Source organism: Rhodococcus sp. IEGM1339 (assembly GCF_050321925.1).
GTDB lineage: Bacteria > Actinomycetota > Actinomycetes > Mycobacteriales > Mycobacteriaceae > Rhodococcus > Rhodococcus pyridinivorans.
In genome coordinates this window covers 1-47031 of sequence record NZ_JBNQFT010000031.1, presented here as the reverse complement: position 1 = coordinate 47031, position 47031 = coordinate 1, and the positions used below count along the sequence as shown (strand labels likewise).

General features: G+C 65.1%; 37 protein-coding genes and 3 pseudogenes. 21 read left to right on the top strand and 19 right to left on the bottom strand.

Annotation, left to right across the window (positions count from 1 at the left end):
• Positions 1-273: 273 nt before the first annotated feature.
• Positions 274-1485 carry a NaeI family type II restriction endonuclease gene (locus ACQR3U_RS21505; RefSeq protein WP_230811608.1) on the bottom strand — a complete coding sequence of 404 codons (1212 nt, stop codon included), beginning with the start codon at positions 1483-1485 and terminating at the stop codon, positions 274-276.
• A gap of 399 nt (positions 1486-1884) precedes the next feature.
• Between ACQR3U_RS21505 and ACQR3U_RS21500 the strand changes: the two are divergent.
• Positions 1885-3253: pseudogene (locus tag ACQR3U_RS21500) on the top strand (ISL3 family transposase).
• A 10-nt stretch (positions 3254-3263) separates the two neighbouring features.
• On the opposite strand, the pseudogene ACQR3U_RS21495 reads toward ACQR3U_RS21500, so the two are convergent.
• Positions 3264-3386 (bottom strand): annotated as a pseudogene (locus ACQR3U_RS21495) (IS110 family transposase); the annotation flags it as partial.
• Between the two features lie 296 nt (positions 3387-3682).
• Between ACQR3U_RS21495 and ACQR3U_RS21490 the strand changes: the two are divergent.
• Positions 3683-4966, top strand: a complete 1284-nt coding sequence (locus tag ACQR3U_RS21490; protein WP_230811391.1) for an IS256 family transposase — start codon at positions 3683-3685, stop codon at positions 4964-4966.
• Between the two features lie 53 nt (positions 4967-5019).
• On the opposite strand, the gene ACQR3U_RS21485 is transcribed toward ACQR3U_RS21490, so the two are convergent.
• Positions 5020-6312: a sigma-70 family RNA polymerase sigma factor gene (locus ACQR3U_RS21485; RefSeq protein WP_230811392.1), complete on the bottom strand. Its 1293-nt coding sequence runs from the start codon at positions 6310-6312 to the stop codon at positions 5020-5022.
• Between the two features lie 124 nt (positions 6313-6436).
• Here ACQR3U_RS21485 and ACQR3U_RS21480 point away from each other — a divergent pair, with 124 nt between their 5' ends.
• The 4 genes from ACQR3U_RS21480 (at position 6437) to ACQR3U_RS21465 (ending at position 13565) form a co-directional block, all read left to right on the top strand.
• Positions 6437-9739: a helicase-related protein gene (locus ACQR3U_RS21480; protein WP_230811393.1), complete on the top strand. Its 3303-nt coding sequence runs from the start codon at positions 6437-6439 to the stop codon at positions 9737-9739.
• Entirely contained in the window at positions 9736-11610 is a 1875-nt protein-coding gene (gene drmB / locus ACQR3U_RS21475; protein WP_230811394.1) for a DrmB family protein, read from the top strand. The genes ACQR3U_RS21480 and drmB overlap by 4 nt, the downstream gene beginning before the upstream one ends.
• On the top strand, positions 11607-12695 hold the full coding sequence (locus ACQR3U_RS21470) for a hypothetical protein (RefSeq protein WP_230811395.1): 1089 nt from the start codon (positions 11607-11609) through the stop codon (positions 12693-12695). The genes drmB and ACQR3U_RS21470 overlap by 4 nt, the downstream gene beginning before the upstream one ends.
• Positions 12696-12983: 288 nt before the next feature.
• The gene (locus tag ACQR3U_RS21465) at positions 12984-13565 is read left to right on the top strand and encodes a hypothetical protein (protein ID WP_230811396.1); all 582 of its coding nucleotides are present in this window, start codon (positions 12984-12986) and stop codon (positions 13563-13565) included.
• Positions 13566-13666: 101 nt separating this feature from the next.
• Here the strand turns inward: ACQR3U_RS21465 and ACQR3U_RS21460 are convergent, their stop codons facing one another.
• From ACQR3U_RS21460 to ACQR3U_RS21410, 11 genes and pseudogenes are all read right to left on the bottom strand, one after another.
• Complete coding sequence (locus ACQR3U_RS21460) at positions 13667-14437, bottom strand: helix-turn-helix domain-containing protein (protein WP_230811397.1); 771 nt, start codon at positions 14435-14437, stop codon at positions 13667-13669.
• Positions 14438-14663: 226 nt separating this feature from the next.
• Complete coding sequence (locus ACQR3U_RS21455) at positions 14664-15557, bottom strand: HNH endonuclease (protein ID WP_230811398.1); 894 nt, start codon at positions 15555-15557, stop codon at positions 14664-14666.
• A 97-nt stretch (positions 15558-15654) separates the two neighbouring features.
• Complete coding sequence (locus ACQR3U_RS21450) at positions 15655-17526, bottom strand: DNA/RNA helicase domain-containing protein (RefSeq protein ID WP_230811399.1); 1872 nt, start codon at positions 17524-17526, stop codon at positions 15655-15657.
• 125 nt (positions 17527-17651) lie between these two features.
• Positions 17652-18689, bottom strand: coding sequence for an HNH endonuclease domain-containing protein (locus ACQR3U_RS21445; RefSeq protein ID WP_230811400.1), 1038 nt, complete (start codon positions 18687-18689; stop codon positions 17652-17654).
• Positions 18690-19319: 630 nt separating this feature from the next.
• Positions 19320-19643: pseudogene (locus tag ACQR3U_RS21440) on the bottom strand (IS1380 family transposase); the annotation flags it as partial.
• Positions 19637-20014: a hypothetical protein gene (locus ACQR3U_RS21435; RefSeq protein WP_230811401.1), complete on the bottom strand. Its 378-nt coding sequence runs from the start codon at positions 20012-20014 to the stop codon at positions 19637-19639. The gene ACQR3U_RS21435 and the pseudogene ACQR3U_RS21440, both read right to left, overlap by 7 nt.
• Positions 20011-21225: a hypothetical protein gene (locus tag ACQR3U_RS21430; RefSeq protein ID WP_230811402.1), complete on the bottom strand. Its 1215-nt coding sequence runs from the start codon at positions 21223-21225 to the stop codon at positions 20011-20013. Before ACQR3U_RS21430 ends, ACQR3U_RS21435 begins: the two co-directional genes overlap by 4 nt.
• Complete coding sequence (locus ACQR3U_RS21425; protein WP_230811403.1) at positions 21189-21824, bottom strand: hypothetical protein; 636 nt, start codon at positions 21822-21824, stop codon at positions 21189-21191. Before ACQR3U_RS21425 ends, ACQR3U_RS21430 begins: the two co-directional genes overlap by 37 nt.
• 344 nt (positions 21825-22168) lie before the next feature.
• Positions 22169-22924: a hypothetical protein gene (locus ACQR3U_RS21420; protein ID WP_230811404.1), complete on the bottom strand. Its 756-nt coding sequence runs from the start codon at positions 22922-22924 to the stop codon at positions 22169-22171.
• Between the two features lie 155 nt (positions 22925-23079).
• Positions 23080-23628 carry a hypothetical protein gene (locus ACQR3U_RS21415; RefSeq protein WP_269601416.1) on the bottom strand — a complete coding sequence of 183 codons (549 nt, stop codon included), beginning with the start codon at positions 23626-23628 and terminating at the stop codon, positions 23080-23082.
• 383 nt (positions 23629-24011) lie between these two features.
• On the bottom strand, positions 24012-24224 hold the full coding sequence (locus ACQR3U_RS21410; RefSeq protein WP_230811406.1) for a hypothetical protein: 213 nt from the start codon (positions 24222-24224) through the stop codon (positions 24012-24014).
• A gap of 553 nt (positions 24225-24777) precedes the next feature.
• Between ACQR3U_RS21410 and ACQR3U_RS21405 the strand changes: the two genes are divergently transcribed.
• Positions 24778-25143 (top strand): VOC family protein, encoded by a 366-nt coding sequence (locus tag ACQR3U_RS21405; RefSeq protein ID WP_064061388.1) that lies wholly within the window; start codon positions 24778-24780, stop codon positions 25141-25143.
• Positions 25144-25350: 207 nt separating this feature from the next.
• Here the strand turns inward: ACQR3U_RS21405 and ACQR3U_RS21400 are convergent, their stop codons facing one another.
• Positions 25351-26895, bottom strand: coding sequence for an HD domain-containing phosphohydrolase (locus tag ACQR3U_RS21400; RefSeq protein WP_230811407.1), 1545 nt, complete (start codon positions 26893-26895; stop codon positions 25351-25353).
• 109 nt (positions 26896-27004) lie between these two features.
• On the opposite strand from ACQR3U_RS21400, the gene ACQR3U_RS21395 reads away from it, so the two are divergent.
• The 3 genes from ACQR3U_RS21395 (at position 27005) to ACQR3U_RS21385 (ending at position 31995) form a co-directional block, all read left to right on the top strand.
• Positions 27005-27742, top strand: coding sequence for a hypothetical protein (locus ACQR3U_RS21395; RefSeq protein ID WP_230811408.1), 738 nt, complete (start codon positions 27005-27007; stop codon positions 27740-27742).
• Positions 27743-28079: 337 nt separating this feature from the next.
• The gene (locus tag ACQR3U_RS21390) at positions 28080-29180 is read left to right on the top strand and encodes a hypothetical protein (protein WP_230811409.1); all 1101 of its coding nucleotides are present in this window, start codon (positions 28080-28082) and stop codon (positions 29178-29180) included.
• On the top strand, positions 29167-31995 hold the full coding sequence (locus ACQR3U_RS21385; RefSeq protein WP_269572368.1) for an FtsW/RodA/SpoVE family cell cycle protein: 2829 nt from the start codon (positions 29167-29169) through the stop codon (positions 31993-31995). Before ACQR3U_RS21390 ends, ACQR3U_RS21385 begins: the two co-directional genes overlap by 14 nt.
• A 4-nt stretch (positions 31996-31999) precedes the next feature.
• Here the strand turns inward: ACQR3U_RS21385 and ACQR3U_RS21380 are convergent, their stop codons facing one another.
• The 3 genes from ACQR3U_RS21380 to ACQR3U_RS21370 all read right to left on the bottom strand — a co-directional run bounded on the left by ACQR3U_RS21380 (position 32000) and on the right by ACQR3U_RS21370 (position 34206).
• Positions 32000-32989, bottom strand: coding sequence for a rod shape-determining protein (locus tag ACQR3U_RS21380; RefSeq protein WP_230811411.1), 990 nt, complete (start codon positions 32987-32989; stop codon positions 32000-32002).
• Between the two features lie 171 nt (positions 32990-33160).
• Positions 33161-33514 carry a hypothetical protein gene (locus ACQR3U_RS21375; protein ID WP_230811412.1) on the bottom strand — a complete coding sequence of 118 codons (354 nt, stop codon included), beginning with the start codon at positions 33512-33514 and terminating at the stop codon, positions 33161-33163.
• 140 nt (positions 33515-33654) lie between these two features.
• Entirely contained in the window at positions 33655-34206 is a 552-nt protein-coding gene (locus tag ACQR3U_RS21370) for a helix-turn-helix domain-containing protein (protein WP_019288188.1), read from the bottom strand.
• Between the two features lie 82 nt (positions 34207-34288).
• On the opposite strand from ACQR3U_RS21370, the gene ACQR3U_RS21365 reads away from it, so the two are divergent.
• A complete protein-coding gene (locus ACQR3U_RS21365) occupies positions 34289-34648 on the top strand; it encodes a hypothetical protein (protein WP_019288189.1) in 360 nt (119 codons plus the stop codon).
• Between the two features lie 9 nt (positions 34649-34657).
• Here ACQR3U_RS21365 and ACQR3U_RS21360 read toward each other — a convergent pair whose 3' ends face one another.
• Positions 34658-35323 (bottom strand): FadR/GntR family transcriptional regulator, encoded by a 666-nt coding sequence (locus ACQR3U_RS21360; protein WP_230811413.1) that lies wholly within the window; start codon positions 35321-35323, stop codon positions 34658-34660.
• 11 nt (positions 35324-35334) lie between these two features.
• Between ACQR3U_RS21360 and ACQR3U_RS21355 the strand changes: the two genes are divergently transcribed.
• The 10 genes from ACQR3U_RS21355 (at position 35335) to ACQR3U_RS21310 (ending at position 46897) form a co-directional block, all read left to right on the top strand.
• Positions 35335-36555, top strand: a complete 1221-nt coding sequence (locus ACQR3U_RS21355) for an MFS transporter (protein ID WP_230811414.1) — start codon at positions 35335-35337, stop codon at positions 36553-36555.
• 82 nt (positions 36556-36637) lie between these two features.
• On the top strand, positions 36638-37516 hold the full coding sequence (locus ACQR3U_RS21350; RefSeq protein ID WP_230811415.1) for a sulfurtransferase: 879 nt from the start codon (positions 36638-36640) through the stop codon (positions 37514-37516).
• Between the two features lie 120 nt (positions 37517-37636).
• A complete protein-coding gene (gene pnuC, locus ACQR3U_RS21345; RefSeq protein WP_230811416.1) occupies positions 37637-38266 on the top strand; it encodes a nicotinamide riboside transporter PnuC in 630 nt (209 codons plus the stop codon).
• Positions 38266-39321 carry an AAA family ATPase gene (locus tag ACQR3U_RS21340; protein ID WP_230811417.1) on the top strand — a complete coding sequence of 352 codons (1056 nt, stop codon included), beginning with the start codon at positions 38266-38268 and terminating at the stop codon, positions 39319-39321. Before pnuC ends, ACQR3U_RS21340 begins: the two co-directional genes overlap by 1 nt.
• 115 nt (positions 39322-39436) lie before the next feature.
• Positions 39437-41986, top strand: coding sequence for a phosphoenolpyruvate synthase (locus ACQR3U_RS21335; protein WP_230811418.1), 2550 nt, complete (start codon positions 39437-39439; stop codon positions 41984-41986).
• A 60-nt stretch (positions 41987-42046) separates the two neighbouring features.
• Positions 42047-42832 (top strand): helix-turn-helix transcriptional regulator, encoded by a 786-nt coding sequence (locus ACQR3U_RS21330; RefSeq protein WP_230811419.1) that lies wholly within the window; start codon positions 42047-42049, stop codon positions 42830-42832.
• Positions 42833-42973: 141 nt separating this feature from the next.
• Positions 42974-44011 carry an iron-siderophore ABC transporter substrate-binding protein gene (locus tag ACQR3U_RS21325; protein WP_230811420.1) on the top strand — a complete coding sequence of 346 codons (1038 nt, stop codon included), beginning with the start codon at positions 42974-42976 and terminating at the stop codon, positions 44009-44011.
• Positions 44012-44031: 20 nt separating this feature from the next.
• On the top strand, positions 44032-45051 hold the full coding sequence (locus tag ACQR3U_RS21320) for a FecCD family ABC transporter permease (protein WP_269066030.1): 1020 nt from the start codon (positions 44032-44034) through the stop codon (positions 45049-45051).
• A gap of 17 nt (positions 45052-45068) precedes the next feature.
• Entirely contained in the window at positions 45069-46100 is a 1032-nt protein-coding gene (locus tag ACQR3U_RS21315; RefSeq protein ID WP_372477736.1) for a FecCD family ABC transporter permease, read from the top strand.
• The gene (locus tag ACQR3U_RS21310) at positions 46097-46897 is read left to right on the top strand and encodes an ABC transporter ATP-binding protein (RefSeq protein ID WP_230811422.1); all 801 of its coding nucleotides are present in this window, start codon (positions 46097-46099) and stop codon (positions 46895-46897) included. The genes ACQR3U_RS21315 and ACQR3U_RS21310 overlap by 4 nt, the downstream gene beginning before the upstream one ends.
• Positions 46898-47031: the final 134 nt, after the last annotated feature.

The following is a 47031-nucleotide window of genomic DNA, read 5'->3' as shown; positions in this document are numbered from 1 at the left end:
GACCCGCCCACCAGACCCATCCTGCGCCCACCGAGCCGAGACCGTCACGCCCATCAAGGAGTCAGACCAACCGGTCCACGAGATCCATAGTGAAGAGCCGGCAAAGACGGCAGCGTCTTGTTGGAACATGCTTGATGAAATTCTGCATCAAGCGAGCGTAACGACGGCGCAGCGCTGCGCGTCGCGATGCGAGTTACGAGCCCATGTCGGATCAGCAACTGATACCAATAGCGATCGAAGGTTGACGCGCAGCGGAGCGAGGATCGGTTCGGATCATTTAGGGCCCCATGTAATGTCCAGGCGACACGCTTGCTTTTCACGTCTATCAGCGAACCGAATCTGGTCCCAGCCCTTGAACTCCGGCGCAGCGACTACGTCATCCTCTTTTGTGGCCTGGGCCCACCACTGTCCGTCGAGGAAGAATCGAGCACGGTCTTCATCGTTTGACACGGGAGTTACGCGGGTCGAGATCCATGATCCCTTATGCGGAATGTCGAGCCCGAGGGAGATCGCGACGGATTGATGGTGTTGTTCGTGCCCGAGGATGATAATTCCTTCGCGTCTCAAGCGAGCACGAGCGTCACGCACTCGTTTTGGCGCATCGTCCTGTTGCCCTACAGTGAGCACGACACTTCGGTTGATCAGCCTGTTTTGCACGTTACGAAACAGTGAATCTACCCGGCCTTGACCGCTTGAACCGGGTGCAAGGACGTCGTCGCGGACTGAATGCGGCAGGTGGAGGAGTAGGTTGGGCGGCAAATCAGACTGGATTCCACCCCACAACCAGTACACGCGTTCTAGGGCATCCTCAGTAATACGCCGCTTGTTATCGCGATTGTAGGCACGCACGCGCGCACCATCTTGGCTGCGACGCCACCTAAGACCATCATCGGTGATGCGAAGAATCCCGGCCGCCCATTCGTTTGTGTCATCATTCATCCAGACAAGAAGCGCGGGATGATCCTCTGTTGCTGACTGTGTCCCATGATCGGAACAAATATACATCTCCATCGGAATTTCCCAACCACCGATATCGCGGGAGAATTTGCAGTCAACTTCGGTGCCGAGAATGCTCCAATCGAGTTCTTTACCGTCAGGAATTTCCCATTCGCGAGTCAAATTGATTTCGATAGCAGTGCCTAGATAAGTCTTTTCTGTTTTCCGAAGGTGCTGATAGCACCACCGGCCAGTGCGCTGGCCGTCGAGCGCCTCATCGAGCGAGTCTCGCAGCGTCCATCGAAAACGCTCACGTCCATCGGGGGAAGCCTCGAAGAAGGCAACTATATGCCCAAGATCAGGAGGCGGGGCGAGGAGATTATGTGTCGGGCGGAAGCGGGCCCTAGACATCGGCACCGTCGGCGCAGGATGTTTTCTGAACATGTTCCGTGTGCGTCGCATACTTGTGGCGCGCGCTTCGAGCGGTTGCACACGGTCCCCCGAGTCCCGGGTGGTCTCTACGTCGAAAAGACAGCCATCGTTGGTCACGGTGCGAGCATGGCAGGTCGCGAGCACACTCGTTCATTCGGTATGGGCAACGCCGTTAGTCCCATGAGGCTACATTGCGGACCCGACAGGTAGCGCTGATCGCGAGTGGGCGCATCGACATATACGGCTGGCGAAAGCTCGTCCGCCGTTAACCTCGGCAAACAACTGTCATGACCACACCAGTCGCGCAGCGACCTCGCATCGGATTCCCGCTCCGGACAGATATCGATACAAGCCGAAGCTGTCGGCCCGGCCTCGTAGACCACTGCAATCGGGCCCGGGACTGCCCCGGTAGCTCCACGATCCAGGACCGAATATGCGGCTCTTCGCACTTGGTAGGGGCGTGATGCTGTCCGACCCCGTTGCCGTGTCGGTGATTGAAAAAGGGCCCGCGCCCTTGTGAGCTGGGTGTTCTCAGGCATCCAGGACAGCAAGGAACGCGGGCATGCACCACGGTAGTTCATTGCTGCTCGATCTCGACGGCGTCATCGTCGAGTCGGTGCAGCGCACGGTCGAGGGCAGCCGGATCGTGCAGATCGCGACGGCACCCGAATGGGTCGGGGTGTGCCCGCAGTGCGGGCAGAAGTCATCGCGCTCGAAGGGTTGGGTCACCACCAGACCGCGGGATGTGCAGGTCGGACCCGACCGTCCGCTGTTGGTGTGGCGGAAACGGAAATGGTTGTGCACCAATATCTCCTGTGTCCGTGAGGTGTTCATCGAGTCGACGCCGGGGGTGCCGTCCCGGGCGCGGGTCACGCCCCGAGCGAAGGTGCTGCTGGTTGACGCCGTCCTCGATGGGGACCGGTCGGTCGCCGCGGTCGCGGGCGACTACGGGTGCGCCTGGCACACCGTCCACGAGCACCTCGTCGTGGTCGCCGACGCTGCCCTGACCGGCGAGCCCGAGGCGGTGATGGTGCTCGGGATCGATGAAACCCGGCGCGGGAAGGCGAGATGGGAAACCGATCCGGACACCGGTGTGCGGTCGTGGGTGGATCGGTGGGACACCGGACTGGTCGATCTGACCGGCGATCAAGGGTTGCTGGCGCAGGTCAACGGACGCACCTCGGCGGTGGTGATCGACTGGTTCGACGCCCGCGACGAGGCATGGAAGGCGCAGATCACCCATGTCGCGATCGATATGTCGAGGGTGTACGCGAAGGCGGCGCGCGAGGCACTGCCGCACGCACAACTGGTGGTGGACCGGTTCCACGTGGTCAAGAAGGCCAACGAGATGGTCGATACCGTCCGACGCAGAGTGACCCAGGCCGAGCGGGGTCGGCGCGGCCGCAAGAGTGATGTCGAGTGGATCAATCGACGACGGTTGTTGCGGGCCTCCGAACGCCTGACCACCGAACAACGATCGGCCCTGTTCGAGAAGCTGACCGCCGCGGATCCGCACGGGGACATCGCTGCGGCATGGATCGCCAAAGAACTACTGCGCGATGTGTTGCGCTGCACCGATCGTGGTGGCCTTCGCCATGAGATCCGGGACAGACTGTACCGGTTCTATACGTTCTGCGCGGCGTGCCGTGTCCCGGAGATCGGCAAGCTGGCGGCGACCGTCTCGGCGTGGCAGGAACCGATGATCCTGGCGATCACCACCGGGTTGTCGAATGCGCGCAGTGAGGGCTACAACCGGATCGTCAAGCACGTCGGCCGCATCGCGTTCGGGTTCCGTACCCCGGAGAACCAACGCCGCCGGGTACGGTGGGCGTGCACTCGCCGCTCCCGGCGGAGCACATCCAGCCGGCACCAATGCCACTGCTAACCGCGAAGAGCCGAATAGGCTCGAAGGACGGCGTCAGCCTGGCCTGAAACGCCTCGCCGGTGACGCTGTCGATGGCTGCTGCGACCGAACGTGCGTGCACGTCCAGTCCGCCGCTCGTACGCTCGATGAACACCGGGGCCTCGCATCATTGTCTGATAGGCCGGGCAAGGGGAATCCTGCTCGGTAACCCACGAACATGGTTGAGAGGGACCCGGTCCGCACCCCTGACTCAACGCCGGGGCTACCTATACCGCCTAGAACCCGCCCGAGCTCACTTTTCTACCGGACCCGACACACTCAAGGATCATCCGTACGACGTCGGCGATTTCGCATTGTCTCGAACTGGGCGTGACCCTGGCCGAGGTGACATTCCCGGGAGGGTCGGGACTGTAAGAACAACGGTGTAACTCTGAAAGGAGATGCACCACCATGACCGATGTGATTGATCGTGAGGACGAATCGAACTCGGCACCTGTGGGTGTCAGCGATGCCCGGCTGCAGGAACTGGTGGATCAGGCGCGGGCCGAAGGCCTCCAGCTCACCGGCGAGGGCGGGTTGCTGGCGAAGTTGACCAAGCTGGTGGTGGAGTCCGCCCTCGAGGGCGAGATGGACGACCACCTCGGCTACGGCAAGAATGACCCGGCCGGCAGGGGCAGCGGCAACTCCCGCAACGGCAGACGCGCCAAGACCGTGCTGACCGAGGCCGGCCCGGTCGAGCTCGACGTACCCCGGGACCGGGAGTCCTCGTTCGAGCCGAAGATCGTGGCCAAGCGGCAGCGGCGGCTGACCGGGGTGCAGGACATGGTGATCTCGCTGTCGGCCAAGGGACTGACCACCGGTGAGCTCTCTGCGCACCTGGCCGAGGTCTACGGCGCCGAGGTGTCCAAGCAGACGATCTCGACGATCACCGAACGGGTGATGGACGGCATGGCCGAGTGGCAGAACCGGCCGCTGGACCCGGTGTATCCGGTGCTGTTCATCGACTGCATCCACGTCAAGATCCGCGACGGCAACGTGGCCAACCGGCCGATCTACGTCGTGATGGGGGTGACTGTGGACGGCACCCGCGACATCCTCGGATTATGGGCCGGCGAGCACGGCGACGGGGAGGGGGCGAAGTATTGGCTTCGGGTGTTGTCGGAGCTGAAGAATCGTGGTGTGCAGGATGTGCTGATCGTCGTGTGCGACGGTCTGAAGCATCTGCCCGACTCGATCGGGCAGGTGTGGCCGCAGACCATCGTGCAAACCTGCGTGGTCCACCTCCTCCGCAATACCTACGCCTACGCCTCCCGCACGGACTGGGCCGAGATCGCCAAGGACCTCAAACCGGTGTACACCGCGCCGTCGGAGCAGGCCGCGCTGGACCGGTTCGCCGAGTTCAGCGACAAATGGGAGAAACGCTATCCCGCGATCATCCGGCTCTGGACCAACACCTGGGCCGAGTTCGTGCCGTTCCTGCAGTTCGACAACGCCATCAGACAGGTCATCTACACGACCAACGCCATCGAGAGTGTCAACGCCCGAATCCGCAGGGCCGTCAAGGCCCGCGGTCACTTCCCGACCGAGGCCGCGGCCCTGAAATGCGTGTACCTGGCCATCATGAGCCTCGATCCCAAAGGCACCGCCCGCCAACGCTGGTCCAACCGCTGGAAGGCAGCACTGAACGCCTTCGAGATCACCTTCGACGGACGCCTGTCCGCTGGACGAAAGTAGCTACAGTTCAACCAGTTACACCGTTAACTTGACAGACCCGGAGGGTCGGCGAATTAGGGTGTCCTGGTCGACGACCTCTTCGAGGTCTTCGGACGTGCCTTTCGTCCTCGTAGCTTCGCCAGCTCCTCCTCGTCGAGTGGTTCGTAGTCGAAGCGGGACATTCGTTCGAGGGACTCTCGTAATACCTTGAGAACCTTCGACTCGATCTGCCGGATCCGTTCCCGGGTGACGCCGTGATCGCGGCCGATCTCGTCGAGTGTCCGCGGGACTCCGTCTGCGAACCCGAAGCGGAGGCGAACGATTTCTCGCTCACGCTGATCACAGTATGTCAGTGATTCGAGAATGTCGTCGTAAGAGATATTTCGATCGATGATGTCCCAGCTCCATCCCTGGTCGCCGGAGCCTTCCCATGGCGTCGAGCAGTGCGTGTCGCTCAGGGTGGCGGCGAGGTCGAAGTTCTCCCCGAGTGGCGTGCTGAGGGAGATGGGTTTTCGATCGAGTTTTCGTGCTTCGTCGATCTCCGTGGTGGTGAGGCCGGTGAGGTTGGCGAGTTCGCTCAGGGTGGGTGGTCTACCTACCTCCGATTCGATGGCGGCCGCTGCTCGATGGATCTTGGTCATCTTTTCGTAGAAGTGCACCGGAGTGCGAATGAGCTGTCCGTAATCTGCGATTGCCCGGGTGATGTGTTGTGTAATCCAAGTCGTGGCGTAGGTCGAGAATTTCAACCCCTTTTGGTAGTCGAATTTCTTGACCGCGTGAATGAGACCGATGTTTCCCTCTTGAATGAGATCTTCGAAGGAAAGACCTCGATTCTGGTAGCGCCGCGCAATCGATACAGCCAGGCGGAGGTTCGCGGTGATCATGGTTTCGTAGGAGCGGTGGCCTTCGAGTTCGATGAGGCGGAGGTATTCCGCATCGGGCGACGACGGGTTTGCGTGGAGGCGGTGTTGCGCGACGAGACCGAGTTCGATTGCCCTTCCGAGCTGCACTTCTTCCTCCGGGCGGAGGAGACGGAATCGGCGCATGTCGGCAAAATAGTGCGTGAGGGTGTCCCCGCTGTGACCGTCGGCGGAGTACTTCGCCCGGGCGGCGAGATAGGCGTCGAAATCGAAATCGTCGTCAGCCTCGGACGGATCGGTGGCCGACACCGAAGTGATGGGTGGCGTTACGACGGGTGGCGGTGGTGGCTTCCGGTTGAGGAGCTTTTCCACCTCGGACCGCGGTACTCGTTCGGTGCCAAGGAGGTCCGCGAGCGTGTCCGCGAAGCCTGCATGATTGGCGACGGTCGGCAGGTGCACCCGGAGTAGCGCTGTGAGTCGTGACGAGGTGGATGGTGCCACGGTCATGTGCGTCTCGTTTCGGTGGGCCTGCTCAGTGTTTCGACGTCTGATGATTACAGCTGACACTGACACCTCGAGCGTTGTGTTGTGCCGATCGGGGTGCTGCGACACCGTAATGTGCACGGTACCGGTGCAGAAAGGCATGGCGGAAATGAGTGAGTGCGAGACCGAACCGGACTTTGTGTCGGTCCGAAACGAGCTGGTCAGTTACCTGCGGCGGGAGCTTGTCGGCCCTGCAGGCGGTGCAGGCGAGGTCATCTGGGAGCCGCCTAACCGCCGGTATCTGATGGGCACGCTGTTTCCCGAGTCGGGTGGTCGAGAGTCATCTGTTCGGACGACAGGGCTCGTTGACGATGTTCAGGAAGATGGCACCGGCGACTTCAATCGCACGCTGAATCCCGTCACGGCCGTTGAGGACTTGGAACCGGAGCGCACCCCGGCCGCAAGCTACCTGCCGTCGTCGCTGGGGTTGACCGCGTTCACCACCGCGTCCTCCCTCTCTGTTGGTGTGACGGCGTCGCGGTATCTGACCGTGACGGGTTCGGCGGGCCAGGACACCGGTCCAGGTTCGACCGGTTCCGGCATTGATTCGGTGGAGTCGTTGGGTACGGGTGTCGGCAACGTTGGTACGGTTCGCGATATCGGAGGGAAGAAGCGGCGATGGGTTCATCAGCCTGCCGAGGATGAGGTTGTCTCGGTGTCGGGGGCAGGGACTTTTCCGGTCCTCAGCGGTGCCGGGATTATTGATGTGAAATGGCGGCCTGTGCCGGCCGGAGCGTTGGTCACCATCACCCTGCGCAACGGCCATCAGACCCCGAGTGGAAGCAAACCGGAGGGGTTGTGGGACAAACAGTTGTTCCAGTGTGGGCTGTCCATTCGATGTAGTGATGGAAAGTTTCTGGAATATCCGTCGGCGAGTGCTGTCGTCGCTGACGAGGAGGCGGACGAGCTTGCGTTGAGGTTCCGAGCGCATCGGACGTTTGCCGTTGGCCACGGTTGTGCCGCGATGTGGGGCGTCACCGGCGACAGCGTGGATCACGTGTGGGCGGATGTGCTGCCGCAGTACACGGTTCCGTCGGTGGCACCCGCCGGTGATGTCGATGAAAGAGCGGTGGATCAGCGTTACCTCGCGTACGCGGACGATGATCGCGACGTGGTGCGCGCCGCCCTCCTCGGTCTCGTCGATTCGTACGAGCGGTGGTCGAACGACCTCGCGGTCGCCGCGGCGAACCTCGGTGGCCGTGATGCAGCTGCCGCAGGCCGCATCCTTGGCCGCATTTCGTCGACGCTCGGCCGGATGCGTCGTGGGGTGGATGTGTTGACGAGCGGTCCGGATGATCGACCGTTCGAGGCGTTCGTGCTCGCGAACCGTGCCATGTTGCTGCAGGCCGTTCATAGTGGCGCGGAGCTGGCGGGGGTTCGGCGTGCGTTGTCCGAGCCCGCGGATCTCACCGCGCCTGATGGCAGTGCGCGGAGCTGGCGTCCGTTTCAGATGGGCTTCTTCCTGACTGTCGTCGGGGGTCTCGTCGACGACCAAGACGAGGATCGCGAGACGGTGGATTTGCTGTGGTTTCCCACCGGGGGCGGTAAGACCGAGGCGTATTTGTTGCTCGCGGCGTTCGAGATGATCCGGCGCCGTTTGGTTGAGGGTGCCGCGGGTGCGGGCACGGCCGTGCTGAGTCGATATACCCTGAGCCTGCTCACGACGCAGCAGTTCCAGCGTGCGGCCGGGATGGTGTTGGCGTGCGAATGGCTCCGACGGCAGGGTGACCGTGCGCTCGGGGAGCGTCCGTTCTCCATCGGGTTGTGGGTGGGTGATGCAACCACTCCGAACAAGCTCAGTAAGGCGGCTGAATTGTTCACGGACCTGCGGCACGCGCAGGAGACAGAGGATGTGTTCCTTCTTGAGCGGTGCCCCTGGTGTGGAACGGAGATCGTGCCGCGTACGCGTAGTCGTCGCGACGCGGACTACGGCATTGTCGCGGACAACACCAAGTTCACTTTCAAGTGCCCGCGGGTCGATTGTGAGTTCCACGATGTGCTGCCTGTTCATGTGGTGGATCAGGATCTGTATCAGAAGGTGCCATCGTTCGTCCTCGGCACCGTGGACAAGTTCGCTGACCTCGCCTGGGAGGGTCGCGGTGGCTGCTTCTTCGGTAATGGTGGGGAGTTTCTGCCGCCGAGCCTGATCATTCAGGACGAGTTGCATCTGCTGACCGGGCCGCTCGGTACGACGGTGGGTCTGTACGAGCATGCAATCGGAATGTTGTGTGAAACGGGTGGGCGGCCGTCGAAGGTGGTTGCAAGTACGGCGACCGTGCGGCGTGCGAGTGAGCAGGTGCTCGGCTTGTACGGTCGGCGGATGGCGGTGTTCCCGCCGCCTGGGCTCGACGAGAGCGACAGCTTCTTCGCCCGCACCGACCTGACTGCGGCGGGCCGGACGTACGTCGGGATCATGGCGCAGGGGCATACGTCCGATTCGGCGACGGTGCATACGTCGGCGGCGTTGCTGCAGGCACCCATCGCGCTCGGTCTAGAGGGCCCCGAACGTGACCTGTTTTGGACTCAGGTGGTATACCACGGGTCGCTGCGGGAGCTTGGTCGCACGGTGACGATGGCGGGTGATGACATTCCGGCGCGGCTCGCGACGATGTTCGATACGGAGGCGCGCCGCGTCGAGGTGGAGGAGCTGACGTCGAACATCCGGCGCAGCGAGCAGCCGGCTTTGCTCGAGCGGCTGTCGAAGACAGTCGGTGAACAAGGCTGTGTGGATGTGCTTGCGTCTACGAACATGATCTCGGTGGGCGTGGATGTGCCACGGCTGGGATTGATGCTGGTCAATGGTCAGCCGAAGGGGACGGCCGAGTACATTCAGGCGACGAGCCGTGTTGGGCGCCGCGATCCTGGCCTGGTGGTTGGGCTGTTCAGACCGACGCGGCCGCGGGATCGGTCCCATTACGAGGGGTTCCGGGCGTATCACAGTTCCTTATATCGGTTCGTCGAGCCGTCGAGTGTGACGCCGTATTCGGCACCGTCGCGGGCACGGGCGTTGCATGCGGCGTTTGTCATCATCATGCGGCACAAGGTCGGACTGCGGGACGGTGTCGATGCTGATCGGATTCGGGAAGTCGATGGGGATGCCCGTGCGATGATAGATCAGCTCGTGGAGGTTGCCGATCGTGTCGATCGGAGGGAGTCGGCGAATGTGCGTCTGGAGCTCGAACGCTTCCTCGACGAGTGGTGTTCGGCGGCTGCGGCGGCGGAGGCGTCGGGTCGTCGGTTGCATTTCGCGTCGACGGTCGATGACGATGCGCGGTTGTTGAGGGATTTTTGGAAGGGCAGTCACGGGGTGCCGACGATGCGGTCGATGCGCAATGTTGACCGTCAGGGTGAGGTGTATGTGCTGGGCACGCCGAAGAGGAGCCGCAAGTGAAGCGCAATTTGCGTCTGGCGCAGACCGTGTCGCCGTATGGCGTGGGTGCGATTCTGGACATCAACGGTGAGTCGTTCGTTGCCGCGGACACCTCGCATTGGTTGAAGGCGCTCGACGAGGTCTCTTCGGAGCGATTGCGTGCGCTGCTCGGTGGTCCGAAGTTGGTGACGCCGAGAACGGATGAATCGGAGAAGGTGTACTCGACCGACTCTGGTGGTGTGCCCTTCATTCGGTTCCCGGCGTGGTTGTTCTGCAAGTCGTGTCGACGAATGGTGCAGTGGCATAAGGGAATGGAAGAACGGGGGAAGGTGCCGCGGTGTTCGCGGTGTCCTGCGCACCCGCAGCTGGTGCCCATGCGGATCGTCCAGGCGTGCGCGGCGGGGCATCTCGACGACGTAGACTGGCAGTGGTATGCCCATTTTCGGGGCACCCAGGCGCATCGGCAGTGTGAGCAGCGGACGGAACTGTACTTTGACGCGGTAGCCGATTCGCTGTCGGCGGGCCTCGAAGGGGTGGAGATTCGGTGCGGGGCATGCGGGGCATCCAACACACTCGCTAGCATTACTGAGTCGAATTCGATTGATAGTATGGGAGTTTCGTGCCGCGGCCGCAATCCTTGGGATCGTGGCGGCAGCGAGTGCGGTGAGACGCCGCGGGCGTTGCAACGGGGGGCGAGCAACTTATATTACCCGACCCTGTGGACGTCGATCGAAGTTCCGTCCGATAACTCAGACATCGGTGAGTCAGAGGCTGCCGAGACGATCCGGCGATCCCTGTACTACGGAGTAATCGCGAACCTTCTTGAAGCTGGCCATACCCTCGACGAGGACGTTGTGGTCGGCATAGTAGAGCGACTCGTCGTGGACGTCGAGCAACCTTGGGAGTTTGTCCGCGGAGTACTTTCCGGGGAGGCGAGCGTTCCGGCGACGACAACCGACGTACACGGGTTGATTTCCGGAGAGTGGGCTGTGTTCTGCGCCCCGGACGGGTTGGTGACGGAGGATTTCGTGTCCCGTCGGGTCGGACTCGGGATCGGCGGTGGCGGGGATGCCCTCGGCGAGCTCGCCGAGGACCATTTCGGGTCGGTGGTCCTTGTGGACAGGTTGCGTGAGGTTCGGGTCCTCGAGGGGTTTCATCGGCTCGCCCCGGGCCGCCTCGACGGGTTCGTCCGCGCGGACGGGCGGCGCGGCGTCGAGGGGGGGACGGCATTGAGCAGGTTGCCGGCAAGTGAGGTGTTCGGTGAGGGCATTTTCCTGTCATTGAACGCTGACCGTCTTGCCGCCTGGGAGACTCGGCCTGAAGTGCAGCGCAGGGTCCGGCACCTCGCCGATAATCTTGACGATTCTCATCTTCGTGGGTACCTCGAGCGGACGACCGGTCCTGTGTTGTCGCCTCGTTTTCTGCTCCTGCACACGCTGGCGCATCTGCTGATTCGGCGGCTCGCTTTCGAATCCGGATATGGAGTCTCGTCGCTGCGGGAACGGTTGTATTCGCGGTCTAGTCCTGACGGCTCGGCGGAGATGAATGGGGTGTTGATTTACACTGCAGCGGGTGACTCGGAGGGCACACTCGGTGGCCTCGTCCGGCAGGGCGAGGCCCCGAATTTGTTGCGGGTGCTGCTCGAAACGCTGCAGGAGGCTGCTTGGTGTTCGTCGGATCCGTTGTGTTCGGAGCAGTTTGGGGCGGGGTTCGACGGGCTTGGACATGCGGCGTGCCACGCGTGCAGCTATGTGTCTGAGACGAGCTGCGAGTGCGGCAACCACCTCCTCGATCGGTTGCTGGTGGTGGATGCGAACCGGACTGTAGGGTTCTTCGATGGGTTGTTTGATGCGTCCGAGGCTGCGGCCGCGCGTTTGGTGGGGCCGCGATGAGGCCGACCTACGCCGAGCTCGTCACCGAACAGGACACGGTGCTGGCGTTGCCGATGACCGGGGCGCAGCTTGTGACCGGAGGTCCCGGGACGGGCAAGACCGCGATGGCGGTATATCGTGCGCTGCTGCACCGTGCCGCCGGGGACACCCCTCTGGTCGTGGTGCCGGATCAGCTCCGCAAGGTATGTATGGTTCGCCGGTTCTCTATCAACAAGAACGCCGCTCGCATCATGACGCAGTGGGAGCTATTGGATCTGATGGTGCCGGGGCTGCGTGGCAGCGGCGCTGAGGGACCCGAGTTCTGGATGCAGGCGCTAGTGGCGGTGGCGAAACGACGCCCGACCTCGGCGGCGACGCCGGGGGCCTGGGCATTGATCGTCGATGATGCACACGACATGCCACCCGAGTTCCACCAGGTCACAGCAATGTTCGCGAAGAGGTCCACGATTCTGCATGACCCCAGCGTGGTGTTCGCCGCCGGGCAGGCGACGGTGGCAGCGGTCGAGAAGGCGTACCAGCCGCAGTCTCGGGCGACGCTGACAATGGGTCATCGGTGGAACGGGCCGAAAGCTCGGCTCGCATCCTCACTCGTCCCCGACCGTGTTCTCCCGGTTGCGGTGCAGGGTATGAGTGATCGGGGCGCGGTGACCGCACAGGGGGTTATCGACGAGCGGGAGCTTGCACGGATCGTGGCGGCGTTGGCGCGGGTGTCTCGGGGGCAGCGGATCGCGGTGACGTGTCGCACCGAGGGCCGGTTCCAGTTGTTGAGTGAGTATCTCCGTCGGGCGGTTGAGGAGAAGGCATTCACGCCGATCTGGCCGAAACGGACTGGGCAGCTAAAGCAACGCGCCTCCGGGGCCGGAGTGACCTTGATTCGCGAAAATCTGGTCTGTGGAGTGGAATTCGACAAGATCGTGATAGCGGAGCTCGATTCGGTTGTGGATGACGTGACTGCGCCAGCGCATCGTGTCCCGCTCTATCGTGCGGTCGCGAGTGCACGAGGGAGTGTTCACCTAGCGTGGTTCGACGAAGGCGCGGCAGAACAGTTGCTTCGGACGCTCGAGGGTGTCACTTACGTCTCGTAAGTTGCTCGTCCGTGACACGGTCGCGCAATGCTGTTTGGCGTGTCCCCGGTGGACAGGTCCACCCCGCTCTAGCGCTGAACCGGTGAACTGGATCGCCCCCGGTTCGGCGGAGGCTCGGTTATCTGGTTCCGCCCTCAGCGAGGACCGGGTCTCACGGTAGTCCGCGAACCGGCACGATGGATTACTGCCGAGATGCGGACGATGCTGCACCGATGGGGCACGCCCCGCCCGGTCCGACCCCGGCTCGCGGCGGTGGTGGTGATGCGCCCCGGAAGCTCTCGATGCATCGTGGATCTCGTCGTCGACCCCTCGCTGCGGTCCATAAGGGGGGCAACCTCTGTGCTCGAATACTTCGAAGCCTCGCTCGACATCATCCAGGTTGCGGCGAACATCGAAGGAGGCATGGTCGGATGTTCCTTCGGTTCACACCCTGCCGCTCAACGATTGGCTCGCCGGCTCGGCATCGAGCCTATCGTCCTGCGCGACAGATTCCTCCTCTCCTCCCGCGTAGCGTTCGATGATTCGCGTCTCGCATCCCGACCCGTCACGGTGACTACCGGTGTCACGGTCACAGATCCCACACCGGATCCGACCGGTTTCGAGTGGACCGACTTCGACGACCTCGGTACGACACGACAGCACTATCAGGTACGGACACCGGACGGAACTGTGCTGGGCCGATTCCGTCTCGGAACGACGGTCCGGGACGGCGATGTCGTTGCGGAGCTCGATCAGATGGAGATAGTCCTCCACCAATTGAAGGACGGATTTGACAGCACCGCTTCAGTTGTGCGCGGCGCCGCCGAGACTGCGTGGCAACACGATTGCGTAGCAAGCAAACCGCGGTCGACGCAACGCACACCGAGCTGACCGACGCCCTCCGCGTCGCAGCCTTCCAACCGGCCGGTCCGATACACTGTTTGCCCGATTGGGATGATCAAACAGGAAGTAGATCTCTCGGGCATGCCTAGCTATGCCGCCTGACGTGCCCGGCAGGGGCACTTCACTGCCCTCCCGTGCTCGTCGTCCGGCAACCACCCGTACTCGTCGCACGTTCCGCACTTCGTCGGCCTCGCATGATCAACGGGGAACCCTTGCCACATCGGCAGCCACGCATGTGCGTAGCGCATCGGATCACTGGGGCGATGCACCGCCTTCGCTGCCGCCACCAGCGTCGGGACGCCGTGCGTCGCAATCAACGCTTCGATCGCGGCTACGGCATCCGGACTGAGGTACGCGAATGTCGCTGTCAGCCCGGATTGCTTACATGCCGCCGCCAACCGGGCGACCTCGGGACTTTGCGATGCGTTCGAGATCTGGGACGTGCGGTTGGTTTCGGTCCTTGGTGAATCAGTACTTAAAAGACCGCCTGACTCTCCGATGTCCGCGTTACCGCGGGTCGGATTTTCAGGCCCCGGCTGGACATGCGGCTCCTCGTAGATTGTCTGAATGGTGATCCACTGGCCGCGCTCGTTCTGGATCTTCTCGCGGATGAGGTACCCGAGCTCGGCCAGCTCGCGGAGAGCGGAGCGGATGGCGTCGCGCCCTTCCTTCGGCGACTGGCCTGCGATCGAGTCGGATCGGGTACGCCAGTCGTCCGGCTTGGACAGTAGCCAGATGAGCACACCGCGCGCTCGGAAGGACAGGCGCTCGTCGTTGATGACGGCGTTGCTGAGGATGGTGAAGTTGCTGGCCAGGCGCGGTCCACGACGCACGCCGCCAGCCAGGGTATTCTGACCCACGTTCGACTCCTGATCAGTCGGACATCCGGCCCGTCGGGAGTTGCCGCTCCTGGCGGGCCTTCTTCACTTGTGACGCCACGCGGATCGGTGACGATCTTGAGATCTTGGCACTCCTTCGGTTGTGCGCGCAAGCAGATCCTTCGAAGTCGCTTCAGCGCAACGGTTTATATGATCACGCGGGCCGCGACATCTCTGCGGCGATCGCCATAATCCTCTTCTGCCAGACTTATGAAGCCGATCGGACCCAGTCGCACGCGTCTCGATGCCGAGCGAGCGCCGCAGCATCAGGGTGATGAGCGGAGCTTTTCGGTACTCGAATCCGCTTGCCCGCGAAGGCTGCATACTCGCTGCTCTCGAGCTGGGGAGCCACTGCGACTGTGAGGTCGCTGCGCACTGTCCACAGTTGCAGGTCGAACAAGGTGTGGAGGTCGGCGCGGAGGAGCAGACCATTGGTCACATGGTTGCTGTGCTCTCCGAAGTAGCGGTCGATATGGGCTGCTTCCAGGACTGCCTCGACGTCGCATCCGGTGACTGCGCAACGACGTTCATACGCTTCCAGCAGTGCGCGACGGAACTTGGGCTGACCGTATCGCACAGCAATGGCTCGTTGAGCGCGTTTACGGACGTCATCGCCCTTCTCATAGGTGGGAAGGCTGGCGGGCAGCTCTATATCGACGACGGGGAAGTGGGCGAAAGCAAGATCGGCTTCCGGGCCGAACAGAGAGCGCAAGCGACTCTCGGCAGACGGGTCGGACACTTGATTTGCCCCGGCCTGCGCCGCGAGATTCCTCCCGAGCAACTTCTGTAGCTGAGCCCAGGTGGGCGATGAAACTACGTCCTCACTGATTGTGTCGAACTCGAATCGATGGGTGTAACCGCCGGTCCGAACGTCGCTCCAGTGTGCGGGCGGCGCGCCGGGAGTGATTTCGTAGAGGCCGGAAGTTGCTCGTGCATACGCGACGAACCCGTTGCCCTGACCCGTTATCCAGAAGTAGATGTCGTCACCGGGCACAATCTTCTTGAAGTACGACGGGCTACGCACATCCCAGAAGCCATCGTCCCGCGCGTAATCCCAGTGTTGTGGCGTCTTCTCATTGATCTTGACGATCCAGCTGGTCATTGCCCATGCGCCTTCTCAGGTTCGCATCGGGTGGGGGCATGTCCTGCTGCGGAAGCCCGTCGGGCCGTGCTCGGTGTTCGATACTCGTCGTGAGGTGTCAGTCGGCGATCAGTGCGCGGAGCGCGTCGCGCGTTTCGGCGTCGGTCGAGTAGATGACGGTGCCGATCATGCCGCGGGTGAGCAGCACCTTGTAGACGTTGCGGACCAACCGGTCGAAGCGCACGTCGGAAATTCGCGTGCGATTCTTGAAGTCGGGATCGCGGTTGGCCTCTCGGACCGTGGTGAATCGTCCGTTACGCCAGACCAGATCAGGTCCGAGGATGACTCCATTCCAGTCGTATTCGAAACCCTGGGCGGTGTAGACGCAACCGACCTGGCCGAAGCCTCCGTCCTCGGTAGCCCACAACGCAGCTGGGGGAGCGTCGCCGACCCGCCGGTCGCTCTTGCTGTTCCACGGACGCGCCCAGCTGCCGATCCGAACGTCGGGAACCAGGTTTCCGGCCTTGTCCGCATTACTCCACGGCCAGCAGTAGCCTGCCGTCATCCGCGCCGAGTATCCGAGCTCCCGCTGCTGAGAGAGGAGAAGTTCCATCTCCTCGGGGCTGTCCGCAACACGAACGGTGAACTGCGGATCGCCCTTCCACTCGAACGGCCCTCCGTCCGCCAGATCGAGCAGCCGCTTCACCCACAGCAGATACTCTTCGCTACCTCCGCAGCGGAACTGTTCTCCCAGATGGATGTGCTGCGTCTCGAGCCCGAGTGAGGCTGCATAACGTTCGATCTGGGCGAATGACCCCATCTCTCCGGGGCGTACCACCTGGTGCTCGTCGAGAAGGAAGACAGGGACGCGCGCGGCCGCGATGAGTTCGTCGACCTGCGGTCGGTCTGTGCGGAGTTCGGCTCGGGTGTAGCGGTCTACGGAAGTTTCGCGAATGCGGTGGGCCTCGTCGAGGATGAGGACATCCAACCCATTGCGATCTGCTGTCATGAACTGGTTGAAGTACTTGAACATCTTCTGCACGCGCGGCGCACGGTGTCCCGCAACCTTCCGGAGAGTTTGTGTGAACGATCGAGACCCGGTCGCGTGTAGGACGGTTCGTCCGCGCCGCGCGAGCTCGCCGAGCAGCGACAACGCCACCACGCTCTTACCGCTGCCGGGACCACCGGTGACGATGATGACGCGCTTGCGATCGGCGGCACGTGACTGTTCGACCTCGTGGAGTACGAGGTCGACGGCGAGCTGTTGGTTTCCGAGCAGATGGAACTGGGGGCGGTCGCGTACTTCTGCAGCGGCAACCTCGAGGAGTTGCCGGGAGGGGGCGACGGCCGACTTCATCAGAGCGTCGCCGGCGGAATAGCCGGGCGCAGGGGCGAGACGACTCCGAAGGAATGCGATCATGTCTCCGCGCTCGGCAGCGGTGAACATGCGTCCCGTGACGCTCATCGGATAGGAACGCAGATCGGCGACGGCACTCTGATCGGTAGCGTTGTGGAGGTAGGCGATACCGGCAAGAGCGTCGGGTTGATCGGACACCGTGCGGGCGAAGTCCACGAGATAGTCGCAGTACCCCTTCACCTGCGCGGCCGGGTGAAGCTTCGGTCCTCCGGGCATCCCGGCTACCTCGACAAGTTCGGGGTTGTCCTCGTACCGCCGCGCAGCCGACCATTGCTTCAACTCGACGACCACATACGAGGCCGCACCGGTCTGCGGATGCGTCCCCGCCAGGACGACGTCGGCACGCTGGGACGTCAGAGGAAGGTGATATTCGAGCAGCATCTCGACGTCGTCCAACCCGGCGTCGACGAGGTCGCGAGCGAGAACGGGCAGGCTCCGTGCCCAGGACTTCTGCTCGGATTCTCCGGCGCGTCGTCCGGTGCGAAACAGCATCTGTTCCAACAACTGCTCCGCGAGCGATTCGGGACGATCGAGGTCGACGATCCGGCGGGCGGTAGTACGAAGCAGCGTCACAGTCAGGTCCCCAAGGCAGCACGAATCCACTCGTGCGGGTGGGGGCATGTCCGTGGCTGCTCATCGCAGCGGAAGTCCGTCGGGCCGCAGACAGAACTATATCGGTGAGGGGTGCCGCAACTCGTTCAGGGCGAGTGTGGCTGGTACGTACCGGACGATCTCCACAGCAACGAGCCGGCAGGCAAGGCCGCATAGACGCCGTGAGCGGCCGACGCCGTCCGCTTGTGCAGAACCGGGATCCGGGTGAGGCTGGAAACGTCGGCCAAGAATTGTCGTTCCAGGGCTCGCGTCACATGGTCCTGCACCGGGATGCTGGCCGACTTGTCGAGGTTGCATCGCGCGTCGGTTGCCACCAGGTTGGCAACACCGTCGATGGGGATCATCGACCACGGCACCACGTGATCGATGTGGACTTCAGATTGCAGACGACCGTCGCAGTAGAAGCAGCGACCCGACTGCAGGTCACGGAGCGGGTCGACGAGAGCACGCAGCGCGGTGCGGTCGGTGCCGAAGAGAAAACCGTCGATGTCCTCGGCATCGAGTTCGGCGCGGTTGAGATCGATGACATCGTGCGCCCATACGGAGCGGACGAAGGTTCTGAGCAGCACGGATGTGCGGCGAAGCCCCTCGGGCACACCTGGGCGCAGCACGATGACGGCGATCCGGTCGACGTCACTCACGGTCATCTTCTTGTGAAAACCCGCCGCGTCGTACAAGAACTCGTCGCGGGTAGCGCTGTGGGGGACGGTCTGAAGATGCGTGAGCGGTTGTTGCGCGATCGTCAGCCGTAGGGAGCGAACGAGTCGTCGATAGACCGGATGGGCGGACTCCCGAGCTGCCTCCGCGGTGCGAAGCCCATCGGATATCAGGATGCCTCTGACCTCTGCGATGCGATCCGGGATCGAACGTCCGCGCCGGACTTGAACGAGTCGTCCGTGGCGGTGGAACGACCGAACCTGATTCCAGTAATAGCCGATGATCCGGTGCGCGATCTCGTCGATCGGAACGGTGAGACTCCCGTCTGGAGCAGCGGTGTTCTCGACGCAGATGTCGACGAGTGCCATGACGGTCGCGAGTTTGTACGTGGAATTGCGGCGGCCGGCTTCGAGGAGTTGCACGACGCGGGCGGCGACGTCGAGGGGGTCAAATGCCGCGTAGCTCATCCCGGCACAATATCCGCCGCTCGAGCCGTGAGGCTTTCGCGCTACGAATTCGAAACCGGAGGTCGTGCGGTGAGAGCGCTCGGTCGATGCGGTTCTTCTGTCAATCCGAATCGTTCATCGAAGATGTCCTGCAACGTGAGAGCGATCTACTGCTCGGCTCAAGCATGGGCGAGCAGCATCGTGGCGTTTGGCCACTGTATGGGGGCGGATCCGAATGGAGACAGGGACGACGAGCGACCGGCAATGATCGAACTCGAACCCGAATTTGATATGTGGACGATAGGGGAGTGCAATGGGCTTCCTCGCGCGCCGAACCCGGGTTTGCTCACGCTACACGCGGGGCAAGCCTCGGGTCAGCGCGCGAGAGTTGTGGGGGCGCACGCGGCCTGGAGACAGGATCCCGGGCCTTCTGGGCTACGACCCCTTCCACTACGTCGTGTACACCCAACCGTCGTTGCCGCAAATGACTGCGTCGAGATTCTTAGCCTGAATCCACTGACGTGATGCCGAAGCCCGTTCCGGACGGGCGAGTGGATGTATGGGCAGTTGCGGACATGCGGTGACCGCTGGTTTGCCCAGCTTTTCCACGGTGCGGTTCCGGTCGTGCCGTCTCGGCGGGTCGGTCGGTGTTCAGGCGATAGCTGGCGGGCTGTGGCCGATGGTATTGGTCCACAATCGAAGCCATGCGTCCGACCAGGGCCAGTGCGTGGGTAGCCGCAAGATCGGTTTTCGTTGCGGTCGACACAATCGGGCCGGGATATCGACGATCTTGCGCCGTAGCGTCGCCCCACGGGCGCGAACATGCCCACCACCTGCAAGAAGGCCGGCGGCGCGCAGCAGGTTGTGGGCGATCGCCGCGCAGAGCACCCACGCGGAGTTCGCCCCGAAGCGCCCCGACGGCATGTGCGCCAGGGGTCCGTCGATGAGGTCGGCGAAGACGGTTTCGATCATCGCTGCCAGGGAATTCTGTACGGCTCTGGCTCGTCCTCGACCGGAGTTGCGGCAGGTGGCTGATGATCCCAACGCCAGCGGTAGTGCTTCGATGCTTTCAGTTCGATCACCTCTGGAGGGAGAGTGCGAAGGATCCGTTCGATGTCGCGCCATTCGGCTGTGCCTGCGTCGACGCGGGCCGCGAAGGCTCGGAGCGCGTCGGATGCGGCGTCGGTTTCGGCGAGCCGGCTCATCAGTGCTTCGTCGACGTCGATGCGCGTATCCCAGTCACCGTTGCTCACCTGGTCGGCGCGGATGCGGCGGGTGTCGAGGGCGTGTCCGGCGTCCTGGATCCTGCGGACGGCTGCTTCCAGGTGGGGCGGGACGTCCCTCATACGGCATCCGCCCAGGGGTCGTCGCCGACGGCATAGCCGGATTTGGGGGCGTTGTATGTATCGCCTGTATCGGCCACGCTGGCGATGTCCATGGCCAGCTCGGCCTTGGTCTTGGTGTCGGTGTAGGCGTCGGTTATCGGTGCAAGCTTCTCTTCGAACTTCTCGTTGAGATAGCCGGACGGAGATGCCATCGCCGCAAGGAATCCTTCGAGCGCCTCGAGGATCTCCCGCACGCTATCCACGAGATCATCGATTTGCGAAGCCGCTTGTCTGATGATCTCGACAATGGCGTTCACCTGGATGTACGTGCCGATCCAGGGGATCTTCTTGACGGCGAACTTCAATGCCTGGGTGGTGTTCTCGAGTGAGACTTCCGCTTCCAGCATCGCGGCGAGTCGCTGAACCCCGCTGATAGCCGCCTGTCTGACCTTGTCGGAGGTGAAGAAACACATCTCTTTCGCTACTCGGCCTACCGGGCCTTCCCACTCCATAGCTGCTGCCTGGCGTTCGGCGTGTTCGGTGAAGCTTTGAGCCGCGGCGCCGTCCCAATGCGGATCGAGTTGTTCATAGCCGGCGCGGACGTTGGAACCGCACGTCTCCATACCTTCGGCTGCGATGCGGTATGCGTCGCCGATACGCTTCAGTTCGTTCCAGTTTCCCGTCAATGGCTCCACGAACTGCAGGAGCGGACTCCATCCCGTTGCAGCGTGAATCGCGTCGTCTACATCTCCGAGCCAACCTGCTGCGTCCGCGATGACTTGCCGAATATCCTCGGCTCCTACTTCGGACAGCGGAAGGTCTACTTCCTCTGCCTTCCGGTAAGTCACCGGGTCGAGGAACGGAGCTGCGGGGCCGGGCGCTGGGGTGTACGAGTCGTAGTGGGCGTCGATCGGCTCTTCGAACAGTATGTTCGCGTTGAGAGCGTCATATGTTTGGGCCTCTTGGTCTGCGTACATCCACGCAACTCGGTTGAGCTCCACACCGGTCGACCGAGTAACCGCCGCCAAGCCGCCGTACCGGGAAGACATGAAGTCCGCGGTCGCTGCCAGAGGGGCGCTCAATAGTGCAAGTACACCTGCGCCCAATCCTTGCTGAACACTGCATTCCGCACGTATGTAGTCGGTGGAGGCCGAGGCGTCGTCGGCAATGTCATCGAATAACACAGCGGCTCCGGCTACTTCTTCGGGAGCTGCCTTGAATGTTTCGCCCATGACACCTTCTGTCTTCTTGATGCGCTTCGTTTGGTGGGTCGAAGCGTCGAAATGATGTCGTCTGCAACCCCGCCCTCGTACGCGCCATCGATATCCTGGTGGACTTCGACCATCAACACCATGGTTTCTGCGGTGGCGTAACCTGGCGTCGCCACGACGTCGAAGCGGGCCGAGCCTGGTTCGCACGAACTGATTCGCGGGATATCGGTGACGAGGGCTGAGACGCGGACCGCGGGTCGCCCTGCGACTTCGAACCATACGGGGTCGGTGTACTCGACCGTCGGCAATGTTCCGGCATTGTCGTCGAAAATCCACTCGACGGCGCGGACCTCTTGTTGCGCTACCGATTCGAGGTCCAGGTCCCGCGAACCTGCCGCGCCGGAGATCGCAAGCCAGCCCCCGTCTTCCTCCGGGCAATAACCGTAACCGAAGAACCCGACAGCTCCATAACTGGCCTTGTCGTTCTCGTTGGACCATCCGGCGATAGAACGGTAGTCGTTGGTCCAGTCCGCCGGAATATCGTATGTAAGACCGTATCTCGTGCTGATCGGTTGCGGCGCACCTGGAGCGGCGGTCATCTGAGGCGGTGGGCGCAGCATCGAGGGGAACCCCTCCGGCAATGGCGGGGGAGAGGTTCGTGGACCCACCGGTGCCGATGGCGCGGAGGTAGTCGGCACCAAAGTCGGAACCGAGGGGACGTCAGGGCCGACAATCGAGGACACCCGCGGTAGCAGCAGGATTGCTGCCATCCCTCCTGCAATAGGCAGTACGGTGCGCAACAGAAACGACTTCACGTGCCCCCTCCCGACTGGATCTCGACCCCCTCGAGATCAGCGCGGAGACTGTAACAGGTGCCGCGGTTCGTCTCGTCGAGTGCACTCGACGAGAGCTCCATCGACTGGGATCTGCACAGTGCTGCGGTGTCAATGAGTCCAAAAGTCGATCAAGACGGTCGGAGCGTTGCGATGATGTCGTCGGCGACGTCGACGTCGTACGCGCCTTCGTTGACCTGCACCATCAACACCATGGTCTGCGCCGTCGCATAGCCCGGGGTGGCAACGATGTCGAACCGGGCGGCGTCGGGTTCGCAACCACTGACCTCCGGAATATCAGTGATACGGGCGGAAATTCGAATGGCGGGGCGGTCAGCGATCTCGAACCATACGGGTGCGGTGTACTCGACTGTCGGCCGCGTGCCGGCGTTGTCGTCGAAGATCCACTCGACGTCTCGGATCCTCTCGGTAGCTACGGTTTCGAGGTCGATATCTCGCGAGCCCGCCACGCCGGACATTGCCAGCCAGCCTCCGTCTTTTTCGGGACAGGACCCGTAGCCGAACGAACCGACGCTGCCGTAGACGGCATGGCCTTCCTCACCGGACCATCCGGAGCTAGCGCCGTGGTCGTTCTTCCAGTCCGCCGGAATCTCATAGGTGAGGCCGTATCTGGTGTCGATCGGTTGCGGTTGCCCTGGCTCGACGTCGATCTTCGGTGGGGGAAACAACATGGAGGGAAAACCCTCCGGAAGGGGAGGTCGCGTGGTCTGCGGTGTGGAGGGGTCCGGTGCCGCGGCGGTGGTCGGCACCAAGGTGGGTACTGACGGGACTTCGGGACTGAGAACCGAGGACACCCGAGGAAGTAGCAGCAGTGCTGTTATCCCGCCGATTATCGGCAGCACCTTACGCAGCAGAAACGACTTCACGCGCCCCCCTTCGACTTGATCTCGACCCCCTCGAGACCAGCGCGGAGACTGTAACAGGTGGCCCCATTGGACTCGTCGAGCGCGGTGCGTGGCCGCACGTTGCCGCCCGTGGATTTCGCAGGTCGGTCGAGGTGGTGCTGGCCTTGGTAAGTTGCTTACGTCGGCCGGAGTGTCCCAATGATCTCGTCTGCGACACCGACATCGTATGCGCCGTCGATGCCTTCGTGTATCTCGACCATCAGCACCATGGTTTCCGCAGTGGCGTATCCAGGTGTCGCAATAATGTCGAATAAGGCGGCTTCGGGGTCGCACTCGCTGACCTGCGGGATGTCCGTGACGTGGGCGGAGAGTCGGACGGCCGGACTGCCGGCCACCTCGAACCACACAGGTTCGGCGTACTCGACCGTCGGTAGTGTGCCCGCGTCGTCGTCGAAGATCCACTCGACAGCTCGAATCTCCTTCGACGCGACCGCAAGAAGGTCGAGATCTCGTGAACCTGCAGCACCCGACATCGCCAGCTGAGCGCCTTCGATCGCCGAGCAGTAATCTTCGCCGAAATGCCCGATTGCCCCGAAGATCGCCCGGTCGTCCTTGCTCGACCACCCGGCGGTAGAGCGGTAGTCGTTGGTCCAGTCCGGCGGAATGTCGTACGTGAGACCGTACCTGGTGCTGATCGGTTGTGGTTCGCCCGGAGCGACGGTCATCTGAGGCGGCGGACGCAGCATCGAGGGGAACCCCTCCGGCAAGGGCGGGGGAAAGGTTCGTGGGCCCGTTTGTGTGGATGGAGCGGATGTCGTCGGTACCAAGGTCGGTACCGATGGAATCTCGGGACCCAGGAGCGCGGACACTCGAGGAAGTAGCAGCAGCGCTGTTATCCCGCCGATCATCGGCAACACCTTGTGCAGCAGAAACGACTTCACGTGCCCCCTTCAACTTGATCTCGACCCCCTCGAGACCAGCGCGGCGACTGTAACAGGCGCAACTTGACGCGCTGAAACGAGGCTCGCTCGCGCTACACGCGAGGCGAGCCTCGGTTCAGCGCGCGAGAGTTGCAGGGAAGCAACCGCTCCCACGCGTATACGAGACGTCACCAGTGGATGGCTGCCACCGCATCCAGCGGTTCGGTGATCGCCTCCGTCGCGACCTGCAGATCCGCATCACGCATGGCCTGCGGGAACCGCAGCAGTGCGCGCTGTTCGATCTCGGCCGGCGGAACGTGGAAGACCCGGAACTTGTCGAGGTCGAGCACCTCGAGCTGGTCGAGGTTCTCGGCACTGACACTCGTGTGCCCGACGCTCACACCCGGGACGATCGGATCCAGTCGCGTCTTCCGGGGGCGGCGTCGCTGCTTCCGGGGCGCGATGGAATGCGGGTTCGTACGACCGCTCGATCACATCGGTCGGGACCTTCACACCGTTCACGGTGATGCTCTCGGGAAGCGGGGAGGTGCCCAGTGCTTCGAGAGCTTCGGGCTTCGATACCTTCTCATTCACTGTGAACTGCACGGCGAGCTCGCCGGTGGGTTTGCCGTCCACATGCTTGTATCCGACGCCGACAGACGAGACGTTCGGATCATCGAGGTAGTCGGCGCCCTTGGTGCGGATGAACTTTCGCAGAGCGACGGTGAGTTCATCCCTCTCGGGGCGGGGTGTGCGATTCGTCGGCCAGAGAGAGTGCGGCGGCCTCGGCTTCGTCCAACAGCCGCCACTGTCCGGGTTGCGTACTCATTCTCGGGACTCCGAAGCGCGGATAGTGGTGTACTCGAATTCGAGATGACCCATCACCCGATTTGTGTGGAATGAACCCCGCTGAACGGGTCGAACCCACCGAAGATCGTCGAAGGAGTGAACCGCATGCGTCCGACCGGCATCACCACGAATATCAACGTCCCGGACATCGGGGAAGCGCGGAGCTTCTACGCAGACTATCTGGGGCTGAGCGTCGAAGAGATGAACCTCGGATGGGTCGCGCGGTTCACCACTCCCGACGGTCGTGCCGTCGTCCAGTTGGTCAGCGGTGACGAATCGGCTCCCGTGGACTCGGCGATCTCCGTCCACGTCGGCGACGAGGTGGAAGCCGCCTACGAGGAGGCGCAGCGTCGCGGGTTCGAGATCGTGTATCCGCTGACGATGGAACCGTGGGGAGTGCGGCGGTTCTTCGTCCGTGCACCGGACGGCACGGTCGTCAACGTCGTCAGCCACTCCGACGACACGCGGTAGGGGGACGAGGACGCCGTTCCGATCCGGTGTTCTCGACGGCGTATATGACGGTCGAGAACACCAGATCTTTCGGCTCGTCGCGCCGTCGCGTGCGGAGGCGAGGAAGTACCCAGTCCTGAAGCACGTCGGCATACATCTGGTGCATCGTCTGAGACGGACACTGATGTGTGGGTTCGACCCCGGATAGCGAGGCTGAGTCCACACGGATCAGCTCAGGCCGAGGTCGATGGCGGCGAGTCCGGCCTGTGTGCGGTTGTGGACGTCGAGCTTCGTGTACACGTGCTCGACGTGATTGCGCGTCGTCTTGTGCGCGATACCCAGCTCGTCGGCGATCTGCCGGTTCGAATAACCCAGAGCGACGAGTCTGAGGATCTCCACCTCGCGACCCGTCAGTCCCGCAGGCCAGGGTGCGCGTCGCTTCGTCGGATGCCCCGCCGCGAGCAACACGGCCTCGACCGCTTCCGTGTCGAGTCGGCCTGCTTGCGCGTCGCGGCACATCCGGGCGGCCGTGGCCTCGGCCGTCAGAGCTCTACGGTGCGGTCTAGCTTCTCGTAGCCGCTGGTAGGTTTCCGCCGCGGCGAGGATCCGCGCCGTCACGCCCAGGTCGGCGGCCCGGAGTCCGCCGGGATATCCGGAGCCGTCGAGTCGCTCGCGGTGCGTCACAGCGACGGCGACGACGGCCTCCAGCCCACCGACGCGGCTGAGGATCCGTCCGGTCAGATACGGATACAAGCGGACCCGCTCCCATTCCGCGGTGGTGAGCGGACCGACCTTCTCCCAGATCTGGTTGGGCACACCCATCCGCCCCAGTCCGTGCACGAGACCCGCGCGGTAGAGGAGTTCGACCTCGTCGACCGGGAGTCCGCGATGCCGGCCCGCGGCCGCCGCCAGATCCGCCACGCGTCTCGAATGCCCCAACAGGTAAGGACATTTCAGGTCGACGAAATCCGCCATCGCGCGCAGCATCTCGTCCAGTTCGGGTCTGCTCACGATGTAGTCGTGATCGGACGCCTGGGCGAGCGCCGCCGACCATGCGTCCTGTTCGAGCACACCCGCCGTGATCGCGTCGACGTCGTCGACGAACACCTGCGCCACGCGCGGGCCGAACTGGGTGCCGCTTCGCGCACGAGCGACAGCGACCGCCTGCGCGGACCCACCGAGACGGACGTACACCTCGGCGACGTCGGCCACCTGCACGATCTGCATCTCGACAGGAATCTCGTCACCGCGAACGCCAGAAGGTAGCCCCGCGCCGTCCCAGCGCTCGAAGGTGAAGGTCAACATCCCGCTCACCCGAGGGTCCAGCCCGACGCGATCGGAGAGCACACTTGCGGACCCGCAGTGGGACCGGATGAGATCGGACACCTGCCGGCGCGCGGTGAACAGGAAGGCCGTGGCGTGGAGGAAACGCTCCGCGTACGGCAGTCCCCGCCCGCTGTGCCCCATCAGCATGCGGAAGAAGGGGAGTCCCGTCATGTCCACCGCGTAGGTATCGGCGCGGAACGCGATGTCGTCGCCGAACATCCGTGCCAGTTCGTGGGAGTCCGCGTGGCATCCGATCCAGGCCACCAGGTTGGCGTAGAAGACGACGTCCCGCTGGTCGGCGCTCAGTCCCATCCGGTCGGCCATGCGCGTGGCGATCACTGCCGAGCGCAGCATGTGTTCCATCGGCTGCCCGAGACCCAGATCGATGGCGAGGGACAGCGCGGCGACCAGTTCCGCCCGTCGCGGACCGTCACCCGTGGACGTCATGGACTCAGTGTCCTCGCACGATGCCCGGTCCGAAAGATGAGGCAGCGGCCTCATGACGTGCGGAGGCGGCGGGCACAGGATCGAAGTACCCGCAATCGAGGAGGACGACATGACCATCACCCCGCAGGCAGCCGCCCAGCGGTCCTGCGAACTGCCCCGGGTTTCCGGAGAGCGTTTCGCCGGCTACGCCGTGATCGGCGCGCCGTTCGCGAGCGGCCACTATCTCGCGCTGCGCAGATTCCCGACCAACAGCATCGGCGCCGGCTTCACATCGGTATGGCACCGCGACCCGGACGGCGCATGGACGGTGTACAGCGACGTCCCGGCCGAACTGAGCTGCCCGCGCTATCTCGGTCGCGCGCTGAGCCGCACCGAGCAGACCGACGTGCGCGCCGATTGGACCGACCCCACGGACCTGCACGTGACCGTCGGTACCGAACTGGAGTGGGATCTCCGGATGACCACCTCGCCGGCGACCACCGTCATGAACGCAGCGGGCAGTCTGATGCCCGACGCCCTCTGGCACAGCCCGACGGTGCTGGCCGCGATGGGACGCGTCGCCGGACCGGTGCTCGGTGCCGGCCGGATGCGGCTCGGTGGGCACCTGCCGAACGGGCAGTGGTTCCGGGCCAACCCGCGGCAACTGTGGGTCGCGCACACCGAGCGTGCCGTCGTCGGTGGAGTGGATCTCGGACCGGAAGGTCCACTGACTCACCAGGACCGCTTCGGCGACTTCCGGCTCCCGCAGCGCGGCCTGTTCGCGACGGTGCAGGTCTGGCTCGAACCGTTCGACGCCCGGCGCCACCACCCGGCACGTCCCTACACGGTGTATGCGGACGGCGAGTGATAGGTGGGTGTTCCCGGCGGTAACAGCCTCTGGGGCAGAAGTGCCGCAAGGTTTCGTTCGAAAGTCGAGGCAACTCTTGCGCAAATGACACACAATGGATTTCGGTAACGAGTCGTCAAGTGGGAAAGGCAATTCAAGGTCAATTCACCCGCCCGCTCCGGTCTGGCTGACACTTGCGGGAGGCCTGGCGTTTTCGGGATGCGCGATGATCGAAGCAGTCTTGGGAATCCATGCGAGAGACTACGAGCCCGTCGAGGTTCGATCCGTCCCGCCCGCACGGACGGACGACGACGCAGGGGGCGGCGTAGAACTCGGAAGACTGCTTGCCGTAGCGACTTTGACGCCTGCGCAGGCCGCGCTGCTCGTTACCGATACGGTCGATCAACTCGAACTCGCGCACACCCGGGGCCACCATCCGATCCGCCTCCGAGGCGACGCCGTGATGGTGTCCGAGAACGGTCAGCTCACCATCGACTGCGTCAAGAACGCGGGCTCCTGGGACGAGGTGCGCGACGCGACGGCCGGACTTCTTCGCCGAATCGTGACGAACTGCCGCAACGAAGCGCTCGAGGAGAGAGTGGACGCGGCGATCGCCGAGTCGACGGATTTCGTCGTCCTGGCGAGACGCGTTCGTTATGCTGCCGCAACCGAATTCGACGAAACCGAGGTAGGAAGGAAACGATCGCAGATCGCCGCGCTCGTCTCGGTGGTGAAGGGGCATGCTCGTCCGGTGGACGGTACGGCGGAACGGGCAGACGTGCCGCGCGTGACGGAAGAGAGGACCTTCGTCCCGAATCGACGTCGCCCGCCGGCTGGGACGGTGTGGCATCGCAAGAAGCGACGGCTGCCGCCACGCCGGACGGTCATCGCGCTGGTCGCGATCATCGCGCTCGTCGGGCTGGCGTGGGTAGCTCCCGCAGCGTGGTCGGAGCTGAATCGGGGCTGGCACACCCTTCTCGACCCGGTGGACTCGTCGATGGACGACCGGATCGATCCGGTCTCACCACCGCCGCCGGTGCCCGAAGCGGCACCAGAGGCGGGCGTGCCGGGTCCCGTCGACACCGGTCTTCCCGCGAACGCCGGACCGATCACGCAGGTCGCCGCGAGCTTCGCGAACGGTCCGTGCGAGCCGGGACGATCGTGCACCGTCCGCGTCGACGTCGGGCTCGACCCTGCCGCGAATATCGGTGCGGTCACGTGGAATCTGACCGTCTACGACCGATGTACGGGCGTGACACTGCCGGGCCGGGCGATCACCCTGCCGGTGCCGGCGGGAAGCCCGGAGGCCTACGGCATCGGAAGCGTCGACCTGCCACCCGGGTCGGCGCTCGCCGTCGCCGCGGCCACCACCGTTCCTGCAGAGGCCGCGTCCGAGCCGGTGTACGTTCCCACCGAGAATGCCGCCTGCGTGCCCGGGGGCTCTCGTGACGGCGGATAGGCACCCATCCGATCCCTGGCTCGTCGCGGCGGCCGTCGCCCTGGTCGCTCTCGGCATGCTCAACATGATCTCGACGGGCATGTCGTCGCTCGCAGTGCGTCACGCCGCGCTCGCCGCCGTGGGGCTCGGTGCGATGTGGGCGACCTCGCGCATGCGAATCGCCGCCCTGAGCCGGTTCGGGTGGGCACTGTTCGCCGCCTCGGTGGTCCTGCTCGCGGCGGTGCCGCTGGTGGGCATCGCGACCAAGGGCGCTCAACGCTGGCTGGACCTGGGTGTGTTCACCCTGCAGCCCTCCGAGATCGCCAAGCTCGCGCTGGTCATGGTTCCCGCCGCGATACTGGCCGGCGGGTACACGCTCGGCAGGTTCGTCGGTGTCCTGATCGTGTCGGCGGTGCCGATCGCCCTGGTGGCGCTGCAACCCGACCTTTCGACCGCCGTGGTGCTCGTGGCGACCGTGCTGCTCATGCTGATCCTGGCGAGAGTCCCGTTGCGGTCGCTGTTCCCGCTGTTCGCGCTCGGGCTCGCCTCGCTGCCGATGGCCGTGCTGTTCCTGCGTCCGTACCAGCTCGAGCGGATCCACGTCTTCCTGTCGAACGACGCCGACCCACAGGGATCGGGTTGGGCCGCATGGCAGTCGGACATCGCGATCGGCAGTGCGGGGTGGTGGGGCCTCGGGCGCGAACCGGACTACGACCTGCGGGCCCAGTACCTCCCCGAATCGGAACACGACCTCGCCTTCGCGAGTCTCGTGTACGGGTGGGGCCTGGTGGCCGGCATCGCCGTCGTGGCGGCCGTCGTGATCATCGTGTGGCGTTCCGTGGTCGCCGCCCGCGTCGCACGCACTCGGGAGGCGGCACTCGTCGCAGCGGGTATCGGCGGTGTGTTCGGGCTGCATACCGTGGTGTCGGTGGCCCAGTGCCTGTCGCTGTTGCCGCACACCGGCATGCCGATCCCGATCTTCAGCTACGGAGGCACCGCCTCGATCATCGGGTTCGTCTCGATCGGCTTGGTGCTCGCGGTGCGCCGCGACGGCGTGACCCGGCCGCTGTGGGTGACCGAACCAAAGAAGCGCCGTCTGCCGCGCGGAGTGTCGGTGGGTGCGCTGACGCTGACGGCCTCGCTCGCCGCGACGTCGGTCTTCGCGTGGCAGATGCAGACCGCGCACGGCACCGAGTTCCGTGCAACGAGCGACACGCAGATGCTGCGCTGCATCCGCCTGCCCGCCGAGCGCGGCCACATCCTCGATCGGGCCGGCGTTCCCGTCGCGACCAATATCGCCGAGTACACCGTCGCCGTGGTTGCCCGAATGTTCGCCGAAGGTACCCCGTCGGCGCGCTACGAGCTCGCCGCGCTGCTCGGCATGCCCCCGGAGAAACTCGACGAGGAACTGCGGAGCAGCACCGGCGGGGACATCCAGGTCGTGCTCGGACGCGTCGGACCCGAACAAGCCCGGGCCATCGTCGACGCCCGGTTGCCCTGGGTGCTCGTCTACCCGACGGGCCGCAGACAGTACCCGCACGGGGAGATGCTGGCGTCGCTCCTCGGATACGTCGGGATCGCGGACGAGCAGGACATGGAACTCTGGCCGACCCTCGCGCTCGGATCACGGGTCGGCAAGGCCGGGCTCGAGCGGCAGTACGACGCGTTGCTGCGCGGCGTCGACGGCAAGCAGTGCGTGTACGTCGATCCGTCAGGACGTCCGGTGGGCACGGGGGAGCGGGTGGATCCGATCCGCGGCCACGACCTGCGGTTGCATCTCGATGTCGGCATGCAGCGGGCCGCGACCGACGCGCTCGCCCAGACGGTGCGCACCAGCGGAGGCGACCTCGGCGCCGCGGTCGTGATGGACGCCCGCACCGGCGCGGTGCTGGCGCTGGCCAGCGTTCCCGGCTACGACAACAACGTCTACGGACCCCCGGCCGACCTCGCCGCGATCGCGGCGCAGACCGCGGCATCGGGTCCGGGCCGCATGCTCAACCATGCGGTGCAGACGGCAGCGCCACCGGGGTCGACGTTCAAGATCGTCACAGCGTCGACGAACGCGGCGTTCGACGTGCTGTCCCCGGATGCCTTCCTGGCGGGCGGCGCGGCCTACACCTACGGCGGTCACACCTTCGCCAATTGGCAGCCGATGGGCCCGAACAACCTGCTCGGGGCGATCCAGTGGTCCGACAACGTCTACTTCTACCAACTGGCCGACCTTCTCGGTCCCTACCGCATCGCGCAGATCGCTTCCGAGCTCGGCGCGGGTGCCCCCTCGGGGATCGATCTGCCGGCCGAGTCCGCAGGCTTCCTCGGTACCCCGGACAACGTCGAGAGCATCGGAGGTGCCTGGTATCCGGGTTCGACCCTGCTCATGGGTATCGGCCAGGGCACCGTCGCGGCCACGCCGATCCAGGTCGCGCGGTGGACGGCGGGTATCGCGTCGGGTCAGATGGTGACCCCGAAGCTCGCTGCCGCCTACGGACCCGGCGACGCGGTCCCGATTCCCACCGAGCAACCTCGGCCGTTGTCGTTCGCCGACAAACTCGAACCGGTGCGCGCCGGCATGCGGGCGTCGGCCTCGGCCGGCACTGCTGGTCAGCTCGCGAGCCTGCCGGTCACGGCCGCCGCCAAGACCGGCACGGCAGAGGATCCCTCGGCACCGGGCAAGGGACTCAACGCCTGGTTCTCCGCGGTCGTGCCCGCCGAGTCGCCGGAGGTCGTGGTGACAGCGCTGGTGCGCGGTGGCGGTTTCGGATCGGCCACCTCGGGACCGGTCGTCAAAGGTCTGCTCGAGCGTTACCTCGCGCAGCTCCGGACGCCGAATCCCTGACAGGTCAGGCGGCGTAGGCGGCGATCACGTCGGCGTGCTCGATGCACGAGGTCGCGCCCTCGGCGACGCAGGTGAGCGGACGCTCGGCGGTCTTCACCGGCAGGCCGAAGGCCTCCTCGAGCAGTTGCGGCACGCCGCGCAGCATCGATCCGCCGCCGATCGCCAGGATGCCTTCGGCCATCACGTCGCTGATCGCGCGCGGCGGCAGGTCGTCCAGGCAGCTCGACAGCGTCTGCACGATGCTCGTCGTGGTGGGCCGGACCGCATCCATGATCTCTTCGGTCTCGAGTGTCACCAGACGCGCGCGGCCGGTCGCGGCGTCGCGACCTTCCACCACGAGCGACCGTTCGTCGGCGGTCTCGGGCGCACCCACCTTGGCGCGCTCGGCAGTGAGTTCGCCGACGATGATCTGGTGTTCGGCGCGGAGATACCGGAGGATCGCGCTCGTCAGGTCGTCCCCGGCGATGCGGCAACTGCGGTGCGACAGGACACCGCCGTAGCAGAGAGCGGTGACTTCCGCAGTGCCGCCGCCGATGTCGACGACGAGATGGGTTCGGGGCTCGAGCGGGTCGATCCCGCACCCGATGGCACCGGCGACCGGCTCGGGAATCAATCCGACCTTCCGCAGACCGGCCTCGTGCCCCACCTCGAGCAGCGCACGACGCTCGAGCGGCGTGGCCCCGGCGGGAGCCGCGATGACGCCCATGGGACGGATGCCGTAGCGACGTCGGGGCGCGAGCTGGGCGAGCACGGCCGTGACGAATGTCCGTGCCGTGTCGAGATCGACGATCACCCCGTCGCGTATCGGGTGGACAGGAGTGATCCCACCGGGTGTGCGGTCGACGAGGTCGCTCGCCTCCTTGCCGATCGCGAGCGCTCGGCGCGGCTCCTTCGTCCGCACCATCATCAGCGACGGCTCGTTGAGCACTATGCCCTCGTCGGGCGTTCCGACTACGGTGTTGGCTGTTCCGAGATCGATACCGAATCCACGCACGTCGGCCTCCGAGAGGATCCCAGCGAAATTTTCCGGATGGTGTCCAACGGCATCGTGATGATGTCGTGTACCGCTCAGGTTACCGCCGCCGAATTCTGTTACGCGCGTTGTTCACCGGAATGATATGCCGCGTTGTGCCGCTGAGTGCCCCGCTCGTCTCGGATGACCGGATCAGGCGGGATCGAGTTGCAGCACAACCTCGACGCGACCGCGTTCGTCGCGTGTCGCGACGGCATGGCCGGTGCGTTCCTCGTCGTCGAGTTGGATGCTCATGGGAGCACCGGCGCCGAGAAAGTTGCGCCACCAGGACTTATCGTGGGGCATCGCGACGCCGATCATCACGGAGTCGCCCGAACGTCGGTAACTGATCGGCAACGTGATCGTCCTGCCGGATTTTCGACCCGTGTACCTGATCGGTGCGACATAGCTGCGGATCCGGTTACCGATGACGGGTAGACCGGCGGCTGCCATGACCATGGAGTTGAAGGGGCCTGCGAGACGGAACAACGTACCGGCAACTGTCATGTCTACCTCCCGCAGACACGGTACGGGAAGGCGTAACCGTCCGACATCGGTTCGACTTCGGCCGGCCCACGACGATCTTCGCGCAGTGGGCCGACGCGCACGTCGACGAGTTCCGCTGAGGTCTGTTCCTCTGCCGAGCCCTACCCCTCTTCGGACGCGGTGCCAGGAGGAACCGGTATCACCGCGGTTGTCAGGGTGATGCGCATCCGGTCGTCACCGGTATCCGTGCGATACGGGGCGAGGATGTCGGCGAGCCTGCTCTGGATATCCGCGAGATCGTCGGTCGTGACGTAGAGCGGGGTGGTCCCGAAACCCAGATAGTCCCGCAGGCTCCGGTCGTCGTCCCCGATGAACTTGTCGAAGCTCTCGCCGAGCGCACCCAGGAAGGTGACGAAGGCATTGCGCAGTTCGGCGTCGCTCATCGCCGCGAGGTCGTCGTGGCCGACGTGTGCCATGCGGTCGCCGAGCGCGAGGGTGCGTTCGACGGTTCCGCGCACGCGACGTTCGTCGACGACGGTGACGATCTCGGCGTCGATCAATGCTGCGACGTGCCGGTAGAGCGTGGCCTGGGTGACGTCGGGGAGTGCCGACCGGAGTTCGCTCGTGGTCAGCTGCCGTCCTCCGAGTTGCTGCACGATCCGCAGTCGAACCGGGTGCAGCACGACTTCCGCGATCGGGGACGTCTTCGCCATCGGTACCTACCCATCATTGTTATCACCGTGATAATGTTCTCAGTGCTGTAGTCAGTTTACCGTCGACGGAAGGTCCGACGTCATGGCCCGAACGACATACGACAACGCAACCCTCCACCTGTCCTTCTCTCGGTGGGAAGCCTTCATGGTCCGCCGAACCGCGATGGAGGTGCCGATCTCGGCGATCACCGGCGTGGAGGTCCTTCCGGGATGGACGTCCGAGATCCTCGGCATCAGATCGGGCATGGTGATCTCCGGCTTCTTGAAGGTGGGCACCTTCCGGCACCCGCGCGGCCTCAAACGCCTGGTCGTCATGAAGCGAGGCCATCCGGTGCTGCGCGTCGCGCTGGGCGGCCCCGGCGTCGAGTTCGACGAACTTCTCCTGAGCTCTCCGGAGGCGTACACCCTCGCGGACGGCCTGCGTTCGGCCGGGGTTCGATGAGCGGCGGCGTCAGTCGGTGAGTTCCGCGAAGAGCCCCTGCGCCGCCTCCACGGTGGCGTCCTCGTCGCCGGCGATGACGGCGGCGACCAAGGTGGTGTGTTCGGGTTCGAAACCCAGGCCCGTGACGCGGACGTGCCGGTCGATGGTGCGGCGGATCGACGGAAGCAGCGAGTCGTAGAACTCGAGGTACACCGCGTTGTGGCTGGCCTCGACGATGCCGCGGTGCAGGGCGACGTCGGCGGCCACCGCGGCGTCGATGTCGGATCCGGCGAACAATCGGTTGCGCTCGGCGAGCAACTGTTCGAGCCGGGCCACGTCGTCGGGGGTGCGCCGGCGCGCGGCCAGGACGGCGGCGGTGACGTCGAGGGCCTGCCGCAGTTCGAGCACATCGCGTTCGTGGGCCGTGGCGAAATACTTGCCGAGGGTGCCGGTGACGTCGGAGGTCGCGAGGACGTAGGTGCCCGAGCCCTGGCGACGTTCGAGCATGCCGGTGTGGACGAGGGCCTGCACGGCTTCGCGGACGGTGTTGCGGCCGGTGCCGGTGAATTCGCACAGCTGCGGTTCGGTGGGGATCTTCTCACCGACCTTCCAGCGACCGCTGCAGATCTCACTGCGCAACTGCTCGGTGACCTCCTCGATCAGGTTCGTTCGCTGAACAGGTTTTCCCGAAGTCATCCCATCATCCTATGATTTCCGGTGTGAGTCTTCTGCGTGGCCGGCTGCTGGTGTTCTGTGCGATCGCGATGTCGGCCCTCGTGCTGAGAGTTGCGGTCACCTCGTTCAGCCCGCTCGCCGCGCAGATCAGTGAGGAGATCGGCTTCTCGTCCACGGTCGTCGGTGTCTTCGGCATGATCCCGACCGCGATGTTCGCGGCCTTCGGCCTCGCCACCCCGGCGCTCGGCCGACGATGGGGACTCGAACGCACCGCGCTGATCGCCATGCTCATGGCCGGCGTGGGCATGGCGACCCGCGCGCTCATGACCGACACCTGGTCGCTGCTGCTCCTGTCGGGGCTCGCGCTCGGTGGGATGGGCATCGGCAACGTCGTCATCCCTCCTCTGGTCAAGCGCTACTTCTCCGACACGCTGGCACTCGTCAGCTCGGTGTACATCGTCGGCGTGCAGCTGAGCACCATCGTGCCCGCCTTCGTCGCGGTTCCTCTCGCCGACGCCTTCGGCTGGCGCGTCTCGCTCGGAGTGTGGGCGCTCGTCGGATTCGCTGCGGCCGTTCCGTGGGTGTGGGTGCTGCTGCGTCATCGGAATGCCGATGCCGGGGAAGTGGCTCCCGTCGACCGGAACGTCGACGGCAGGGTCTGGCGGTCGCCGGTGGGTTGGGGGATGGTCGGCATGTTCGGCATGACGTCGCTCGTCACCTATTCGATGTTCACGTGGATCCCGGACATCCTCGCCGACGCCGGTGCCAGCCCCGCTTTCGGAGGCGCGATGGTGGGGCTGTTCGCCCTGCTCGGACTGGTCTCCGCATTCGGCGCTCCGTCGCTGTGCGCGCGGATGACGAATCCGTTCCCCGTGGTCGTGGCGTGCGCGTCGTGCTTCCTCGTCGCCTTCGCAGGCCTGTGGATCGCGCCGACGAGTGCACCGATCCTGTGGATCGTGCTGCTCGGACTCGGGCCGAGCACGTTCCCGATGGCCCTGACCCTCATCAATCTGCGCTCCCGCAGCCACGCCGGATCCGCAGCCCTGTCGGGATTCACCCAGGGTGTCGGCTACACCGTGGCGTGCCTGGGCCCGCTGCTGTTCGGTGTCTTCCACGACCTCACCTCGGGCTGGGCGGCCTCGTTCGCCTTCATGACGGTCGCCGTCGCGGTACTGGTGGCCGGCGCCTATCAGGCCTGCAAGCCGCGGGTGGTCGAGGACAGCTGGAACACCCGCCCGATCTCGGTGGGTTAGACACCGCTCAGCGGGGACGAACCCACCCAAGTCGTATGGCTGCTCTACTGGAAGGAGATACCGAGAGCAGAGGAGGACCTCGATGAGCGACACGAAGCCGAACACCGTCTCCGCGGAGTGGCTGTACGAGCAGTTGGGGGACGAGGACCTCGTCATCGTCGACGCCACCGTGCACCTCAGCACGCCGCCGGACGGGTCCGTGCACATCGAACCCGGGTTGGCGACCTACCTGGAAGAGCACATTCCCGGCGCGGTCTACGCCGACCTGTTTACGGACTTCTCCGATCACGAAGCGCCGCAACCGTTCACCGCGGCGTCGTCGGACCGGTTCGCCACCGCCGCCGGTGCGGTCGGCATCGGTGAAGGACGCCGCGTGGTGCTGTACGACCAGAAGAACGGCATCTGGGCCGCGCGACTGTGGTGGCAGCTGCGGCTCGAAGGCTTCGACGACGCCGCCGTGCTCGACGGCGGACTGCCCGCCTGGAAGGCTGCCGGCTATCCGGTCTCCGACGAGCAGGTGGTCCCGCACGGTGCGACCTTCACCTCGCAGCATCGGCCCGAGCTCGTGCGGTCGACGGAGGAGATCGCGGCGTCGCTCGACGACCCGAACACGCTGATCATCAACGCCCTGGATCCTGCGACCTACCGCGGGGAGAGCCCGTCCTACCCGCGACGCGGGCACATCCCGGGCAGCATCAACATCCCCTTCGGTGATCTCGTCGACCCGTCGACCGGACGCTTGAAGCCGGCGGCGGAACTGCGCGAGATCTTCGACAAGGCGGGCGCTCTGAACCCGGACGTCAAGCCGGTGACCTACTGTGGCGGCGGCATCGCGGCCTCCGGACTCGCGCACGCGCTCGCAGCTGCAGGTCGGTCGGACGTTGCGGTGTACGACGGTTCGCTCAACGCGTGGACCGCCGACGAATCCCTGCCGCTCGTGGAGGGCCCCGACCCCCGCTGATTCCCGAAACTTCGGTGTTCTCGACGTCGTATAGCGCCGTCGAGAACACCGAAGTCGATTTCACCGTTGCATCATTTAGAGCAAACATGATCTAATCGCTGCCACAAGCGAAAGGCGGCGATGATGATCGCATTTCTGAACTCGACGGCGTTCACTGCACTCGGTACGCCCACCACCTGGGCCGAAGTGTTCGGCTTCGTCAGCGGCGCGTGGTGCGTGTACCTGGTGGGGCGGCAGTCGATCCTCAACTGGCCGATCGGTATCGCCAACAACCTCGTGTGTATCCTGCTCTTCGCGACCGCCGGGCTCTACGCCGATTCCGGACTGCAGGTTGTGTACATCGCGCTCGCCGTGTGGGGGTGGAGCAACTGGGCGCGGGGCAGAGACGGGGATGCCCTGCCGGTGACGGGCACGAACACGACCGAGTGGAGCGTGCTCGCGGTCGTCGGTGTCGCTGCGGTGATCGGGCTGACAGCGTTGCTGGAGGTCGCGACGAACTCGACCGTCGCGTTCTGGGACGCGACCACCACCGTGCTGTCGTTGCTCGCGACGTGGGGGCAGGCGAAGAAGCGGTGGGAGTCGTGGCTGCTCTGGATCGTCGCCGACCTGATCTACATCCCGCTCTACCTGCACAAGGGACTGACGCTCACGGCGTTGCTGTACGCAGGTTTCCTGCTCCTGTGCGTTCGGGGCCTGGTTGCCTGGCGACGCTCCATGGCGGTCGAGCGGCAACTGGTGGAGGTGCAGTGATGTATCGGCACGCACTCGTCATCGGGAAGTTCTATCCACCTCACGTCGGTCACCATCACCTCGTCCGGCGCGCTGCGGAAATCGCCGAACGCATCACCGTCGTCGTCATGTCCTCTGTAGCAGAGACGATTCCGTTGGGTGACCGCGTGTCGTGGATGCGCGAATCACACGCCGTCGACACGACGGTCACCGTGACGGGAGTTCCGTGCGACGCACCGATGGACCTGGAATCGGACACCGTATGGGCCGCGCAGGTCGCCTGTATGAAAGCAGCCGCGCGCACCGTCACCGATGTTCCGGTCGACGCGGTGGTCTCCAGCGAGAGGTACGGCGACGAGCTCGCGCGACGCTTCTCGGCCACGCACGTGTGCGTCGACCCGCTCCGTGTCGCGCATCCCGCCTCCGGCACAGGCTGCCGTAATGATCTCGCCGGGCGCTGGGACGATCTCGACGCACCGGCCCGTGCCGGCCTCACGACCCGCATCGTCGTCCTCGGCTCCGAATCCACGGGCACCACCACCGTGAGCCGAGAGTTGGTGCGTCGATTCCGAAATCGCGGTGGTGTGTGGGAACGAACCGGCTGGGTGCCGGAATACGGACGACAGGTCACCTACGACAAGCTCCGCACCGGAGAAGTGAGCGACATCATCTGGACCGGCGACGATTTCGAGAACATCGCGGTCGAACAGACGCGACTCGAGGAACAGGCAGCACGGGAAGGGTCTCCGCTGCTCGTCTGCGACACCGACGCGTTCGCGACCACCGTGTGGGAGCGACGCTATCTCGGCAGCAGTGAACGGGCGTGGCGCGGTGTCCGCGACCGGCGAGCGCTGTACTTGCTCACCGACCACAACGGTGTTCCGTTCGTGCAGGACGGCATCCGGGACGGCGAACACATCCGCGCGCAGATGACGGAGTGGTTCGTCGACGCGCTCACTGCCACGGGACGCTCGTGGGTGATGCTCACCGGCAGTCTCGAGGAGCGGGTCGACCTGGCGGAACTGGTGGCGGACCAGGCATTGCGGCTGGGCTCGCAGTTCGGCGCGCCGCTGTAGCGTCGAAATTCGTATTCCCCTTCTCACGTTATACCGGATCCTTGGCCCTCATGAGGATCGAAAAGTGGGTTCATACTCGCCCACACAGCATTGAAGCCGCAGGTGGGGAGCTGGAATGGGTTACATACAGAATTTTCGGGAGACCGACCGCACGGCGGTGTCGATCGTGGGTGGCAAGGGAGCGAGCCTGGGGGAGTTGTGGCGCCTCGTGCCGCTCCGCGGCAATACGTCCGCCGCCGACGTCGACGTGCCCGACGGGTTCTGCGTGACGACGGACGCCTATCGAACGGTGCTCTCCGAGCTACCGTGTGTCGACGACCTGCTCGAGCGACTCGCGAAGGCCGAACCCGACGACATCGCAGCGCTGAGCACGCAGATCCGTACGGCGATCGAAGAGTGCACGATCCCCGGTGACATCGCGGAGGAGATCGCCGCGCGGGTCCGCGAACTCGGGGAGGACGTGCCCGTCGCGGTGCGCTCGTCCGCGACCGCCGAGGATCTGCCGACGGTGTCGTTCGCCGGGCAACAGGACAGCTACCTGGACATCCGGGGTGTCGAGGACGTTCTCCGGCACGTGAGCAGGTGCTGGGCCTCGTTGTTCACCGAGCGTGCGGTCGCCTACCGGGTGAACAACGGTTTCGACCACCGGAAGGTGTACATGGCCGTGGTCGTGCAGAGGATGGTGTTCCCGCAGGCATCGGGTGTGCTGTTCACCGCCGATCCCGTCACTTCGGACCGCACGGTGTCCCGCGTGGATGCGGTCGCCGGACTCGGTGACGACCTGGTGTCGGGCCTGGTGAACGCCGACGCGTACGCGGTGCGTGCCGACGAGGTCGTGGACCGGACGCAACGGCAGGAGACACCGGTGCTGAGCGACACGCACCTCGTCGAACTCGGCGGGTTGGGCAGGCGCCTCGAAGCGCACTTCGGGCGTCCCCAGGACATCGAATGGTGCCTGGCCGACGGCGTCTTCCACATCGTGCAGAGTCGACCGATCACCACGCTGTTCCCCGTCCCGGAGGCCGGCGACGACGACAATCACGTGTACCTGTCCGTCGGACATCAGCAGATGATGACCGATCCGCTGAAACCGTTGGGAATCTCCTTGTGGCAGTTGACCAGCCGTGCGCCCATGCGACACGCGGGTGGGCGGCTGTTCGTCGACGTCACGCCCATGCTGGCCTCACCCACCCAGGGACCGGGCATCGTGGACATGATCGGCAGTTCCGACCCGCTCTTCGGCGACGCGCTGCGAACCGTGCTCGATCGAGGATTCGTCCCGACGCGCCCGGATGACCCTGCCGCTGCGCGGGTCGGTCTGCCGCCCGCTCCGGACGAGATCGACCCGGCCGTCGTGCCCGAACTCGTCGCGCGCAACGAGGCCGCGATCGCCGAATCGGCGCGTCGCATCGAGAACGAAACCGGTTCGGCGCTGCTCGATTTCATCCGCACCGACATCCGCGAACTGCAGGAGTCGTTGTTCGGTAAACAGGTCGGAGAGGTGCTCGCTGCCGGTATGCAGGCCGCCGAACGGCTCAACGAGGTGGGGCAGGAATGGTTGGGGGAGAAGAACGTCGCGGACGTCGTCTCGCGCTCGGTGCCCTACAACGTCACTTCGGAGATGGGGTTGGCGCTGCTCGACGTCGCCGATGCCGCGCGCCCGTACCCGGACGTCGTGGCGTTCCTGCGGCAGGTCGACGCGGAGGGTTACGACGACGCACGCTTCCTCGACGAACTCGGCGCGCGTAAGGGCGGACCGCAGGTACGAGCGGCACTCGAGGACTTCCTCGACAAGTACGGCAGGCGGTGTGTCGGGGAAATCGACATTACCCGGCCCAGATGGGGTGAGCGCCCCACGATGCTGGTCCCGATGATCGTGAGCAATCTCGACAACTTCGAAACCGGTGTCGCGGCACAGCGTTTCGACGATGGTCGCCGCCAGGCGGAGGCGAAGAAGCGCGAACTCCTCGAACGTGTGCGGGGTCTGCCCGACGGAGAGCAGAAGGAGCGGGAGATCGAGAGGCTCGTCGACCGGGTCCGCGCGTTCGCGGGATATCGGGAGTATCCGAAGTACGGCATGATCGGCCGCTACTTCGTCTACAAGCAGGCATTGTTGCGGGAGGCGGAACGTCTCGTCCGAGGCGGGGTGATCGACGACGAGGAGGACATCTTCTTCCTGCGGTTCGACGAACTCGAGGACGTCGTGCGCGCGCCACAACCGGTCGGTGACCTCGTTGCGGAGCGGAAGCGGGAGTTCGCATCGTTCGCCACACTCACGCCGCCTCGGGTGCTGCTGTCGACAGGTGAGACGCTTACCGGCGCGTACAGCCGTGACGGCCTGCCCGACGGGGCGCTACCCGGTATCGCGGTGTCCACCGGTGTCGTGGAGGGCCGCGCCCGCGTGGTCACCGACATGGACCGGGCCGATCTCGAACCCGGTGACATCCTGGTCACGGCGTTCACCGACCCCAGCTGGACCCCGGCGTTCGTCACCGTCAGCGCGCTGGTCACGGAGGTCGGTGGCGTGATGACCCACGGCGCGGTCATCGCGCGCGAGTACGGGCTGCCGGCCGTCGTGGGTGTCGAGGACGCGACCCGCATCATCCGCGACGGACAGCGCATCCGCGTGCACGGCACGGAAGGGTACGTCGAGATCCTGTCCTGACCGGCGCCTCGGCAGCGCGACGTGTGAGGATTGTCGTCGTCGTGCAGCGGAGGAGGCCGAGTGAAGAGTGTCGAGGCGGCGGAGAGCAGGACGTTGCCGGTCTACGAGGCCGGCGAGATCAACGTGCCGTTCGTCATCGCAGGCATGGACGAACTCGTCTCCCGCGAGACCCGCTTCGAGCCGCATTCGCACCCGACGCACGAGTTGCTGTGGAACGACCGGGGTGCGTCCAGCGCGACCATCGGGTCGCGCACATGGACCATCACCTCGACGATGGGACTGTGGATTCCGGCGGGCCTGCTGCACTGGGGTGTCATGCCCGCCGGAACCTGGTACCGCACCGCGCATTTCGGGATCGACTCCGCTCCCTCGCTGTCCGACGGTCCGGTCGCGGTGGAGATGGCACCCCTGCTGCGACTGCTGCTCGACCGGCTGGCGGACGATCGTCTCGGCGACGAGTCGCGGTCGTTGACCGAGCGCATGGTGCTCGACGTGCTCACCCCCGCCGAGCACGAACTGATGGTGCAGGTGCCGTCGTCGACGGTCGTGCGACCGATCGTCGAGGCGATCGCCGAGGACCCGAGCGATCCGCGGACGCTCTCGGATTGGGCGGCCGAACTCGGGGTGAGCACCCGCACCATCACCCGCACCTTCCGGGCGGAGACCGGCCTGAGTCTCGGACGCTGGGTCGCGGCGGTCCGTGCGCAGCGAGCGGTGATGCTGCTCGGCCACGGCACGGATGTCGACGACGTCGCCGAACAGGTGGGCTACCGATCGGCGAGCGCGTTCGGCGCGGCCTTCCGCAGGGTCACCGGCACGACACCGGGAATGTTCCGGGTGGGCTGATGTCCCGATCGCTACAGGGGATGTCCCGATCGAGCGATTGCGTCGGATTCGGGCGAACATTACGGTTTAGGCAAACCTCGCCTAACTGCCGCCAGTGGTACGGCCGAGCCCCCACCCCGTACGAGAGTGAGTTCTGCCTCCATGCGTTCGAAGCGCCTCCTGACGATCGCCGCCGCATCCGTCGCGGTCGCCGTCGGTCTCACCGCCTGTGGATCCTCCGACTCCTCGGACACCGCCGACTCCGGCTCCGCCGGTTCGGGCGAGTACCCGATCACCATCGAGCACGCGCTCGGCACCGTCACCCTCGACGAGAAACCCGAACGCGTCGCCACGGTCAACTGGGCCAACCACGAGGTGCCGCTTGCGCTCGGCGTCGTACCCGTGGGTATGGCAGCCGCCAACTTCGGTGACGACGACGGCAACGGCATGCTGCCGTGGGTCGAGGAACGTCTCGAGGAACTCGGCGCCGAGACCCCCGTGCTGTTCCACGAGACCGACGGCATCGACTTCGAGGCCGTGTCCGACACGAACCCCGACGTCATCCTCGCCGCCTACTCCGGTCTGACGCAGGAGGACTACGAGACCCTCAGCGAGATCGCTCCCGTCGTCGCGTACCCGGAGGCTCCCTGGGCCACCTCGTGGCGCGACATGATCGAGCTCAACAGCGCCGGCCTGGGCATGGCCGAGGAGGGCGAGGAGCTCGTCGCGAGCCTCGAACAGGAGATCGCCGACGCGGCCGCCGCCCACCCCGAACTCGAGGGCAAGGCGACGATGTTCCTCACCCACGTCGACACCGCCGACCTGAGCCAGGTCAGCTTCTACACCGCCAACGACACCCGCGCCGCCTTCTTCGAGGACCTCGGACTGGCCACCCCGAAGAGCGTCGCGGACGCCTCCACCGACGACGCCTTCTCCAAGAAGGTCAGCGCCGAGCAGGTCGACGTCTTCGACGACGTGCAGATCATCGTCACCTACGGCGACCAGGAACTCGTCGACGCGCTCGAGGCCGACCCGCTGCTGTCGCAGATGCCCGCCGTCCGCAACGGCTCGATCGTCTTCCTCGACGGCTCCGGGCCGCTCGGCACCGCAGCGAACCCGACGCCGCTGGCGATCTCCTGGGTTCTGTCCGACTACGTCCAGCTGCTCTCCGACGCAGCTGCCAAGACGAACGCGGAGTGACCGCACTACACGACGAGTCGATGCCGAGCGCCTCCGAGAAGGGGCGCTCGACCATCGGCAATTCCGTCTGGCTTCTCGTTCTGCTCGGTGTGCTCGTCCTGCTGGTGATCGCATCGATCACGATCGGTTCGCGCAACGTCGACTGGGCCGACATCGTCGCGGCTCTCGGCGGCGCCACCGACAACATCGGTCAGGGCGCGATCGCCAAACGCATCCCGCGCACGGTGCTCGCGATGCTGGTCGGCGCGGCGCTCGGTCTCGCCGGCGCCGTGATGCAGGGGGTGACCCGTAATCCCTTGGCGGACCCGGGCATTCTCGGCGTCAACATGGGTGCTTCGCTCGCCGTCGTGATCGGCATGGCATGGTTCGGATTGTGGACGCAGACGTCGATGATCTGGGTCGCGATCATCGGTGCCGCCGCCGCTGCGGTGTTCGTCTACACGATCGGGTCGCTCGGGCGTGGGGGAGCGACACCCCTCAAGCTCGCCCTCGCCGGTGCCGCCACCTCGGCGGCGCTCGCGTCGTTCGTCACCGCCGTGATCCTGCCGCGCGGCGACATCGCCGGCAGCGTGCGGTCGTGGCAGATCGGCGGCGTGGGTGGAGCGAACTTCGACGCCATCTCCCAGGCGTTGCCGTTCTTCGTCCTCGGCTTCGCCATCTGCCTGCTGTCGGCGCGCAGCCTCAATTCGCTCGCGCTCGGCGACGACATGGCCGCCGGCCTCGGCGAACGGGTCGCTCTCGCCCGCGGCATCGCCTCGCTCGGTGCGGTGCTGTTGTGCGGGGCGGCGACCGCCATCGCCGGCCCCATCGCGTTCGTCGGCTTCGTCGTGCCGCACCTGTGCCGGTTGCTCATCGGCATCGACAACCGGTGGTTGCTGCCGTTTTCCGCTCTCGTCGGCGCGGGATTGCTCACCGCCGCCGATGTCGTCGGCCGCATCGTGGCGCGACCCGCCGAAATCGACGTCGGCATCATCACCGCGCTCATCGGAGCGCCCTTCTTCGTGTACATCGTCCGACGGCAGAAACTGCGCGAACTGTGACCGCCACACTCTAGACCATCGACACCGGCATCGACGACCTCGCCGCGAGCCGGATACGGCGCGGACGCCGACGCCGTCTCGTCATCGCCGTGCTCGCAACCCTCGTGGTCGCGGCCTTCGCGGCGAGTCTGATGTTCGGCCGGACGTTCTATCCGCCCGCGGACGTGCTGCGCGTCGTCCTCGGACAGGACGTGGCCGGCGCGACCTTCACCGTCGGACGCCTGAGACTTCCCCGCGCGGTCCTCGCGGTGGTCGCCGGTGTCTGCTTCGGGCTCGGCGGCATCACCTTCCAGACGATGCTCCGCAACCCGCTCGCGAGCCCCGACATCATCGGAATCAGCTCCGGCGCGAGCGCCGCGGCGGCCTTCGCCATCATCGTGCTCGGACTCGGTGGCACCGGGGTGTCGGTCGTCGCGATCGTCGCCGGTCTCGCCGTGGCTCTCCTGATCTACGGCCTGTCCTATCGCGGCGGGGTGGCGGGCACACGCCTGATCCTCATCGGCATCGGTATCGCCGCCATGCTCGACAGCGTCACCTCCTACCTGCTGAGCACCGCGGCGACCTGGGATCTGCAGGAGACGATGCGCTGGCTCACCGGCAGCCTCAACGGTGCGACGTGGGGTGCGACGGTGCCCGTCGTCGCCGCCCTCCTGGTGCTAGGGCCCGTGCTGCTCGTGCAGACACGCAACCTGTCGATGGTCCAGCTCGGCGACGATGCCGCGCAGGCACTCGGCGTGCGGGTCGAACGCACACGCGTGTTCGCGATCGTCTCCGCGGTCGGACTCATCGCGTTCGCGACCGCCGCGGCCGGACCCATCGCATTCGTCGCCTTCCTGTCCGGCCCGATCGCCGCGCGGATCGTGGGGCGGGGCACGTCGCTGTTCGTCCCGGCGGCACTCGTCGGGGCGCTGCTCGTGCTGGTCGCGGATTTCGTCGGCCAATACGCCTTCGGCACGCGCTACCCGGTGGGGGTGGTGACGGGTGCGCTCGGCGCGCCCTATCTCGTCTACCTCATCATTCGCTCCAACCGCGCGGGAGGCTCGCTGTGACCGCAACGCACGCCCTGATCGCCGAGAACCTCGAACTCGGCTACGGCAACCGCACCGTCGTCGAGAACCTCGACCTGCAGGTGCCGCCGGTGCGGATCACGTGCATCGTCGGCGCCAACGCGTGCGGGAAATCGACGCTGCTGCGGTCGATGTCGCGACTGTTGTCGCCGCGCGGCGGCCACGTCCTGCTCGACGGCAAGGACGTCCACCGCTTGCCCGCCAAGAAGCTCGCCCGCACGCTCGGGCTGCTGCCGCAGTCGCCGATCGCCCCCGAGGGCATCGTCGTCGCCGATCTGGTGGGCCGCGGCCGGCATCCGCACCAGCGGGTGCTCTCGCGCTGGAGCCGGGAGGACGACGCGGCAGTGGCCGATGCGCTCGCCGCCACCCACACCACCGAACTCGCCGAGCGTTCCGTGGACGAACTGTCGGGCGGTCAGCGGCAGCGCGTGTGGATCGCGATGGTGCTCGCGCAGCAGACCGACCTGCTGCTACTCGACGAACCCACCACCTTCCTCGACGTCAGCCACCAGGTGGAGGTGCTCGACCTGCTCACCGACCTCAACCGCGACCGCGGGACGACCATCGTCATGGTCCTGCACGACCTCAACCTCGCCGCGCGCTACGCCGACCACCTCGTCGCGATGGCCGACGGCAGCATCTATGCGTCGGGGGATCCCTCCGAGGTGCTCACCGGGGAGACCGTGAAGGCGGTCTTCGGTCTGGACAGTCGCGTGATCTCCGATCCGGTCTCCGGCAAGCCGCTGGTGCTGCCGGTGGGTCGGCACCACATCATGTGATCGTCCATCCGCTACAGGAATGGTCATCCGCTACGGCAATTCGTTGGTTGCCAGGATGGTCGTGAGACACATTCAGGGACGGACGCGGGGAAACGGAAGCATCATGATCGACGTCGAAGTCGGCCGAACACCGA

Coding starts and splice junctions, on each gene's coding strand:
- ACQR3U_RS21490 (WP_230811391.1), top strand. CDS start 3,683: ATGACCGATGTGATTGATCGTGAGGACGAATCGAACTCGGCACCTGTG.
- ACQR3U_RS21485 (WP_230811392.1), bottom strand. CDS start 6,312: ATGACCGTGGCACCATCCACCTCGTCACGACTCACAGCGCTACTCCGG.
- ACQR3U_RS21470 (WP_230811395.1), top strand. CDS start 11,607: ATGAGGCCGACCTACGCCGAGCTCGTCACCGAACAGGACACGGTGCTG.
- ACQR3U_RS21455 (WP_230811398.1), bottom strand. CDS start 15,557: ATGACCAGCTGGATCGTCAAGATCAATGAGAAGACGCCACAACACTGG.
- ACQR3U_RS21445 (WP_230811400.1), bottom strand. CDS start 18,689: ATGAGCTACGCGGCATTTGACCCCCTCGACGTCGCCGCCCGCGTCGTG.
- ACQR3U_RS21435 (WP_230811401.1), bottom strand. CDS start 20,014: ATGAGGGACGTCCCGCCCCACCTGGAAGCAGCCGTCCGCAGGATCCAG.
- ACQR3U_RS21430 (WP_230811402.1), bottom strand. CDS start 21,225: ATGGGCGAAACATTCAAGGCAGCTCCCGAAGAAGTAGCCGGAGCCGCT.
- ACQR3U_RS21425 (WP_230811403.1), bottom strand. CDS start 21,824: ATGCTGCGCCCACCGCCTCAGATGACCGCCGCTCCAGGTGCGCCGCAA.
- ACQR3U_RS21415 (WP_269601416.1), bottom strand. CDS start 23,628: ATGACCGTCGCTCCGGGCGAACCACAACCGATCAGCACCAGGTACGGT.
- ACQR3U_RS21405 (WP_064061388.1), top strand. CDS start 24,778: ATGCGTCCGACCGGCATCACCACGAATATCAACGTCCCGGACATCGGG.
- ACQR3U_RS21400 (WP_230811407.1), bottom strand. CDS start 26,895: ATGACGTCCACGGGTGACGGTCCGCGACGGGCGGAACTGGTCGCCGCG.
- ACQR3U_RS21395 (WP_230811408.1), top strand. CDS start 27,005: ATGACCATCACCCCGCAGGCAGCCGCCCAGCGGTCCTGCGAACTGCCC.
- ACQR3U_RS21375 (WP_230811412.1), bottom strand. CDS start 33,514: ATGACAGTTGCCGGTACGTTGTTCCGTCTCGCAGGCCCCTTCAACTCC.
- ACQR3U_RS21370 (WP_019288188.1), bottom strand. CDS start 34,206: ATGGCGAAGACGTCCCCGATCGCGGAAGTCGTGCTGCACCCGGTTCGA.
- ACQR3U_RS21365 (WP_019288189.1), top strand. CDS start 34,289: ATGGCCCGAACGACATACGACAACGCAACCCTCCACCTGTCCTTCTCT.
- ACQR3U_RS21360 (WP_230811413.1), bottom strand. CDS start 35,323: ATGACTTCGGGAAAACCTGTTCAGCGAACGAACCTGATCGAGGAGGTC.
- ACQR3U_RS21355 (WP_230811414.1), top strand. CDS start 35,335: ATGATTTCCGGTGTGAGTCTTCTGCGTGGCCGGCTGCTGGTGTTCTGT.
- ACQR3U_RS21350 (WP_230811415.1), top strand. CDS start 36,638: ATGAGCGACACGAAGCCGAACACCGTCTCCGCGGAGTGGCTGTACGAG.
- pnuC (WP_230811416.1), top strand. CDS start 37,637: ATGATGATCGCATTTCTGAACTCGACGGCGTTCACTGCACTCGGTACG.
- ACQR3U_RS21340 (WP_230811417.1), top strand. CDS start 38,266: ATGTATCGGCACGCACTCGTCATCGGGAAGTTCTATCCACCTCACGTC.
- ACQR3U_RS21335 (WP_230811418.1), top strand. CDS start 39,437: ATGGGTTACATACAGAATTTTCGGGAGACCGACCGCACGGCGGTGTCG.
- ACQR3U_RS21325 (WP_230811420.1), top strand. CDS start 42,974: ATGCGTTCGAAGCGCCTCCTGACGATCGCCGCCGCATCCGTCGCGGTC.
- ACQR3U_RS21320 (WP_269066030.1), top strand. CDS start 44,032: ATGCCGAGCGCCTCCGAGAAGGGGCGCTCGACCATCGGCAATTCCGTC.